The sequence below is a fragment of the Clostridium sp. AM27-28 genome, from assembly GCF_003480955.1.
Classification (GTDB): Bacteria; Bacillota; Clostridia; order Lachnospirales; family Lachnospiraceae; genus Otoolea; species Otoolea fessa.
This window is the reverse complement of sequence record NZ_QUJT01000016.1, coordinates 1-51,745: the sequence shown is the minus strand read 5'-3', so window position 1 is coordinate 51,745 and position 51,745 is coordinate 1. Positions and strand designations below refer to the sequence as shown.

48 protein-coding genes, 5 tRNA genes and 1 pseudogene are annotated in these 51,745 nt (G+C 49.5%); 47 read left to right on the top strand and 7 right to left on the bottom strand.

Annotated elements, in window-relative coordinates; all coding sequences use genetic code 11:
* Positions 1 to 465 precede the first annotated feature (465 nt).
* From DW720_RS14545 to rlmH, 19 genes are all read left to right on the top strand, one after another.
* A tRNA-Asn gene (locus DW720_RS14545) sits at positions 466 to 538 on the top strand.
* 22 nt (positions 539 to 560) lie between these two features.
* Positions 561 to 634, top strand: a tRNA-Ile gene (locus DW720_RS14540).
* Positions 635 to 672: 38 nt separating this feature from the next.
* Positions 673 to 746 (top strand) — tRNA-Asp (locus DW720_RS14535).
* A 61-nt stretch (positions 747 to 807) separates the two neighbouring features.
* Positions 808 to 880: transfer RNA gene (locus tag DW720_RS14530), tRNA-Val, on the top strand.
* A 156-nt stretch (positions 881 to 1,036) separates the two neighbouring features.
* Positions 1,037 to 1,110: transfer RNA gene (locus DW720_RS14525), tRNA-Arg, on the top strand.
* A gap of 620 nt (positions 1,111 to 1,730) precedes the next feature.
* A complete protein-coding gene (locus DW720_RS14520) occupies positions 1,731 to 2,156 on the top strand; it encodes a hypothetical protein (RefSeq protein ID WP_022358685.1) in 426 nt (141 codons plus the stop codon).
* Positions 2,110 to 2,697 carry a M48 family metallopeptidase gene (locus DW720_RS14515; protein WP_107001307.1) on the top strand — a complete coding sequence of 196 codons (588 nt, stop codon included), beginning with the start codon at positions 2,110 to 2,112 and terminating at the stop codon, positions 2,695 to 2,697. Before DW720_RS14520 ends, DW720_RS14515 begins: the two co-directional genes overlap by 47 nt.
* A gap of 34 nt (positions 2,698 to 2,731) precedes the next feature.
* Positions 2,732 to 4,444, top strand: coding sequence for a single-stranded-DNA-specific exonuclease RecJ (recJ, locus tag DW720_RS14510; RefSeq protein ID WP_118492520.1), 1,713 nt, complete (start codon positions 2,732 to 2,734; stop codon positions 4,442 to 4,444).
* A 5-nt stretch (positions 4,445 to 4,449) separates the two neighbouring features.
* Positions 4,450 to 4,758, top strand: a complete 309-nt coding sequence (locus tag DW720_RS14505) for a hypothetical protein (protein ID WP_107001309.1) — start codon at positions 4,450 to 4,452, stop codon at positions 4,756 to 4,758.
* Between the two features lie 34 nt (positions 4,759 to 4,792).
* Positions 4,793 to 5,539, top strand: a complete 747-nt coding sequence (locus DW720_RS14500; protein WP_118492518.1) for an AzlC family ABC transporter permease — start codon at positions 4,793 to 4,795, stop codon at positions 5,537 to 5,539.
* A gap of 41 nt (positions 5,540 to 5,580) precedes the next feature.
* Complete coding sequence (locus DW720_RS14495) at positions 5,581 to 5,913, top strand: AzlD domain-containing protein (protein ID WP_117796890.1); 333 nt, start codon at positions 5,581 to 5,583, stop codon at positions 5,911 to 5,913.
* Between the two features lie 72 nt (positions 5,914 to 5,985).
* Positions 5,986 to 6,840: a bifunctional 5,10-methylenetetrahydrofolate dehydrogenase/5,10-methenyltetrahydrofolate cyclohydrolase gene (locus DW720_RS14490; protein ID WP_118492516.1), complete on the top strand. Its 855-nt coding sequence runs from the start codon at positions 5,986 to 5,988 to the stop codon at positions 6,838 to 6,840.
* Between the two features lie 154 nt (positions 6,841 to 6,994).
* Positions 6,995 to 7,768: an SIMPL domain-containing protein gene (locus DW720_RS14485; protein WP_242995821.1), complete on the top strand. Its 774-nt coding sequence runs from the start codon at positions 6,995 to 6,997 to the stop codon at positions 7,766 to 7,768.
* Between the two features lie 182 nt (positions 7,769 to 7,950).
* Complete coding sequence (locus tag DW720_RS14480; protein ID WP_022359281.1) at positions 7,951 to 8,382, top strand: DMT family transporter; 432 nt, start codon at positions 7,951 to 7,953, stop codon at positions 8,380 to 8,382.
* Between the two features lie 85 nt (positions 8,383 to 8,467).
* Positions 8,468 to 9,247, top strand: coding sequence for a helix-hairpin-helix domain-containing protein (locus tag DW720_RS14475; RefSeq protein ID WP_118492512.1), 780 nt, complete (start codon positions 8,468 to 8,470; stop codon positions 9,245 to 9,247).
* Between the two features lie 31 nt (positions 9,248 to 9,278).
* Complete coding sequence (locus tag DW720_RS14470; RefSeq protein ID WP_118468546.1) at positions 9,279 to 9,980, top strand: response regulator transcription factor; 702 nt, start codon at positions 9,279 to 9,281, stop codon at positions 9,978 to 9,980.
* 91 nt (positions 9,981 to 10,071) lie between these two features.
* Positions 10,072 to 12,048 (top strand): DUF6320 domain-containing protein, encoded by a 1,977-nt coding sequence (locus tag DW720_RS14465; protein ID WP_243033999.1) that lies wholly within the window; start codon positions 10,072 to 10,074, stop codon positions 12,046 to 12,048.
* 83 nt (positions 12,049 to 12,131) lie between these two features.
* Positions 12,132 to 13,160 carry an alpha/beta hydrolase gene (locus DW720_RS14460; RefSeq protein ID WP_118492510.1) on the top strand — a complete coding sequence of 343 codons (1,029 nt, stop codon included), beginning with the start codon at positions 12,132 to 12,134 and terminating at the stop codon, positions 13,158 to 13,160.
* Complete coding sequence (rlmH, locus tag DW720_RS14455; RefSeq protein ID WP_022359275.1) at positions 13,157 to 13,636, top strand: 23S rRNA (pseudouridine(1915)-N(3))-methyltransferase RlmH; 480 nt, start codon at positions 13,157 to 13,159, stop codon at positions 13,634 to 13,636. Before DW720_RS14460 ends, rlmH begins: the two co-directional genes overlap by 4 nt.
* 27 nt (positions 13,637 to 13,663) lie before the next feature.
* On the opposite strand, the gene DW720_RS14450 is transcribed toward rlmH, so the two are convergent.
* Positions 13,664 to 13,885: a hypothetical protein gene (locus tag DW720_RS14450; protein ID WP_107001315.1), complete on the bottom strand. Its 222-nt coding sequence runs from the start codon at positions 13,883 to 13,885 to the stop codon at positions 13,664 to 13,666.
* A gap of 138 nt (positions 13,886 to 14,023) precedes the next feature.
* Here DW720_RS14450 and DW720_RS14445 point away from each other — a divergent pair, with 138 nt between their 5' ends.
* The 15 genes from DW720_RS14445 to DW720_RS14375 all read left to right on the top strand — a co-directional run bounded on the left by DW720_RS14445 (position 14,024) and on the right by DW720_RS14375 (position 28,522).
* Positions 14,024 to 15,409, top strand: a complete 1,386-nt coding sequence (locus DW720_RS14445; protein ID WP_117796871.1) for an MATE family efflux transporter — start codon at positions 14,024 to 14,026, stop codon at positions 15,407 to 15,409.
* A gap of 55 nt (positions 15,410 to 15,464) precedes the next feature.
* Complete coding sequence (locus tag DW720_RS14440; protein WP_118492508.1) at positions 15,465 to 16,520, top strand: stage III sporulation protein AA; 1,056 nt, start codon at positions 15,465 to 15,467, stop codon at positions 16,518 to 16,520.
* Positions 16,511 to 17,032: a stage III sporulation protein AB gene (locus tag DW720_RS14435; protein ID WP_107001318.1), complete on the top strand. Its 522-nt coding sequence runs from the start codon at positions 16,511 to 16,513 to the stop codon at positions 17,030 to 17,032. Before DW720_RS14440 ends, DW720_RS14435 begins: the two co-directional genes overlap by 10 nt.
* 13 nt (positions 17,033 to 17,045) lie before the next feature.
* Entirely contained in the window at positions 17,046 to 17,240 is a 195-nt protein-coding gene (spoIIIAC, locus tag DW720_RS14430; protein ID WP_022359269.1) for a stage III sporulation protein AC, read from the top strand.
* A gap of 172 nt (positions 17,241 to 17,412) precedes the next feature.
* Positions 17,413 to 17,799 (top strand): SpoIIIAC/SpoIIIAD family protein, encoded by a 387-nt coding sequence (locus DW720_RS14425; protein WP_107001319.1) that lies wholly within the window; start codon positions 17,413 to 17,415, stop codon positions 17,797 to 17,799.
* A gap of 48 nt (positions 17,800 to 17,847) precedes the next feature.
* Positions 17,848 to 19,056 carry a stage III sporulation protein AE gene (locus tag DW720_RS14420; protein ID WP_118749783.1) on the top strand — a complete coding sequence of 403 codons (1,209 nt, stop codon included), beginning with the start codon at positions 17,848 to 17,850 and terminating at the stop codon, positions 19,054 to 19,056.
* Between the two features lie 3 nt (positions 19,057 to 19,059).
* Positions 19,060 to 19,716: a stage III sporulation protein AF gene (locus DW720_RS14415; protein ID WP_118749782.1), complete on the top strand. Its 657-nt coding sequence runs from the start codon at positions 19,060 to 19,062 to the stop codon at positions 19,714 to 19,716.
* A complete protein-coding gene (locus DW720_RS14410) occupies positions 19,691 to 20,371 on the top strand; it encodes a stage III sporulation protein AG (RefSeq protein ID WP_118749781.1) in 681 nt (226 codons plus the stop codon). The genes DW720_RS14415 and DW720_RS14410 overlap by 26 nt, the downstream gene beginning before the upstream one ends.
* Positions 20,372 to 20,391: 20 nt before the next feature.
* On the top strand, positions 20,392 to 21,117 hold the full coding sequence (locus DW720_RS14405) for a SpoIIIAH-like family protein (RefSeq protein ID WP_118468594.1): 726 nt from the start codon (positions 20,392 to 20,394) through the stop codon (positions 21,115 to 21,117).
* Between the two features lie 307 nt (positions 21,118 to 21,424).
* A complete protein-coding gene (locus DW720_RS14400) occupies positions 21,425 to 21,814 on the top strand; it encodes an Asp23/Gls24 family envelope stress response protein (RefSeq protein ID WP_118468531.1) in 390 nt (129 codons plus the stop codon).
* A 436-nt stretch (positions 21,815 to 22,250) separates the two neighbouring features.
* Complete coding sequence (locus DW720_RS14395) at positions 22,251 to 23,387, top strand: sodium ion-translocating decarboxylase subunit beta (RefSeq protein ID WP_118522942.1); 1,137 nt, start codon at positions 22,251 to 22,253, stop codon at positions 23,385 to 23,387.
* A 347-nt stretch (positions 23,388 to 23,734) separates the two neighbouring features.
* Positions 23,735 to 24,907, top strand: coding sequence for a M14 family zinc carboxypeptidase (locus DW720_RS14390; protein ID WP_118749780.1), 1,173 nt, complete (start codon positions 23,735 to 23,737; stop codon positions 24,905 to 24,907).
* A 259-nt stretch (positions 24,908 to 25,166) separates the two neighbouring features.
* Positions 25,167 to 26,132, top strand: coding sequence for an alpha/beta hydrolase (locus tag DW720_RS14385; protein ID WP_118749779.1), 966 nt, complete (start codon positions 25,167 to 25,169; stop codon positions 26,130 to 26,132).
* A 3-nt stretch (positions 26,133 to 26,135) separates the two neighbouring features.
* Complete coding sequence (locus tag DW720_RS14380; RefSeq protein ID WP_118293910.1) at positions 26,136 to 26,993, top strand: DUF6282 family protein; 858 nt, start codon at positions 26,136 to 26,138, stop codon at positions 26,991 to 26,993.
* A gap of 146 nt (positions 26,994 to 27,139) precedes the next feature.
* On the top strand, positions 27,140 to 28,522 hold the full coding sequence (locus tag DW720_RS14375; RefSeq protein ID WP_118749778.1) for a sodium/glutamate symporter: 1,383 nt from the start codon (positions 27,140 to 27,142) through the stop codon (positions 28,520 to 28,522).
* Between the two features lie 84 nt (positions 28,523 to 28,606).
* On the opposite strand, the gene DW720_RS14370 is transcribed toward DW720_RS14375, so the two are convergent.
* The 3 genes from DW720_RS14370 to DW720_RS14360 all read right to left on the bottom strand — a co-directional run bounded on the left by DW720_RS14370 (position 28,607) and on the right by DW720_RS14360 (position 32,114).
* A complete protein-coding gene (locus DW720_RS14370; protein WP_118522943.1) occupies positions 28,607 to 29,554 on the bottom strand; it encodes a DMT family transporter in 948 nt (315 codons plus the stop codon).
* Positions 29,555 to 29,702: 148 nt separating this feature from the next.
* Positions 29,703 to 31,271 (bottom strand): BCCT family transporter, encoded by a 1,569-nt coding sequence (locus DW720_RS14365; protein WP_118468524.1) that lies wholly within the window; start codon positions 31,269 to 31,271, stop codon positions 29,703 to 29,705.
* Complete coding sequence (locus tag DW720_RS14360) at positions 31,272 to 32,114, bottom strand: carbon-nitrogen hydrolase family protein (protein WP_243099737.1); 843 nt, start codon at positions 32,112 to 32,114, stop codon at positions 31,272 to 31,274.
* Positions 32,115 to 32,368: 254 nt separating this feature from the next.
* Here DW720_RS14360 and DW720_RS14355 point away from each other — a divergent pair, with 254 nt between their 5' ends.
* A complete protein-coding gene (locus DW720_RS14355; protein ID WP_107001331.1) occupies positions 32,369 to 33,235 on the top strand; it encodes a MurR/RpiR family transcriptional regulator in 867 nt (288 codons plus the stop codon).
* 42 nt (positions 33,236 to 33,277) lie between these two features.
* Here the strand turns inward: DW720_RS14355 and DW720_RS14350 are convergent, their stop codons facing one another.
* Positions 33,278 to 33,772 (bottom strand): DUF5721 family protein, encoded by a 495-nt coding sequence (locus tag DW720_RS14350; RefSeq protein WP_107001332.1) that lies wholly within the window; start codon positions 33,770 to 33,772, stop codon positions 33,278 to 33,280.
* A gap of 356 nt (positions 33,773 to 34,128) precedes the next feature.
* On the opposite strand from DW720_RS14350, the gene htpG reads away from it, so the two are divergent.
* The 5 genes from htpG to DW720_RS14325 all read left to right on the top strand — a co-directional run bounded on the left by htpG (position 34,129) and on the right by DW720_RS14325 (position 40,170).
* Positions 34,129 to 36,132, top strand: coding sequence for a molecular chaperone HtpG (gene htpG, locus DW720_RS14345; RefSeq protein ID WP_118749777.1), 2,004 nt, complete (start codon positions 34,129 to 34,131; stop codon positions 36,130 to 36,132).
* Positions 36,133 to 36,342: 210 nt separating this feature from the next.
* Positions 36,343 to 36,609 (top strand): DUF2007 domain-containing protein, encoded by a 267-nt coding sequence (locus DW720_RS14340; RefSeq protein ID WP_118473033.1) that lies wholly within the window; start codon positions 36,343 to 36,345, stop codon positions 36,607 to 36,609.
* Positions 36,610 to 36,657: 48 nt separating this feature from the next.
* Positions 36,658 to 37,725, top strand: coding sequence for a type II CAAX endopeptidase family protein (locus DW720_RS14335; RefSeq protein ID WP_182436558.1), 1,068 nt, complete (start codon positions 36,658 to 36,660; stop codon positions 37,723 to 37,725).
* Positions 37,726 to 37,998: 273 nt separating this feature from the next.
* Positions 37,999 to 38,841 carry a DegV family protein gene (locus DW720_RS14330; RefSeq protein ID WP_118638339.1) on the top strand — a complete coding sequence of 281 codons (843 nt, stop codon included), beginning with the start codon at positions 37,999 to 38,001 and terminating at the stop codon, positions 38,839 to 38,841.
* Between the two features lie 150 nt (positions 38,842 to 38,991).
* Positions 38,992 to 40,170 (top strand): CapA family protein, encoded by a 1,179-nt coding sequence (locus tag DW720_RS14325; RefSeq protein ID WP_243099736.1) that lies wholly within the window; start codon positions 38,992 to 38,994, stop codon positions 40,168 to 40,170.
* Positions 40,171 to 40,172: 2 nt separating this feature from the next.
* Here the strand turns inward: DW720_RS14325 and DW720_RS14320 are convergent, their stop codons facing one another.
* Positions 40,173 to 41,111 (bottom strand): TIGR01212 family radical SAM protein, encoded by a 939-nt coding sequence (locus DW720_RS14320; protein ID WP_118749774.1) that lies wholly within the window; start codon positions 41,109 to 41,111, stop codon positions 40,173 to 40,175.
* Positions 41,112 to 41,654: 543 nt separating this feature from the next.
* Between DW720_RS14320 and DW720_RS14315 the strand changes: the two genes are divergently transcribed.
* From DW720_RS14315 to DW720_RS14305, 3 genes are all read left to right on the top strand, one after another.
* Positions 41,655 to 42,944 carry a galactokinase family protein gene (locus DW720_RS14315; protein ID WP_118749773.1) on the top strand — a complete coding sequence of 430 codons (1,290 nt, stop codon included), beginning with the start codon at positions 41,655 to 41,657 and terminating at the stop codon, positions 42,942 to 42,944.
* A gap of 30 nt (positions 42,945 to 42,974) precedes the next feature.
* On the top strand, positions 42,975 to 43,619 hold the full coding sequence (locus DW720_RS14310) for a cytidylate kinase-like family protein (protein ID WP_107001503.1): 645 nt from the start codon (positions 42,975 to 42,977) through the stop codon (positions 43,617 to 43,619).
* A gap of 276 nt (positions 43,620 to 43,895) precedes the next feature.
* On the top strand, positions 43,896 to 44,738 hold the full coding sequence (locus DW720_RS14305; protein ID WP_118749772.1) for a DUF975 family protein: 843 nt from the start codon (positions 43,896 to 43,898) through the stop codon (positions 44,736 to 44,738).
* 193 nt (positions 44,739 to 44,931) lie between these two features.
* On the opposite strand, the gene DW720_RS14300 is transcribed toward DW720_RS14305, so the two are convergent.
* Positions 44,932 to 46,302: an MATE family efflux transporter gene (locus DW720_RS14300; protein ID WP_118539296.1), complete on the bottom strand. Its 1,371-nt coding sequence runs from the start codon at positions 46,300 to 46,302 to the stop codon at positions 44,932 to 44,934.
* A 355-nt stretch (positions 46,303 to 46,657) separates the two neighbouring features.
* Here DW720_RS14300 and DW720_RS14295 point away from each other — a divergent pair, with 355 nt between their 5' ends.
* From DW720_RS14295 to DW720_RS14275, 4 genes and pseudogenes are all read left to right on the top strand, one after another.
* Positions 46,658 to 49,504 (top strand): TetM/TetW/TetO/TetS family tetracycline resistance ribosomal protection protein, encoded by a 2,847-nt coding sequence (locus tag DW720_RS14295; protein ID WP_118749771.1) that lies wholly within the window; start codon positions 46,658 to 46,660, stop codon positions 49,502 to 49,504.
* A gap of 843 nt (positions 49,505 to 50,347) precedes the next feature.
* Complete coding sequence (locus DW720_RS14285; protein WP_118743244.1) at positions 50,348 to 50,779, top strand: radical SAM mobile pair system MarR family transcriptional regulator; 432 nt, start codon at positions 50,348 to 50,350, stop codon at positions 50,777 to 50,779.
* Complete coding sequence (locus tag DW720_RS14280) at positions 50,776 to 51,465, top strand: radical SAM mobile pair protein A (RefSeq protein WP_107001344.1); 690 nt, start codon at positions 50,776 to 50,778, stop codon at positions 51,463 to 51,465. Before DW720_RS14285 ends, DW720_RS14280 begins: the two co-directional genes overlap by 4 nt.
* A pseudogene (locus tag DW720_RS14275) lies at positions 51,453 to 51,745 on the top strand (radical SAM mobile pair protein B); the annotation flags it as partial. The gene DW720_RS14280 and the pseudogene DW720_RS14275, both read left to right, overlap by 13 nt.

Below are 51,745 nucleotides of genomic sequence, written 5' to 3'. Positions count from 1 at the left end.
TCCTGAAGGATGAAAGATAGAGAGTAGAAGAAATTCAGTGTGCAGTTTTGAAGATATGTAAAAAAGACCGTTGTACAGAAATGTATGACGGTTTTTTGTGTAATAGGAAATTCCTTGGAAGTCCCTATTACACAAAAAGGCACTAACGTGCCAATGATGCGCACGTATGCGTTGACAGAAAACTCATTGTTTTCTGCTTTTTATAGCCGCGGAGGTATCTGGTGTTTTGCACATTTCTTTTTGAGCGCTGTGCTGTTTCTGCGTCGCCAGAAAGAATATCTCTTTCTATTTTTGCCAAGATTATATGAGTTCTGAACCCGAAATTTAAGGATGCGTCATGCTGCTCATGCAGCGAGAAGACGGTAACATCCGATGAAAAGAATAGATTTTTCGATTTTTTTGAAAAAGTAGTTGACATTTAAAATATAATCGGTTATACTTATCTACGTTGTTGGAAAGCAATATTCCTCGATAGCTCAGTCGGTAGAGCACGCGGCTGTTAACCGCGCTGTCGTAGGTTCGAGTCCTACTCGGGGAGTTTTTTGATCCATATACTTTATGGACCTTTAGCTCAGTTGGTTAGAGCAACCGGCTCATAACCGGTCGGTCCCGGGTTCGAGTCCCCGAAGGTCCACTCTACCCAATATGAGGTAAATAAATAATTTAATATTTGGCCCGGTGGCTCAGCTGGTTAGAGCGCCGCCCTGTCACGGCGGAGGTCGTGGGTTCGAACCCCATCCGGGTCGTTTTGATACGACTGTTATAAATTGGTTCGCGTAAGCGGATTGAGGGACAGAGTATCGTAATGGGGTCTTAGCTCAGCTGGGAGAGCATCTGCCTTACAAGCAGAGGGTCACAGGTTCGAGCCCTGTAGGCCCCATTTCATTGTTGGAAAGTAAGAAGAATTTCTGGTTGTTATATCGATATAATTTGAAATGAATCAACAATAAAAGAAATTCAAAAAAATCTAAAAAACAGTTGACATTCTTCAGAATGAGTTGTATAATATGACTTGTTCGTTAAGAATAAAAAGTATGTGTGTGTAGCTCAGCTGGATAGAGCACTTGGCTACGGACCAAGGTGTCGGGAGTTCGAATCTTCTCACGCACGTCGATTTCTCTGGTTGTCAGAGAGCAAAAAGCATCCTTTTGAGGGTGCTTTTTTTGTATAATAGGGAATTCCAAGGAATTTCCTATTACACAAAAATGCACTAACGTGCCAATGATGTGCACTTGCGCGAAGATGCAGGTTGTCGCAAGCGACGCGCTCGGCGCGAGAATGTGTCAAGGCAGCAACTGTTCACAGGTAGGAATTTTCTGAACTGAAAATTCCGTACGATACAGTTCTGGCAGCAGATTTTGTCGATTTAGAATGTGCAGTATCGGCAAAATCCCGTTGATGGGCACACGTGTGCGAACCGTAACCCTGAGCACATTCTTTATTCCGTTTACGACAGCCCGGAATTGACTTTTTACCGCATGACCGATATAATAATAGGGCTGTCCCTATCAAGGCAGATAGCTTTGCGGTTTCTATGAAAGACCGCGTGGAGGAATTATGAAAACAGAATATCTGATAAAAATTGGTTCTGTCGCTAAATGGCTGGTGCCGTTTTTTGCAGCGGTGGCGCTGCTGAACGCGTAGGTTTTAAGTGGGCAGAATAAAATAGAAAGGCTGGGAAGAAGCTGGGAGATGCATCACGGATTCTGACACAGCGGAAAGGAGAAGAGATGCAGTTAGTTCAGTTAGATATGAAGCAGATATCGAGCGAGGCAGAGATTTACGACTGCCTGGTCGGTCAGATGAATTTTACCAATGCCGATGAAAAACCGGAATGGATGAATGTGATTGAGATGAACGAGCGGGATCCGTATGAGATGGATACAGAAGAACAGCCGGAGGATCCGGAGTTTAAGAAAATTCTGGAGACACCGGAGAAGACATTGGATGGTCTGGTACAGATGCTGGCTGCCCGCCTGGCAGATGATTACTGCCTGGAAGTAATCCGGGATGAAGCGGCGGATGATGAGAAGAAAGAACTGGAAAAACGTCTGGAACGCGCACTGGAAGATGCGGCGCGCACAATCGATGAAAGAGACGGGAAATTGTATGCAATACTTGAGGATACAAAACCCATGGCATTCTCCGTTATCTGATGAGCCGGAAGAAGGATTGATTCCATGTGAGGTGGTTCGGTCTTCCCGGAAGACGATCGCCATCCAGATCACGGCGGAAGGACGCCTGGTACTCCGGATTCCGAGGAGGGCTTCGGTGCAGGCTGCGATGCGGTTTGCCGAGGAGCACCGCGACTGGATAGAAGTCCATTATAAAGAAGCGGTGGAACGCCAGAGGAACCGGAAAACATATGGAGCGGAAGAAATCCGAAATTTCACAGAAAAGCTGCGCCCGGTGCTCATGCACCGGGTTGCTTTATATGCGGCGTGCATGGGCGTAACCTATGGAAAAATCACAATCCGGAACCAGAAAACGCGTTGGGGAAGCTGCAGCGCAGCTGGAAACCTAAATTTTAACTGGCGGTTGGCACTTTTGCCGGAGGATCTGATGAATTATGTGATTGTCCATGAGCTGGCACACCGGCTGGAAATGAACCATTCCGCGCGTTTCTGGACGCAGGTGGAGAATATACTGCCGGACTGGCGGGAACGGCGCAGGCGGCTTAGGGAGTATGTGATATAGAAAAGAAGTACATCTAGATAATAGGAGGAACAAAATGGCAGAAGAAGTCTGGATGCTTCAGACCAAGAAAGCAGATTTTAAGCAGATCGGGGCGCGGTTTCGGATCGATCCGGTTACGGCGCGTATTATCCGGAACCGTGGGATCGAAGGAGAGGCGGCGATCGACCGCTATTTAAATGGCACGCTGGATGATCTGTATGATCCGATGCTGTTAAAAGATATGGAGCGTGCCGTTTCCATCCTGTGCGAGGCTGTGGATACTGGAAAGAAGATACGGATCGTCGGTGATTATGATATTGACGGCGTCTGTTCGACGTACATATTATTGCAGGCATTTGAACGGCTGGGCAGTGATGTAGATTTTGAGATACCGGATCGCATCAAGGATGGCTACGGAATCAATGAATCGATCATCGAACAGGCGCACGCGGACGGCGTGGAGGTGATTCTGACTTGTGACAATGGTATTTCCGCGTTCCATCAGGTGGAGCTGGCGAAGAAATATGGCATGACGGTTGTCATCACGGATCATCATGAGGTGCCCTTAGATGGGGAAAAAGAGAAGATTCCCCCGGCGGATGCGGTGATCGATCCGAAACAGGCAGACTGTCCGTACCCATTTCCGGAGATCTGCGGCGCAGTGGTGGCGTACAAGCTGGTGCAGGTTTTATATGCTCGCCGGGGCGTGCCGCAGATGGAATGGCTGGATTTGCTTGAATTTGCCGCGATTGCGACGGTCGGTGATGTGATGAAGCTGCAGGATGAGAACCGGATTCTGGTAAAATACGGTCTTAAAAAGATGGCGCAGACCAAAAATCTAGGGCTTCGCAGACTGGCGGAGAAAAATAATCTTGATCTGGGGGCGATCACAGCATACCATATCGGATTTGTCATTGGACCGTGCCTGAATGCGGGCGGACGATTAAAAACGGCAAAGGAAGCGCTGGCGCTTCTGCGGGCGCAGAGTGAGGAAGAGGCGGAACGCCTGGCAGAGGAACTTAAGGAATTAAATGATACCCGCAAGGATATGACCGAGCAGGGGACTGAGGCGGCGAAGCTGCAGGTAGAGAGCTGGTACCAGAAGGACAAGGTGCTGGTGGTCTTTCTGCCAGAATGCCATGAATCGCTGGCGGGCATTATTGCAGGGCGCCTGAGGGAATATTATCAGAAGCCGGCGATCGTGCTGACGCGCGGCGAGGAGGCGGTCAAAGGCTCGGGACGTTCCATCGATGAGTACCATATGTTTAAAAAGCTGACAGAGGTCAGCGATCTGCTGCTCAAATTTGGCGGGCATCCGCTGGCAGCCGGGCTTTCGCTGGAAGAGAAGAACATTGACGAGTTCCGGCGCAGACTGAATGAAAATGCGGGGCTGACGGAGGAAGATTTTAAAGCGAAAGTCTGGATCGATGTGCCGATGCCGGTGGGATATGTGACAGAACGACTTGTGAGGGAGCTTTCCTGTCTCGAACCGTTTGGACAGGGTAACGAAAAACCGCTGTTTGCAGAGAAATCACTTCGCATCCGGGCGAGCCGCGTGCTGGGGCGCAACCGGAATGTCGTAAAAATGACGTTGGAAGAGACAGACGGACACGCGATCGAGGCGCTATATTTCGGTGACGGAACGGCGTTTGAGGAAGAGCGCGCCGGACGGCGGGAGATCGACGTCGTGTATTATCCGGACATCAATGAGTACAATGGAAGAAAAACGCTGCAGGCGGTGATTCGCCGTTATAAATTCCGGGGGTAAATGGCATGATAACGAGAAAAGATGTGATGCCGGTCAATTTCCTGAAAAAAGAAAAATTTACCGGAAGTGATACCGGGATGCGCTACCGGATGGAGATGACAAAGCGCGAAGTACCGAAAGAAGACGGCGCAGATGGCGAGACGGTCGAGGAGACAGTCCTGACCGTGACATCGTGGCCGGAACCATATGGATACGACGCAACGCCGGAAGAGGAGAAGACCCGCGAGGAATTTCCGTTTTCGGAAGAAGGAATTGTGAGCGGGGTAGAGTGGCTGAACGGGCAGCATGCGCGGTATGTGAAGCCTGAAAAATAGACGGTTGCGTGAACAGAAAGAGTGAAAAAGTAGAATGAGTTGGAAAAAGACATTTTATGAGGGGCTAAAGAGCGGTATCCCCATTGGACTGGGGTATCTGCCGGTCTCCTTTACGTTTGGCTTCCTGGCGGTGTCGGGCGGTCTGTCGGTCTGGGTAGCAGTTTTTATATCGCTGACGAACTTAACGAGCGCCGGACAGTTCGCAGGGACAAACCTGATTCTGGCGGGGGCTGGGTACTTTGAGGTGGCATTGACGACGTTTGTCATTAACCTGCGCTATATGCTGATGTCACTGTCCCTGTCCCAGAAGCTCGATGAAAAGACGGGAACCGGGGCGCGCTTGGCATTGGCATTCGGCATCACGGATGAGACGTTTGTCGTCAGTTCCCTGCATCCGGGCATTTTGAAAGCGTCGTATATGCTGGGACTTATCACGATGCCGATTCTGGGGTGGAATCTTGGAACCTGGCTGGGAGGCGCGATCTCGGCGGTTCTGCCGCAGGCGCTGCAGAATGCGATGGGAATTGCCCTGTACGCGATGTTTATTGCACTGATTCTGCCGGCGGCACGCAAATCGCGGTCGGTGTGCTGCGTCATCATTCTGGCAGTTGTGATGGTGTGCATTTTAAAATATGTTCCGGTTTTTGCCGGTATTTCCTCCGGTTTCCGGGTGATTCTGGTTACGATCGCGGCATCGGCGTTCGGTGCATGGAAATTCCCGCATGATCCCGACGGTAAAGAAGCCGGTCAGGACGAGAGTCAGAAAGAGGGGGCAGAATGATGAATACAGCAGAGGCAGCAGGAGCAGCCGGAACACTCGATATGAAATACGTGCTGACCTGTGTCCTTTTGATGGCACTGGTTACATATATTCCACGTGTTCTTCCGGTTACGATTTTCCGGAAACAGATCCGTTCGAAGTTTATCCGATCTTTCTTAGATTATACGCCGTATGCAGTGCTGGGAGCACTGACATTTCCGGATGTATTTACCTCCACAGGACATCTCTATTCGGCGGTCGGAGGAACGATCGTAGCGGTGATTTTGGGATATAAGGGAAAGAGCCTGGTGGTAGTGGCGATCGCGGCGATTGTGACGGTTTACCTGCTTGAGATGGCAGGCGGAGCCGGTCTTTTGGCGTCGCTTTCATTTTAAGAAAAATTTAAAATGAATATGCGCGAAAGCGCGGGAAATTCATCATAAATAAAAACGAAAGGTGCAGACAAGATGATTACAATGAAGGGAGCCGCTGTTTCGGCAAAGCTGAAAGAGCAGGTGGAAAAAGGGCTGGAAACCCTGACATGGGTGCCGAAACTGACGATTATCCGGGTGGGCGAGAATCCGGATGATATTTCCTATGAGAAAGGCGCGACGAAGAAGCTGACATCGTTCGGGCTTGAGGTGGAATCGAAGGTATTTCCGGGAGATATCTCGGACGAGGCATTTAAGAGGGAGTTTGCGGCGATCAATGCGGATGCGTCGGTGGACGGTATTTTAATGCTGCGCCCGCTTCCAAAACAGATCAACGAGCAGGATATTGAAAAAATGATCGATCCGGCGAAGGATCTGGACGGTATTTCCCCAGTCAATATCGCAAAGGTGTTCAGCGGCGATACGAGCGGTTTTGCGCCGTGTACGGCGGAGGCAGTGGTATGCATGCTGAAAATGAACGATATCGCGCTTTCTGGCAAACGGGTGGCAGTCGTAGGAAGAAGCATGGTTGTGGGACGCCCGCTTTCGATGCTGCTTCTGCATGAAAATGCGACCGTGACCATCTGCCACTCGAGAACTGCCAGCCTGCCGGAGGTATGCCGGGAGGCGGATATTCTGACTGCCTGCGTGGGAAAAGCAGCGATGATTAACCACACTTATGTAAAAAAGGATGCGGTTGTCATTGACGTTGGGATCAATGTAGATGAAAATGGAAAACTCTGCGGCGATGTGGATTTTGCCGATCTGGAAGGAACTGCTTCGGCGGCAACCCCGGTTCCGGGCGGTGTCGGCGGCGTGACGACGGCGGTTTTGGCACAGCATCTGGTGCGCGCAGCACGGATGAAACAGGAAAAAAATAGTAATAAATAAGCGAAAGAAAGTTAAGAGAAAAGCAATACATTTCCTCTCGTTTTCAGGTATAACTATAGTAAGAATGACAGTGTACCAGCAGTTATTCCGGAAGGTCCGAACCCATTGTGGGGTGGAACTCACGGATGAAACAGAAAAACGGGAGGAATTTTTTATGAGAAAAATGGGGATGATGCGAAACAGGATGGCATTTCTGCTGGCAGCAGGAACGATGACAATGACGTCGGCGGCAGGTCTGGCAGGTTGTACGTCCGCACCGGCATCGGTGACGGTGCAGTCGGCGGAAAATACGGGGATCACGGTGACGAGCCAGGAGAAAATCAAGGCGGAGCCGGATATTGCGGAAATTACCTACAGTGTCTATTCACAGGCGGCGGATGCGAGCACCTGCCAGTCGGAGAATCAGACGGATTTGGATGCGGTTCTGGCGCTTTTGAAGGAAAAGGGAATTGCAGATACCTCGGTGCAGACGAGCGGTCTGGGGCTGAATCCGATCTATGACTGGGACAATGGCAAGAAGATCACTGGTTATGAGATGACGACGGAGGTTGTTGTATCGGATGTTGCGATTGAGGATGCAGGGGCGATCATCAGCGATTCGGTCAATGCGGGTATCAATTCGATCGATTCGGTCCAGTACCAGTGCAGCAATTTTGATGAGATTTATCAGGAAGCGCTCAAAAAAGCCATTGAGTCGGCGCGCGTGAAAGCCGAAGCGATGGCGGAGGCAGGCGGCTGCAAGCTGGGAACGATGACGAATGTGCAGGAGTACAGCAGCGGTCAGCAGGCGCGTTATTATGACACTTCTTACAGCAGCGGCATGGCGATGAAGGAAATGGCGATGGAAGATGCGGGTGCAGGCAGAAACCTGATGCCGGGGCAGGTGGATGTTGAGGCAGAGGTGTCGGCTACGTTTTCCATTCAATAGGGATCAGCTGCATGAAAGGTTGTCTGGTTTCGGAGGAAAAATCGGATTTTAAACAGGAAAAGGGAATAAACACAAATTGTATAAACCTTCGCATATCTGGGATACTAACAGTGTGAAATGAATGGTCGGAAACGGCTGCTGTTTCATGAGAATGTAGAACAGAATGCGGAGGTTTATTTTTTATGTGGGGAATGATAACCGCGCTGGTTTCCGGCGCACTCATGAGTATACAGGGCGTGTTTAATTCTGCCGTGATGAAGCAGACCAGCATGTGGGTATCGGCTGGCTGGGTGCAGATAAGTGCATTTGTGGTTTGCCTGCTGATGTGGCTTTTTACGGGGCGCGGCGCGGTATCGGAGCTTTGGCAGATCGAACCGCGGTATATGCTGACCGGCGGCGTGATCGGGGCATTTATCACGTACACGGTCATCAAGAGCTTTGACGCGCTGGGACCGGCAAAATCAGCGCTTCTGATCGTCGTGGCGCAGATCCTGGTGGCCTACCTGATCGAGGTGTTTGGCTGGTTCGGTGTGGAGAAAGCGGGATTTGAGTGGCGCAAGGCGATCGGGGCGGCGGTTGCGATTGCGGGGATTGTGATTTTCAGATGGGAATAAAAATTTTCTGCTTGTGTTTAAAGGGGGTTTTGGTTAGAATAGAATTACGGACAAAACGCGCCTCGGAAAAAGAGGGGTGCAGAAGATGAAACAGACAAATCAAACAGTAAATCGGAAACGATGGATGCGAACAGGGGCAGTCGGCGTGGTATTTTTGGCGGCTGTTTTGTGTTTTGGTGTGCAGAGCCGGAGAGAGAAGCAGACGGTGGTGCTGGAGACGCAGAACAGTTTTTCAAAAGAAGAGGATGATTCGCAGGAAAACTCCGAACGTCCAGCAAAACGGTCAAACAGCGGGGCAGTGGATGGGGATAATGAAGCAGCAGAGAACGCTGCGCCTGAGGGGCAATCAAAAGAAAATCCCCAAACGCCGGAACCGAGAATCCTATATATCCACGTCTGCGGCGAGGTAGCCGCACCGGGCGTCTATGAGCTTCCGGCGGGCAGCCGTATGTATGAGGCGGTTGAAAAGGCGGGCGGGATGACGTCGGAGGCGGCGCAGGAATATGTAAATCTGGCGCAGGCGATCGAGGATGGACAGCAGCTTCGGATTCCGAGCCGGGAAGAGATTCGGAAATATCAGGAAACAGGGAAGGATGTCTCCGGGTTTCTGGGAGCCGGAGGCGCTGCTGGGAATGGCAGCGAGTCAGCTTCGCAGAAATCTGGAAGTAGTGCAGCATTGATTAATTTAAACACAGCTTCCAAAGAAGAGTTGATGACTTTAAACGGTATCGGTGCGGCGCGGGCGGAAGCGATTCTTTCTTACCGGGAGCAGAAGGGCGGTTTCCGGACGATTGAGGATATTATGAAGGTGCCTGGCATCAAGAACGCGGCATTTCAGAAGATAAAAGATAAGATTACAGTATAGAGAGATAGAAGCATAGTGGTTGAGGTGGAGAATGGCGAAGGTATTAGTGGTAGATGATGAAAAATTAATAGTAAAAGGAATCCGTTTCAGTCTGGAACAGGATGGATTTGAAGTTGCCTGCGCCTATGACGGGGAGGAAGCGCTTCAGATGGCGAAGGAGATGGAGTATGATATGGTTCTTCTGGACGTGATGCTGCCGAAGCTGAACGGATTTGAAGTCTGCCAGGCAATCCGGGAGTTCTCCGAGATGCCGATCATTATGCTGACCGCAAAAGGCGACGATATGGATAAGATTCTGGGGTTGGAATACGGCGCCGATGATTATATCACGAAGCCATTTAACATTTTGGAAGTAAAGGCGCGCATCAAGGCGATCCTGCGCCGCAACTCCAAGAAATCGAGACAGGAGCCGCAGCAGACAAAGAAAGTCATCGAGGCGGGCGATCTGACGCTGGATTCGGACAGCCGCCGGGTCTTTATCGCTTCCCGCGAGATCAATCTGACCGCGAAGGAATTTGACCTTCTGGAGCTCCTGGTGTGCAATCCGGGCAAGGTTTACAGCCGCGAGGAGCTGCTGCGCTTTGTCTGGGGCAACCGGGCGGCGGCGGGCGGCGATGTTCGCACCGTAGACGTTCATGTGCGGCGGCTGCGCGAGAAGATCGAGCCGAGTCCGAGTGATCCGAAATATGTACATACGAAATGGGGCGTGGGGTACTACTTCCGGATTCGGTAATGTAGAAAAGAACTCAGAAGAGGATGAAAGGGGCGCTGCAGGGGAGTGTGTATCCCGGCAGCTGCTCTTTTTCTTTAGGTGGCAAAGGCAGATGGGGCAGAGAATGAACGAGGAAAACCAAAAACAGGATCAGAAGGATGAAATTGCAGGGAAGCAGGAAGAGCCGGGACAGATAGTTTCAGAAAAAGTGGAGAAGAAACGAGAGGAAAAACCAAAGAAAAAGCGTCTCCGCATCCAGGGCGCCGCATGGAGGCGGCTGGATAACACGGCGAAGCTCTTTGCGGCGGTGTCGGGCGAGGATTTAAGCAGTGTATTCCGGATCTCGGCGGTTCTGAAAGAAAAAGTAGATCCGGAGCTTTTGCAAAGGGCGCTTGTGCGGACACTTCCGGAGTTTGAAAATTTCCGGGTGAAGCTGCGGAAGGGATTTTTCTGGTATTATTTTGAGACGAACAACCGGAATCCGGGCGTGGAAGAAGAACAGAGTGCACCGTGCCGTTTCATTGATCCGCACCGGGGCGCGCGGTTCCCGTTCCGTGTGAGCTACTATGGATGCAGGATCAATTTTGAAGTGTTTCATGGGTTGACGGACGGACTGGGGGCGCTGCGGTTTGCTTCACGGCTTACAGAACATTATCTGGAACTGGTGAAAAAATTGCCGGTTATGGTGCAGGAGCGGGAGTTTTCGCCGCTCCGGGAGGACGATTATCTGCGACATTACCGGAAACTGCCGCATCGGCATTATAACAGCAGACCGGCGATTGCGATTCAGGGGGAATTTCTCCCATTTGATCAGATGGCAGTGCTGCAGGGGACGATTGAGGTGTCGGCACTGAAGACGGAATGCAGGAAGGTGGGTGTCAGCATCACCAAATATCTGGCGGCGGTGCTTCTCTGGGCGATCATCCAGACGGAGACGGATGGGAAAACGCTGAAACGTCCGGTGGCGCTCAATCTTCCGGTGAACCTACGGAATTTTTTTGAGTCGGAGACGCTGGCAAACTTCTTTGCTGTCGTGAATATTTCGTGGGCGGCGGGAAAGGCACCGGAGGCATTGGAAGAAGTGATTGCGTCTGTGGGCCGCCAGATGGATGAGCAGATCGTGAAGGAGCGGCTGGAGGAGACGATCTCCTACAATGTGTCGAATGAGAAAAAATGGTATGTGCGGGCGATCCCGCTATTTGTCAAACATCTGGCGATGCAGTTGATTTTTCTGCACACCAGCCGCGCCCACACGATGACATTTTCCAACATCGGACCGGCGCAGGTTCGGGAGGAACTGAAAGATTCGATCGAGGGCTTTCAGCTTCTTGTCGGCGCATCGCCGAAGCAGCGGATGAAATGCGGGGCGGTGGCGTATGACGGGAAATTATGCCTGTCGTTTACGAGCGCGATGGCAGAGAACCGGCTTCCGGAGTTTTTCTTTCACTTTTTGGAGGAAAAGGGCATCCGGGTAGAGCGAGAGAGCAATGGAATCACGGATACGGAGCATGATAAAGGACGTTATCCAGTGATTGCTCAGGATCGAGAGCGCGTGCGCCGTGCGGTGCGGGGATTTTATGTGTCATTGGTGCTCGTATCGCTTCTGGCGGGGCTTACGAATCTGGCGACTTATCATCGGATTCCGTTTAAATGGTCGCTTCTGACGGCGGGCGCGGCGGCATATGTGGCGATGACGCTGCGGTTTTCGGTCATGCGGCATGCGAGCCTGGCAGGAACGCTGGTGCGGCAGTCCCTGGGAATTCAGGCAATTTTGCTTCTGATTGACGCGCTTACAGGGCTTCGGGGGTGGTCGGTGGACTACGCGATCCCATGCGTCGCACTGTTTGAGGTGGCGGCGGTTCTTCTGATGATGTTAGTCAACCGGATGAACTGGCAGAGCTATTTTATGTATCAGATCACAATTACATTTCTGAGCTTTGTGCCGTTGATTTTCTGGAAAATCGGGTGGACGCATCATCCGCGTCTGACGGTGCTGGCAGCAGGTGTGTCGGTGGCAGCGCTGGCGGCGACGGTGATTCTGGGCGACCGGAGTGTGAAGCGGGAATTGAAGAGGCGGTTTCATGTGTAAATGGCAGGAAAATCGGTCACAGTAAAGGAACGGTCTATAAAAATACGAAGATTGAAAATTTGGATGAAAGAAAGGGAAGAAGCATGAGTCGGAAAACAGTCAGCATGATAGGCAATCTGACGCGTGATATGATGAGTGACGTGATGGAGACATCGTTAAAGAAGCCGATCCAGACCGGCGAATTCCGGAAAAATCCGGTCGAACCGGCGTGGAGATGTCCGGCGGAATATATTTATGAGCTGGTAAAAACAGAACAGTTTGTGATGGAATATTTGAAGCCGAAGCAGGCGGTGACGGGGCGCGTCATTTTGCAGCTGCACGGCGGCGGGTATATCGGTCCGATGAAAAATATTTACCGGCGGTTTGCGGTTAAGTATTCGCAGATCAGCTTCGGCGCGGATGTTCTGACGCCGGACTACCGGGTGGCGCCGGAGCATCCGTATCCGGCGGCGCTGGAGGATGCGGTGTACGCGTACCGATGGCTTCTGGAAGAGAAGAAATACCAGCCATCCCAGATCGTGGTAGCCGGGGATTCGGCGGGCGGAGGCCTGGCGCTGGCGCTCTGTCTGTATGCGAAAGATCACGGGCTGCCGCTTCCTGCGGGCATTATCACGATGTCGCCGTGGACGGATGTAAGTCTGAGCGGGGCATCGTATGAGGAAAACTATACGATCGATCCGCTGTTTGGCAATTCGAAGGAAAATATGTTGTACCAGTGCAGCTATATCGGGAATGCCAATCCGAAAAATCCGTATCTGTCACCGCTGTTTGGAGATTTTGAAGGATTTCCGCCGATGCTGATGCAGGTGGGCGCGTATGAGGTGCTTTTAGATGATACGAGGGCGGTAGCGAAAAAGGCGCGCGCCGAGGGTGTCAAGGTGCGCTGCTCGGTCTATGACGGGATGTTCCATGTATTTCAGATGGGACTCGACCTGATTCCGGAGAGCCGCGAGGCATGGGAAGAGGTCGCGGAATATCTGCGGATCATCTACCGGATTCATCGGGAGCCGGAGGGAACGGTCGTGAAAAAGGTAAAAACGAGACGCAAAGAGACGGAAGACCGGGCGCGGCTGAATCTGTTGGCATTTTTAAAACGGGAGCTTAAAAAGTGAAGATTACGTTAGTGACAGTAGGAAAAATTAAGGAAAAATATCTGGAGGCGGCGATCGCGGAGTACAGCAAGCGGCTGGGGCGTTACTGCCGTCTGGAGATCGTGCAGGTGGCGGATGAAAAAACGCCGGATAAGGCGAGTGAGCTGCAGGAAGCGCAGATCCGCGACAAGGAGGGCGAGCGGATTCTGGCGCATATCAAGGAGGACGCGTATGTGATTGCGCTTGCGATCGATGGAAAGCAGCGTTCCTCGGAGGAGATGGCGGCATGGATGGAAGACCTGGGCGTGCGAGGTGAGAGCCATCTGCAGTTTATCATCGGAGGTTCGCTGGGGTTGTCGCAGGCGGTGTTAAACCGTGCAGACACGAAGATCAGCTTTTCGCGCCTGACCTTTCCACACCAGCTGATGCGCGTGATTTTGCTGGAACAGATTTACCGGAGTTTCCGGATTATAAAAGGAGAACCGTACCATAAGTAGACATAATGCATGATGGGTGATTAAAAATCAGCTATTCATAATGCGTGAGAGCAGTTCGAGATCCTCTTTTTTGACCTTTAAGTTAGATGCCACCTCGGTTCCGTCCGGGGCGGTCACTTTTAGGGAAATGACGCTGTCCTCGCGCAGCGCGCGGGTGTAGGCGGCTTTCAGAAAAGGGGAAAATTTAGGGTGGCGGGCTTTGAAACGCGCCCACTCGTCCCGAAATTGCAGTAAGGATGAAAGATTCATGTGATTAAGTCCTTTCCGTTTTAATAACTGATGGTAGTGTATCATGCGCGGGGAAAGCATGTAAAGAGGAAAAATTATCAGTAATGAGAGGTAGACTGGTAACTGTTCGCAGTAACGTAGACAGGAGAATCAAGATTCATGGAACAGGTACAGAAGAAAAATATACTAGGCACGGAGCCGATCGGCGGGCTTTTGCGGCAGTTTGCGGTGCCAAGCATTATCGCGATGCTGGTAGGTGCCCTTTATAATATCGTCGATCAGTTTTTTATCGGAAGAAGCGTGGGAGAGCTGGGGAATGCAGCGACGAACGTGGCGTTTCCGTTGACGATCTCCTGTGTGGCGCTGGCGCTTCTGTTTGGAATCGGCGGTGCGGCGTCCTTTAACCTGACGCTGGGAGGCGGCGATCGGGAAAAGGCGTTATTTTATATTGGAAATGCGGCGACGCTTCTGTTTGGAAGCGGTGTGATTCTGGGGACTGTGGCGCTTTTTTGCCTGACGCCGATGCTGCGCTTTTTCGGTTCGCCGGACAATGTGCTGGCGTATGCCAAAACGTATACGGGTATCACGGCTTTGGGATTTCCATTTCTGATTCTGACCAACGGCGGCGGGCATCTGGTGAGGGCGGACGGAAGCCCGCTTAATGCGATGCTTTACAATTTATCCGGGGCGCTGATCAATACAGTGCTCGATCCGCTGTTTATTTTTGGATTACATATGGGAATGGCGGGTGCTGCGCTGGCGACGATCATTGGACAGATTTTTTCAGGAATCCTGATTATCCGGTATCTGCGCCGTTACAAAAACGGACGGCTGACAGCGGCGCATCTTCGACCACAGAGAACATATGTAAGCATGATTACCTCATTGGGGGCGGCGGCATTTTTCAACCAGCTTGCGATGCTGGTGGTGCAGATCGTGTTAAATAAATCCTTGACCTACTATGGTGCGCATTCGGACTATGGGGAATCGATTCCGCTGGCGTGTGCCGGCATTATCACGAAGGTCAATCAGGTGTTTTTTTCGATCGTCATCGGTCTTTCGCAGGGCATGCAGCCGATCGCAAGTTTCAATTATGGCGCGAAAAATTATGCGCGCGTGCGGCAGGTGTATGGGTTGGCGCTCAGGTGGGGATTTGCGGTGTCGGCGGTGTCCTTTGCGTGTTTCCAGTTGATTCCGCGTCCGATCATCGGGCTGTTCGGGGAAGGATCGGAGATGTATTTCCAGTTTGCGGAAAAATATTTCCGGATTTACCTGTTTTTCACGTTCTTAAACTGTGTGCAGCCGATTGCGTCGAACCTGTTTACGGCGATTGGAAAACCGAAAAAGGGTATTTTCCTGTCCCTGACGCGCCAGATTCTCTTTTTACTGCCGCTGATTGTGATTCTGCCGCTGTTTATCGGCATTGACGGCATCATGTATGCCGGACCGATCGCGGACTTTGTGGCGGGCGTGGTGGCGCTTGCGATGGCAGGCGTGGAGGTGAGACGGCTGCGGCGGATGGAAAGTGCGTCCGTGCATGCATAGGCGGATGGTATATTTTAGCCAGTCCTTCATATATTGAGGTAAGGAGGACGGGCTGATGAAGGAGGAACAATCAAAGCAGGATGTGAGGGCGCTGTTTCATTTTTTCTCCCGGAATATCCGGGAGCAGCTTCTGGCGCTTCCGCTTGAGGCGGATGGAATGGAAGAGGTACGGCTGCGAGTTAGCGCGCCGCTGTATTACATATATAAAAATAAAGAGTACACAGCCGGAAGTGGATTCCGGGTCAGCCGGGAGGATGTGGATGAAACGCTGCAATGCGCGGCTCGTTCTTCTCTCTATGCTTACGGGGAGGAAATCCGGCAGGGGTTTCTGACCGTGCAGGGCGGACACCGGATTGGCGTGGCTGGAAGGACGATACTGGAAAACGGACATATAAAGGCGATTCATCCGATAACCTTTTTAAATGTCCGTTTTTCGCATCAGATGATAGGATGTGCAGCAAAAATACGGTCGATTTTGACGGATCCAGGGACGGGAAGTATCCGGAATACGCTTCTGATTGCGCCGCCGAGATGCGGAAAAACAACACTTCTGCGGGATCTGATCCGGATGGTGTCGGATGGAGAAGAGGGAAAGGATAGGGGCTCTGCTTTGACGGGGAGCTTTGAACGGCCTAAGGCAGGTGCAGGACATGAAAATAAAGCTGGAAAAATGGTGGAGATGAGGAAGCAGCATGGTGGAAAAGTGAGGGCGCAGACGGTCGGGGTGGTGGATGAGCGTTCGGAGATTGCCGCCTGTTATCAGGGAATCCCGCAAAACGATGTTGGCTGCCGGACAGATGTGCTGGATGCCTGCCCCAAGGCGGAGGGAATGATGATGCTGATCCGCTCGATGGCACCGGAGGTGGTCGCGGTGGACGAGATCGGCGGTGAGAATGATTTGGAGGCGCTTCGCTATGTGATGAACTGTGGCTGCAGGATTCTGGCAACCGTACATGGAAATTCGATGGAGGACATCCGGGAAAAACCGGGCTTGGCCTCTTTTTTGCAAGAAAAACGGTTTGAGCGGTATGTGGTGCTGGGAAATAGACGCGGACCGGGAACGGTGGAGGCGGTATATGATGCAGCTGGCGAGGAGCTCATATGTGGATAAAATTGCTTGGAATCTGCCTTGTATGTGTATCGTGTGCGGGGATTGGCGGGGGTGAGGCATTGCGCCTGATTGGCCGGAGGCGTTTTTTGGAGGAAGTAAAACGGATTGCCGCGGGACTGCAGGGAGAGATTGGGTATACACAGGCAGTTCTTCCTCTGGCACTGTGCCGGGCGGGGGCACGCGGGGATGGAAAAGCGGGAAAACTATTTTTGGTGGCAGGAGAGCGGCTGGAAGCGAATCCAGAGTGTCCGTTTGGGAGTATCTGGGAAGCGGTTCTGGAAGAGCAGGGGATTCGTCCGATGTTAGGAACAGAGGAATGGGAGCTGATGTGCCGGTTTGGAAACAGCATCGGGTATCTCGATCTGGAAATGCAGCAAAAGACGCTGGCACTGTATCTGGAAGAATTGGAACGGGCGATTGAGCAGCTGCGGCGGGAAGAGCCGGAGAAGAAACGGCTGTGCTGGGGACTTGGGATACTAGGCGGGCTGTTTCTGGCAGTGGTGTTGATGTAAGTGGGGGAAGAAAATGGGAGTTAATCTAATATTTCGGATTGCGGCAGTCGGTATCCTGGTTTCCGTCCTCTGCCAGATCCTCAAACACAGCGGGCGGGAGGAACAGGCATTTCTCACAAGTCTTGCGGGTCTTCTTTTGGTACTGTTCTGGATGGTGCCGTATATTTATCAGTTGTTTGAGACGATGAAGGAATTGTTTGCGTTGTAATGGACTCTCGGAATCCTTCTGTGCTTGATTTTGTGAGATGATTTTTTGTCAGTTGAGCCCAAATTTCTGAGGCATACGTTGATGAAATTCGGGTGCAGCTGGCGAAAAATCAGCCGCAAAAGCGGGTGCAGGAAAGACTCCGAGAGTACATTGCAGGGAAGGACGGTAAAAAATGTCAATTTTAACCGTATCGGTTCTTGGGATCACGGCAGTTCTTCTGGCAGTCCAGCTCAAGGGAAAAGGCAGCGAGTATGGGACGTACATTGTGATGGCGGCGGGGCTGTGTCTCTTTTTCTATGCGGCGGGAAAGCTGGAAGTGATTCTGAAAACACTTCGGACGATGGAATCCTGCATCGGGATCAGTCCAGTGTATTTGTCGGCGCTTTTGAAAATGGCGGGAATTACTTATATTGCCGAATTTGCCTCCGGGATTTGCAAGGATGCCGGGTACGGTTCGCTGGGAACACAGATTGAGATATTTGCGAAGCTGTCCATTCTGGCGGTCAGTATGCCGATTCTGCTGGCATTGTTGGAGACGGTGAAGCAGTTTTTGGCGTAGGGAAGTGGTAAGTGCAGAAAAGCGGAGAGATGGTGAGAGCAGGTGACGGTGGGAACAAAGATGGTTGTGCGGGCAGTGAGCGTTATATTCTTGAGTGTATATTTGATGGCAGGAAATCATTTAACGGTGTCGGCGGCAAATGGTGAAAAGATATCCGAAGATTCGGATTTCAGTGTTTCTGGCGAGAACATGGATTCTCTTCTGAACTCACTGGATTTAAGCAGAATCGAAGCATTTTTAAGGGAAGCGGGAGGTTCGGCAGTCCCGGGGCTTTCATTCCGGGAAATCCTTTCGATGCTTCTCTCTGGCAATTATCAGAGTGTGGTTCGGATGCTGATGGATTTTTGCCGGACAGCCCTATTTCGGGAAATTTCAGAAAATGGCAGATGGATGGGGCAGGTCATCCTTCTGGGAATTTTAGGGGCGGTGTTCGCCAGCTTTTCGAGTCTCTTTGCCGACAGTCAGGTATCAGAGATGGGCTTTTATGTCACATATCTTCTGATTTTTACACTGCTTGCCGCCAGTTTTTTGAATGGGGTGCGGATCACGCGGACACTGTTGGAGCAGCTCTTTGAATTTGTCCGGGTGCTGGTTCCTGCTTTTTTTCTGGCTGTTTCCTTTTCCGGGGGAAGTACCTCGGCAGCAGCCGGATATGCATGGACACTTGCTTCTGTCAATGTGGCGGAATGGGTGTTTTTACAGTTGTTTCTGCCATGCACCCAGTTGTATGTCCTGCTGTCGCTGGCGGGACATTTAAGCTCGAAGGATTTGTTTTCAAAAGCGTTGGAATTGCTGGAACAGGGGATGCGCTGGGGCAGCAAGGCGCTTTTGGGAGTGGTGCTGGGCTTTCATGTGCTGCAGGGAATGATTGCGCCGTATACAGATTCGGTGCGTCAGACGGCGCTGCGGCGGGCGGTCAGCCTGATACCGGGAATCGGACAGGGCGCGGCGGCAGTGTCGCAGGTACTTCTTGGAAGCAGCGTCCTGATCCGGAATACGGTGGGCATCGGGGGAGTGCTTGTGCTGGCGGCGGTGTCGCTTCTGCCGCTTTTGAAACTTTTAATCCTCTATCTGGGGTGCCAGGGAAGCGCGGCGCTTTTGCAGCCGGTCAGTGACAGCCGGGTGGTGGAGGCAGTCGGCGCAGTGGCGAAAGGATTTTATTTTTTGCTGGCAGCAGCTGGTTCGGCGGTGGTGTTATTTGCACTTTCGATCGCGGTGGTGTGTGCGAGCACGAACGCGGCTTATTTTGCGGGGTAGAAGATGGAAGTAATTACTCACTGGGCGGGGAATATCGTCAGTTATCTAGTGTTTCTGACCGTTCTGACCGGGCTTTTGCCCGCACATAAGTATGAAAAATATATCCGTCTGTTTGCGGGCTGTATCTTGCTTCTGATTGTGCTTAAGCCGCTGACGGACGGGCTGCGGCTGGAGGAGCGGCTGAATTATCTGTTTACATCTCTTTCGTTTGAAAATGAAGCGGGCGAGCTGAAAAGTGAGATGGATGAGATAGAGGTGCGGCGTAGAAATATGGTTTTGAGCCAGTATGAGGCGGAAGCGTCCAAGGAGGCAGTGCGGGTGGCAGCGGAAGCGGGATTTTCCGTGGAAAAGGCGGACGTAGAGCTGGAAAAAGATCCGGAGTCGGAGCAATTTGCCTCGGTGCGGAGTGTGACGGTGTATGTGGCGGGAAGTGAGGCGGGGATGGAAGCGGCGGAACAGGAGGCTCCGAGTTCGATGATTGAAATAGAAAAAATTTCCCCGATTGAAATTTCACTTGAACAGGAGCAGAAGCAGGGAGAACCCGCCGCCGCGCAGGCAGTTTCATGGATGAATGGGGAAAAGATTTGGGAGCTTCAGCAGCGGCTGGCATCGTTTTATCAGGTGGAGGCGGATCATGTGGAAGTCAGGATGGAACCTTGACAGGGAATGGGTCAAACGAAATGAAAAATGGCTGATTTTGCTGGTGCTTGGGCTGGCAATTCTGATCTTATATGCGCCGTTTGGGAAGAAGACGAGTGAGACGGGAGTCTGGCAGTCAGGGGAAAGATGGGCGGAGAGTGGAACAGGAACAAACTCTGGGAATAGAGCAGGGCAGGACAAAAATGGAAGTTCAGAAGAGAGTGGTTCGGATGTCGAAACAGGTCTGCCAGGCACTGCATCCAGGCAGGACACGAACCGCATCTACGAGCTTCGCCTGGAGCAGCGGATCCGGGACGTTTTAAAGAAGGTGGACGGCGTGGGTGAGGTGGATGTGATGCTGACGCTGTTTTCTTCTTCGGAAAAGGTGCTGCGGGTGGATAAGGAGAGAAGCCGGGCTACCACCTCGGAGACGGATTCTTCGGGTGGTACGCGGCAGCAGGCGGATGAATCGCTGCGGGAGAGCACCGTGTTGGCGGGAGGTTCGGGCAGCGGGGAACCGGTAGTTGAAAAAGAATTGGCGCCGGAGATTTCCGGTATCGTGATCAGCGCGCAGGGAGGTGGAAATGCGTCGGTACAGAAGGAAATTTCGGAAGCGATGCAGGCATTATTCGGACTGCCGGCACATAAAATAAAAGTATTAAAGCGGGTGGAATAAAGGAGTATGCAAATATGAGAATGAAGATGAAACGCGTTTTCAGGAGAAATCAAATCATCATCACGACGCTGGCGATCATGATTGCGGCGGCGGGGTATCTCAACTATGCGGGAAAATCCGATCTGCCGGGGGCGGATACATATGAAGCGGGGGCGACCAAGATTTCAGATAGCGATATATATTCGGAAAATCAGGCGGTGTCCGGAAGCGTGGCGGACGGTGAATATGAGGAGATTGCAAGTCTTGACGATCCGGGAGAGGGCGATCCGCTGGCAGCAGGCAGTGAGGAGGGCACAGCGCAGGGAGCGGCGGACGGAGAGGAGGCATCTGCGGACAATCCGGCAGTCGATAACCCGGGCGAGGCGGTTTTGACAGGCGGAACCGGCGTGGCAGAGTACATAGCCAATGTACAGCTCAGCCGTGAACAGATCCGCGCCAAGAGCCGCGAAGCGCTGAATGCCCTGATTAACAATGAAAATCTGGATGCGTCGGCAAAAGAGGCAGCCGTTCAGGATATGCTGGCACTCAATGCGATAGCGGAGAAGGAAAATGCAGCGGAAACGCTTCTGATGGCGAAAGGATTTGCCGATCCGGTTGTCAGCATCACGGATGGAAAAGTGGATGTCGTTGTCAACGCGCCGTCCATCACAGATCCGCAGCGCGCGCAGATCGAGGATATTGTAAAACGGAAAACCGAGATATCGGCGGAAAATATCGTGATTTCCCTTTTAAACCTGGGAGATTGAGGAAGTTCGGATGAGTTAATGTTCACGGGTAGGCACTTTTGGAACCGAAAGTGCCGTAAGAAAACGTGGTGGCAGCAGGAATTTGCCGTATTAAAATGCGAAGCCACGGCAAATTCCGTTACTGGGCACGTATGCGTGAACAGTAACTCGGATGAGATTCGAACCGGAAATGCCTTTGCAAACTCCTGTATTTTTGGTATAATAAAAACACTTAATTGAAATGTATTTCTGGAAGTATTCGAGCATCTGTTTTTGGTGGGAAGAGAAGATTCCGGGCGTACATGGAAGTGGTCAGGAGGGATTTGGAATGGCGAGAGAAGCAGAAGATAGAAGCACACATATCGTATATGAAAAGGACCGCATTGGAGAAGTGAAAATTGCCGATGAGGTAGTGGCGATCATCGCAGGTCTGGCAGCGACTGAGGTAGACGGTGTCGATTCGATGGCTGGCAATATCACAAATGAACTGGTCGGAAAGCTCGGCATGAAAAATTTGAGCAAGGGCGTGAAAGTGACCGTAACCGAGGATCACGTGGTTGTGGATCTGTCCTTAAATATGAAATATGGCTACAGCATCCCGGCAGTCAGTGAAAAGGTGCAGGACAAAGTAAAGACAGCGATTGAAAATATGACCGGTCTGATGGTTCTGGAAGTTAATATTAAGATCGCGGGTGTCAATATGCCGGCGGAAGCATAGCAGGTTTCGTGCTTTCGTAGCTTTTCATTTTCTTAACACAAAATACTCAGTTTGACCTTGACGGGGAAAAAACCGTATGATATGATGATCGCGTTAAAAGGGAGTAGTTATAACCATGTAACCAACAGACCCTGAGGATAGTAAACCTCATGGTTACATGCCTTGTGTAAGTCAGATGGCAGTGTGCTTTTGTAACAAAAAGCGTGTGCCGTATGATTCAAATGTGAGGAACAAGACTTTTAGCATATGTGGATGAAACGTATGCTGAAAGTCTTTTTTGCTTTATTAGGAAAAAAGCGTCCTATGAAACAAAAACACTCGCATGGATGTATGTCTGGCGCGAAGAAAGACAGCTGCCAGAGCAGGTGTATCTTGGCAAGGGGCTCCAGGAAACAGAATATTTATGAAGGAAAACAAAATTAACAGGAGGAACAACATGGAATTTTTATGGGAAGGCGTCATGGCGATCACGCCGCAGCAGTTTGTGATGTATCTGATCGGCGGGCTTTTGATCTGGCTGGCGGTCAAAAAGGAATACGAACCGGCGCTGCTTCTGCCGATGGGATTCGGCGCGATCATGGTAAACCTGCCATTATCCGGCGTCATTAACCAGGTGACGGAGGGCATCGGGGAGACACAGGGTATTATACAGTGGCTGTTTGAGACGACGATCAGCGCGTCGGAGGCGCTTCCGATTCTGCTCTTCATCGGAATCGGGGCAATGATTGACTTTGGACCGCTTCTGTCACAGCCGATCATGTTTTTATTTGGTGCGGCGGCGCAGTTTGGCATTTTCTTTGCGATCTGTGCGGCATCGCTGATGGGATTTGAACTCAGGGATGCGGCATCGATTGGAATCATCGGTGCGGCGGATGGACCGACTTCCATTCTGGTTTCCCAGATCATGCATTCCAACTATGTGGGCGCGATCGCGGTGGCGGCGTACTCCTACATGGCGCTGGTGCCAATCATCCAGCCATTTGCGATCCGTCTGGTAACGACGAAAAAAGAACGCCGGATTCACATGACCTACAGTCCGAAAAATGTGTCCAAAACGACCAAGATCGCATTTCCGATTGTAGTTACTATCATTGTCGGACTGATTTCTCCGGCATCGGTGGCGCTGGTCGGATTTCTGATGTTTGGAAACCTGATCCGTGAGTGCGGCGTGCTTCCGGCACTTTCCCAGACGGCACAGAACGAGCTGGCAAACCTGATTACCCTGCTGCTTGGCATCACGATTTCGTTCAGCATGCGTGCGGACGCGTTTGTGCGGGTTGACACGCTTCTGATTATGGGAATCGGTCTGATTGCATTTATCTTTGATACGATCGGCGGTGTGCTGTTTGCTAAATTTATGAACCTGTTTTTGAAGACGAAAATCAATCCGATGATCGGTGCGGCGGGCATTTCCGCATTCCCGATGTCCTCACGCGTGGTGCAGAAGCTGGCGATGGAGGAGGAAAAGGGAAATATTATCCTGATGCATGCGGTCGGCGCCAATGTATCGGGGCAGATCGCCTCGGTCATCGCGGGCGGACTGGTCATTAAGCTGGTAAGCCAGTATTTGTAATATAGGTCTGTCGGGCAGATAAAATGGAAAAGGAAGGCTGCACTTGAATGATGAAAAATCAAGAGACAGCCATTGCACTGATTGAGATGGAGGAAAATATCGGATGTGGAATAATTTTTTGATTTCGCTGGCAATTATGGGAAAAGGAATGGCGGGAATTTTCGTCGTTGTCCTGATTATTACGGCAGTGGTGCTGATTTTAGGTAAGTTAAAGTAAAATATAAATTGGAAAAAGTATCTTTCTTTTTTCTTTCAGTTTTGTGCAGTTCGTTGACATTCGACAGAGGTAAATCTATAATAGAAACATTGTTTGTAAGAGTTTGAAAGGGCTAGAAGGAGACATGAGAATGAGTCAACGAAATAAAATTCAGCGCCTGCTGCGAAAAGGCGCTTTGGCAACTTGTTTATCCCTGTCAGTTGTGTGCAGCAGCTTATCGGCAGTTACAGCGTATGCAGGACCGGCGGATGATCCGGCAGCGGCAGCACCAGTGATCGGACCGGGCGGTCCGGGAACCACGAACGCGAATGCGGGACAGCAGGCGGATAATTCCTATTATAATCAGACGTTATCCAATCCGGTTGTCAATCCGGTGGACAAGTATTCCTATAGCCAGATGGTAAACGATATTTCGGCGCTGGCAAGCCGTTATCCGGGAACGGTGACCGTGAAATCGATCGGAAAATCGGCGGACGGACGTGATATCTACGATGTGATTGTCGGCAATCCGAACGCATCCAAGAAGATTCTGTTCCAGGGTGCGATTCATGCCAGAGAGTATATCGTTGTACCGCTGATGATGCAGCAGCTCGAGTATCTGGCAGCTGGATTTACGAATAATGGTACCTATATGACGCAGCCGCTTTCTAATATATTGGGACAGGTGGCATTTCATTTTGTGCCGATGCTGAATCCGGATGGAGTCACGATCAGCCAGATGGGCGAGAATGGTATCCAGTCGGAGGAACTGCGCCAGACGATGCAGGCGGCGTACGCGGCGGACAAGGCATCCAGCCGGACAACGGTCAGCTATGAAGAGTATATGAGACGCTGGAAGGCGAATGCACGCGGTGTCGATCTGAACTATAACTTTGCAGCAAACTGGGAGGGAATCAATGTATCTTTAACCCATCCGTCTGCAAATGGTTATAAGGGAACCAACCCACTGTCAGAGTCGGAGAGCCAGGCAATCGCGAACTTGATTCAGGGAACGGGATTCAATGCGGTTATCAACTATCATGCGATGGGAAATGTGATTTACTGGGATACGCAGAACAACCAGAAAGCGGCAGAGTCCAAGGCGCTGGCAAACGCTGTTCATGCCTTGAATGGTTATTCCGTTCTTGGAAGCAAGGGCGTCGGCGGCTTGAAGGACTGGCTGCAGCAGGCAGCAGGCATCCCTGGTATCACGATCGAGGTAGGACGTTCCACCTGCCCGGTATCTTTCTCGGAATATCCGGCGATCTGGAACCAGAATAAGGCAGTCCCGGCAACGCTGGGATATTATGTGGCGACACATTGATGATGGAATAAAATGAAGATTAGATAGAAAAAGGATGTGCGACTGGAGTTGGAAGTGGTCGTGCATCCTTTTTTGTTTCAAGATTTGGAACGGATCAACAAAAACAGGAAGCTAAAACTATACAAAATAGAAAATACATTCTTTTTTCAAAAATATGGTTGACAAATTCTGCAACATGATCTAATATAAAACCACAAAAGGAACAAAAATTCCATAACCGACAAAAAGGAACAAATTAAATGAAATGGAGGATTTCAACATGAAAACGAGAGAAGTTGTATTCTACAGCGAAGGCGCAAAGATGGTAGGAGATATTTATCTCCCGGATGATTACAAAGAGGGCGAGAAGAGATCAGCAGTTCTGTGTAACTCTGGATGGACTGGCGTTAATAAGTGCTATCCGGCACTGTTTGCAAGAGCTTTAACAGCAAGAGGATTTGTATGCATGGGCTTCGATTACAGAGGATTTAAGCCGAGTGAGAATGTTCATCCATGCCTGCCGAAGTACACAACCCTTGAGACAGAGGTTGAAGACGTGGCAAACGCATTTACCTTTATGCAGATTCAGCCGGAAGTAGATCCGGAACGCTGCGGACTTCTTGGATGGGGTGTCGGCGGTGCTGTATGCGTAACCGTTGCAGCGCGTGACAAGGAAGTAAAAGCGATTGCAACCCTGAACAGCTTTGTAAATGGCGAGCGCTGGATGCGTGACGGCATGGGAAATGATAAGTTTGGAAAGAGCGTTGCACGCCTCAGAGAAGACCGTATCAAGAGAATTACAACCAACGATCCGGTTCTGATGCATCCGTACACCGATTATCCGAACATCACAGAGAGCGGCGATTTCTATACAGACCATGTATTAAAAGAGATCAACGGCGGTATCGGCGATTCTGTCAACAAGGATAATGGCGAGGAGTTCCCGACCCCGATGAGCACCGCAATCGGCGAGAGCTTCATCCGTTTCAACGTAGAAGACCTGCTTCCGAGAATCGCACCGCGTGCTGTCTTTGTAGGTCATGGCTATTATAACGAGCTGCATCAGCGTGTAGAGGCGGAAGAAGCATACCGTCTGGCACAGGAGCCGAAGCAGTTATACTATGTAGATGGCAAGCACAATGAGTGGATGTTCGACGACGATCCGAAGTTCCAGGCACTGGCTGACGCGCTGGCAGCATTCTACAAGGAGAATCTGAAAGCATTCCAGTTTGGTTTACAGAAATAATCTATGGACAGAGAAAAAGAGATTGCATATTTAATGCAGGGAGCGTATGACCTCCATATGCACGCAGCCCCGTCCCCCTTTCATCGAGTTTTGGATGATTACGGGCTGTTAGAAGAAGCCGGGAGAGCCGGAATGGCAGGAATTATGCTGAAATCTCACTATGAGTCCACGATTGCGCGGGCAATTCTGGCTAATATCCACTGTGCTTCGTGTACGAAAGCCTATGGCGGTCTGGTGTTAAACTGGCCAGTCGGAGGACTCAATCCATATGCGGTTGAAAATGCGATGAAGCGCGGATGCCGTATCGTGTGGATGCCGACCCGGGACGCAAAGAACTCTTTGTGTTCCGGGAATATGCCGGGAGATTTCTTTGACCGCTCTGGAATCTCTATCCTGACCGAAACAGGGGAGCTGAGGGCGGAGGTTTTGGAGATTTTGAGGATTGCCAGAAAGTATGATGCGGCAGTCGCGACCGGGCACATCAGCCCGGAGGAAAGTATTCTCCTGTGTCAGGAGGGAATCCGGCAGGGAAACCGTATGGTTCTGACACATCCAGAATTTCCGCGGACGCGTGTCGATGTAAAAACGCAGAAACAGCTGGCAGCTCTGGGCGTTTATATTGAAAAATGCTGGTATAATGTGGCAGAAAAGGAATGCACGGCGCAGGAGATGGCAGACCATATCCGGGTAGTCGGAGCAGAACACTGTTTTATGGTAACGGATCGGGGGCAGACTTCAAGAGAACACCCGGTGGAAGCGATGAAGTTGTTTATGCAGACATTGCTGGATGAGGGAATCACGGAAGATGAGATTTATGTGATGACGCATACGGTGCCCCGGAAGGTGCTGGGAGAGTTATAGTAAATTTGATAATTGAATATGAAAAAATAAAAAGGTCAAAAATCAATTATAAGTTTACTTATAAGAATTCTTGACCTTTTTATTTTTTTCGAGAAGTACTTTTAAGAAGGTAAGGGATAATATAGTGTACTGGAAGGAGGATATCTATGGAATATACCAATATGTCGTTTCTATATGATTTTGCATTTATGTCGCTGCTGCTGATTATAGCCCAGTTCCTGCGTTCCCGTATAAAATTTTTGCAGATGTTTTATATTCCAGCGTCTGTTCTGGCAGGTCTGATGGGACTTGTCCTGGGACCGCAGTTTTTAAACGTGATTCCGTGGAGCGGTAAAATAGGAAGTTATGCTTATATGCTGGTATGTGTATTATTTGGCGGTTTGTTCCTGGGGAAAAAAGATAAAACCAATGTAAAACAGATTCTGACAAAGGTGGGCGATTCCTTTTGTGTCAATATGGGAGCTGAATTTTTCTGTTTTGGTATTGCACTGCTGGTAGGCGGTGCACTGATGAAAATTTTGTTTCCAAATGTATTTACAGAAATTGCCCTGCTGATGCCATCTGGATTTTGCGGTGGACATGGCTATGCTTCAACGATTGGAACGGCACTTAACAATTCACTGGGACGTGAAGATGGCGTTGTACTGGGGCAGACGTTTGCAACCGTGGGCCTGTTAGTTGGTTTGTTTGTAGGAATTGCCTGTATTAACTATGCAACCAGACATGGAGGAACACGTCTGGTAGAAAAAGCGGAATCTCTTCCGGAAGAGTGCCGCACAGGAATCGTTCCAGTAGGTAAGAGAAATTCGATGGGAGAAGAAACCATCAATCCAATGAGTATGGATCCGTTGGCATTTCATCTTGCACTCACGCTGACTGCAACACTGTGTGGTTATAAGTTCTACGATTTTTATAAACAGTTCTTACCGAATGTAGAATTACCGGTTATGTGCCTGGCAATGATATTTGGTGTCATTATTAACACGATTATAGGGCATACCCGTTTTAAAGACAGTATTGATGAGCATGTGGAAGGACGGATTGGTTCGATGGTAACCGATTATCTGGTTGGCTTTGGTGTGGCATCTATTTCGACTTCCATTGTACTTGAATTTGCAGGTCCGATTTTGGTTTTATGTGTATTAGGAATGCTGACATCCCTGTTTTTAGTATTTGTAGTTGGACAGAAGCTGTTCCGCAATTTCTGGTTTGAACGATCAATTTTTGTATTTGGATGGACAACAGGAGTGGTGGCAATCGGTGTTACGCTTCTTCGAATTGTAGATCCGGAAGGAAAGAGCGGCACATTGAATGACTATGGATATTCGTATACGCTGCAGTCCGTGATTGAGGTCTTTATCATCGCATTTACGCCAATTTTGACGGTTTCCATGGGATGTATTGCAGTTGGTGTGATTGAAACGGGAATTGCTGTGGTGCTCTTCCTGATATGTGCAAAATGCTTTGGTGTACATAATGAGAAGATGAATGAGCTTCGGGAAGGTGAAGCAGAGGTCATAAGTAAATAAGTCTTTGTATATTCTGAAAAATGTGTGGTTGGACATGAAAATGAACAGCCACACATTTTTTATTGATAGAAAGTTCGCCTCGGACTAATGTAGGTGAAATAGAGGAGAATGATGAGAGAAAGAAAATCTTTCATTTTTATGGTGAAGTGCATTGACTCCCCAGATTCCCAGAAGGACGAGAGCAATACCGAAAAATTCATGGAAACCGAAAGGCTCGCTAAGAATAATAACGCCTGTAAATACAGCTGTAACAGTGGAGATGCCGCTGAAGCTGGATGCAGTAGCCATGGACATATGGGTAAAAACTATGTTCCGCAGTGCTGAAGCATAAAGTGAGGACCCGATGGATAAGGCAAGAAGACAGCCAACGATAACAGGATCCGCGAGCGGACGAAATAACTCGATGGGATCGTTGGAAACAAGGTGCGTTATCAGAGAAATGCTTCCATAAACGGCGAACATAGCGAAGCTCATAGCATAGGTAATGTCCAGAGGTGTCAGATGTTTTCCGAGCTTCCGGATACAGAGATTTAAGGAAGAGGACATAAAGGCAGCCATTAACAACAGGAAAAAGCCCCATACGGTTGCAGCCTTATCCTCAGAATTTCCGGCAACAATGAAAATACCTAAAAAGCTAAGAAGAATAAAGAAAAATTGTCCTGCAGAGGGCTTTTCGTGAAAAAACGGAATGGCAAGCAAGGTGGTGATTAGCGGGATTAATGCCAGAATCACACTTGCTTTCCCAGAAGGATAGAAGCACATGCCGGTGGTTTCAAAAAAGCCATTAAGCAACTGGAAAATACAGATAGGAAGAATACATATGCCCATATCACGAAGAGAACGTAGATGAATTCGTTCGGTATGTTTTAAGGCGTAAAGTAGCACAAGACAGATTGCAAAACGAAGTGCAATTAGTAGTGCGGTATCTCCATTTAGGCGTGCAGTTAAGATTTTTAGCGGTAAATAAGAAATGCCAAATAAGAAGTTGTATAGGATAGCTCCTAGGATTGGATTAGTTTGTGCAAATTTCATGACGTTCCTTTCAACATGATTATATGATAAATGGTTCAATATAGGAAATATATGTCAAAGAAACCTCTGTAATCAAGGAAGAATTGCAGAGGTTTCTTTAATTTTTATATGTTTTTATATTTTGTGCGAACGCTTTTAATTTGAAAAGCTATACCTTATCGGAACTGCCAGATCCTGTTTTATCAAATTTTTTATAATTTTTAATCAGAATTCCCAGACTGGCGGTGGCGCCGATCATGATGAGGGCGGCGAACATTCCGCCGAAGTTTGCGATGATCTTGACACCATTGACACCAACGGTTGCGATCATGATGTAGCCGACTGCCATCGGAACGACACACCACACAAGCTTTAACCACATCGGGGAGTCCGGGGAATCCGGGTTGATACCCTGAGTGGAGATGCCTGCCATAGCGATACAGTTGGAGTTGCAGGCGGTAATGGTGCTGAGGAAGATCAGAACAACGAATAATGGGATGATCAGATTTCCAAGCGGAAGAGCTCCTAACATATCATAAGGAACATTCTCAACGCCGCGGTCATAAGATGCAACGAGGTCGAACAGTCCAGAAGTCTGAACCCACAGAGAGGTACCGCTGACTAAAACCATCCACAGGGCACTGACAGAAGCACAAAGACCTACATATAATCCAAGCACGTGTTTTACCTTGCGTCCATAAGCGATCTGTCCCATGAAAGCGCCAGAGGTAGGTGCCCATGCCATCCAGCTGAACCAGTAGAAGGTGGTCCACCACTGCGGCCACTGGGTTCCAACGGATTCACCAGTAATCAGGATACGTTCAATAAAGGTACCTGCGAAACCGCCCAATGCCTCGGTAGAGAGGTTGAACAGGAAGGAGGCATTTGAAAATACCAGCAGGAAAATCAGGAAAATAGCAAAGCCGTATACGTTGATATTGGAAACATGCTTCATAGCTTTCTGGATACCGGAAACAGCCGTAGCAACCGTGACAGCGGCAACGACAATACCGACCATAAACCAGAGGCGGGCATTAGATGGAAGTCCAAGCATTTTGGAGATACCACCGGAAATATTCATGAATGCCTGTGCAACAGAACCAGCCATACCGGCACCGATGGCAAATAAGGTGATTGCGTCGATGGTCTGCATCCAGCGAGGATGGTAGCAGCGGTCACCCAGAAGAGGGGAAACTTCACTGGCGATGGAATACGGCTTTTTCGCGTTGTAATACATGAAAGCAAATACAACCGCCGGAACCGTATACATACAATATGGAACGATCGTCCAGTGAAGGAACATGGTTTCCATGGCAAATTTCAGGGAACCGCTGGTAGAAGGTTCAACGCCGTATAATTCGGTCGGCGGGTACGCGTAATGCGCGATCGGCTCCCCCGGTCCCCAGAAGAGGACACCGGCTGCCATGGTTGTTGTGAGGGCGATAGTAAACCAGGAAAAATTGCTTAGTTCTGGTTTGGCGTCCTCACCGCCGATTCGTACATCGCCAAATTTGGAAAACATGGCAACAACGGCGACGATTACGATTGCAAGGGCGAGAATGCTGGCAGCCCAGCCGAGATTTTTGATGATCCAGTTGTTGATATTATTGATGACTCCCAGAAAAGTTTCCTGATCGACAAGGCTTAAAACAAGGAACGCGACCAGAATAATAAATGGCGGGAAAAAGGTCATGATGCGAATTTTTGAGTTTTCATTTTTAGCATTTTTATCAGTCATTTATGATTCCTCCTTGTAGGGTGTATCCCAGATAGGACGGTAGTCCTCCGGGTGGCGGTCGGTCAGAACGGTATTAAAATCACGTTCTTTTGCAATCCGGTTTAAATCAACGCTTCCATATAAAATAGCTTCTTCCTGGACGCCGCAGCTGTCAATCCGTTCTCCAATAGGACTTACCAGCTGGCTTTTTCCTGCGAAGATCTCATCGCCGGACAATCCACAGCGGTTGACTGCGGCTATGTATACAAGATTGTCCAGGGCACGGCACGCAAGGTTTAAATCCCACCATTCTTTGAAATAGTAGCTGGCGCGCCATGCGGCCGGGACTAAAACCAGTTCGGCACCGGCCAGTGTCAGCAGGCGGACGGTTTCTGGAAAGCATACGTCGTAGCAGATGACGACGCCGATCTTTCCGAGTTTTGTCTCAAAGACCGGGTACTGGGTGCCGCGCTGCAGATAAGTTCGTTCGTCTCCGACGGGATGCGTTTTTGAATAATGCCCGAGAATCGTGCCGGTATCATCGATCAAAAAAGCAGAGTTTTCGACTCCAGATGGGGTGGAAAAAAGAATCGGAGCCAGAATAAAGACTGAAAGTTCCTTTGCCAGACTACGCATCCGTGTCAAGGAAGGTCCATCTTCGATTTCGGCGAGCTTCATCATATCTGGGATGCAGGTGCCGAGATAGCCGACATTAAATACCTCTGGCAGACAAATCAATTTTGCCCCGTGAGCGGCTGCTTCCCGGATCTGTTTCTCTGCTTTGTCAAGATTATTAGAAACATGGAACAAATCGCAGTCCATCTGGAGCATGGCGATTTGGTAAGGTGATCGAGTTTGTTGCATTTGAGTATCCCCTTCCTAAAATAGAATATTTATTCCATAAACGACATTTATGATATAATTATAGAATTTATAAAGGAATAAATCAACCAAAATACAATAATAAAGAACAAAATTTACCTTTTTTACAAAGAAATCCTCCGAAATTTGTCTGCTTTGACGAAAAACAAATGTCAAATTGACGAATTTCTAAGGAAAGTATATAATAAAACCAAACGAAAATCGAGTGAGAATCTTGGAATGAATGAGGATAAACGATGGGCAATGAAGTATTGGAACAGATCATAAAAATCAAGGACGCCGTACCGAAAAAACAGAGAATTCTCTGCAATTATCTGGCGCTGAATTATGAAAAGATTGGCGTGATGACGGTGGCGGAGCTGGCGGAAAATGCGGGTGTGGGAAGCACGACGGTCATGCGTCTGGTACAGCTTCTGGGCTTTGACAGCTACACTACATTTAAGAAAGCATTGGCACAGGAATCGCTTTTGAAAAATACAACGCCGTACCGCAGCCTGCGGCAGGAATTTTCCCGTACCTCGGAGACGGCGAGCCGGGATACGTTCCATATGGCGATCGCGGACGGAATCCAGGTGCTTGAAAATCTCTGTACGCCGTCAAACATTTCCCAGTTTGAGGCGGCAATCCAGCTGATGCTGGAATCAGATCAACTCTATATATTGGGAATGCGTTCCAGCAAGGCGCTGGCGCTGTATTTTGAATATGTGGCAGAGCGCTTTTATCCGCATATCCGCCAGCTCAGCCGGGAGGAAGAGTTTGTCTATGACCGGATTGCAATCAATACGACGCCGAAGGATGTGCTTTTAGTGTATTCGGTCTGGCCATGTACGAAAAAGACGATTCGTGTGGCAGAGTTAGCACATAATCTGGGAATCCCGATGATACTGATCACAAATACAAGCTTAAATCCATTGGTAAAGATCGCAGATGTAGTGATTGATACGAATTCTGTGAACCATCCGAGCGGTGATACTGCTTTGATGCTGGTAACGGAGGCGCTCATGAGTGAACTGGGAAGACGGACCGCACCGGAATCCACGAAGAATATTGAAAAAATCGAACAGGCATTGAATGACAATGGACTGATTCTCTGGGAGAATTAATCGAAGATGTGCAACTGAAAACCCGATAAAACAGGGCTGCCGTTATTCCTCAAACGGCAGCTCTTCTTTTCGCAAAAATGTCCGGATCGACTCGTCCCACTCGCGTTCCAGCGTCTTGTCTAACGTAAATTGGTTGAGCGACAGTCCGGTGACACAGCTTAAATGCTGGTTTTCATAATGAATATTTAAGAACAGTCCGCCGACCTGCTCCGGGAGCCATTGGCTTTTGCGGGCGGTCAGAAACTGTTCGGTGGCAGCCTTCGGAAGCTTCAAAATGATGGAGAAGCGCTCCGGAAGCTTTTTTCCTTTTATGAGGGAAAAACAGAACGGGCGCAGAGTTTTCCAGGTTGAATATTCTTCAATCTGCCCCTCGGCACGCTCTTCTTCGGAATAAAAGCTTTTATGGACGCGTCCGTCGATGGAGAAGGTGTTGAACGTCACGATCTCCGCTTCCTTGAGCAGAAAGCGGTCAAATGTCTCTCCGATGAACAGTTTCTTGGTAAATAATTTTATATCACAGATATTGCAGGCAATCATATGTGTCCTCGCTGAGATGGTAAATTCGTTATTTTCTGTGTAATGTAGAAACAATAACGTAGATTCTATTTTATCGCAGGCGGGAGAGGGACGCAAGTGACTTCTTATTGGCAAGACGGAGAATTTTAAAATTTTATTAGCACTCAACAAAAATGAGTGCTAATTTTCTATTGACATCTTGGAACGCTGGTATTAAAATAAGAGTCACGGTGATGGAAAATCACAAAAAAAGAATTTTACAAGCGTATATTTATGTAGCTGGATAGCAGGATTGGACGCGGCAGAGTGAAACTGCCAGACTCCATTTTCGGAAGCGGATATCCACTGTATTTTGCAATCAAAAGGAGTGTATAGATATGGCAGCAAAAACAGGAAGTTTATCAATCAACAGCGAGAATATTTTCCCGATCATTAAGAAATGGCTTTATTCCGATCATGATATTTTTTATCGTGAGCTGATTTCCAACGGATGCGACGCGATCACGAAGCTGAAAAAGCTGGCGCTGATGGGCGAGTATGAGGAGCCGGGAGAGACGGAGTATAAGATTCAGGTTACCGTTAATTCTGAGGACAAGACGATCACCGTCGAGGATAATGGTATCGGTATGACTGCCGAGGAAGTGGAAGAGTACATTAACCAGATCGCATTTTCCGGTGCACAGGATTTCCTGGCAAAATATAAGGACAAAGCAAACGAAGACCAGATCATCGGTCATTTCGGTTTGGGTTTCTATTCTGCATTCATGGTAGCGGACAAGGTTACGATCGATACTCTTTCTTATAAGAAAGACGCAGAGCCGGTTCACTGGGAGTCTGAGGGCGGCACTGAGTTTGCGATGGATAAGGGCGATAAGGAAGGCAATGGTACCAAGATTGTCCTTTATTTAAATGAAGACAGCACTGAGTTCTGCAATGAGTATCGCGCACGTGAAGTCATCCAGAAGTACTGCTCTTTCATGCCGGTTGAGATTTACCTGAAAAATGCAACGGCAGAACCGGAGTATGAGACGATCGAGAAGGATCAGCTGACCGACAAGGACACCATCGTTGAGACGGTGGTCGAGGAAGCAAAGACCGAGGAAAAGGAGAAAGGGGACGGCACGAAAGAGACCGTGGAGGTATCTCCGAGAACCGAGAAATATAAGATCCTGAAACGTCCGGTGGCACTGAATGACATTCACCCGCTGTGGAACAAGCATCCGAACGAGTGTACCGAGGAAGAATACAAAGAATTTTACCGCAAGGTATTTATGGATTACAAGGAACCGCTGTTCTGGATTCATCTGAACATGGATTATCCGTTCAACCTGAAAGGAATTCTGTACTTCCCGAAGATCAACATGGAGTACGAGAGCATTGAGGGCACCATCAAGCTGTACAACAACCAGGTATTTATCGCGGATAATATCAAGGAAGTTATTCCGGAGTTCCTGATGCTCTTAAAGGGCGTGATCGACTGTCCGGATCTGCCGTTGAATGTATCGAGAAGTGCGCTGCAGAATGATGGATTTGTAAAGAAGATTTCCGATTACATCACCAAGAAGGTAGCGGACAAGCTGACCGGTATGTGCAAGACAGACCGTGAGACCTATGAGAAATATTGGGACGATATCGCTCCATTTATCAAATTTGGCTGCTTAAAGGATGAGAAATTTGCTGAGAAGATGGATGACTACATCATTTACAAGAATCTGGACGGAAAATATCTGACGCTGAAAGACTGCATGGATAAGGCGAAAGAGGAAGGTCATGAGAACCAGATCTACTATGTAACAAATGAGAAAGAGCAGAGCCAGTACATCAACATGTTCAAGGCAAACGGACAGGATGCGATCATCATGTCTCACAGCATTGATAATCCATTCATCAGCCAGGAAGAGCAGAAGCATGAGAACCTGAAATTCCTGCGTATTGATGCCGATGTCAATGACACGCTGCGCGAGGAAGTGAAGGAAGAGGACAAGGAAGCGCTCAAGAAACAGGAAGAGACGCTGACAGAGACCTTCAAGAAAGCACTGGGCGATGATAAGCTGCAGGTAAAGGTTGAGAAGCTGAAGGATGCTGAGATTTCTTCGATGATCACCCTGTCGGAGGAAACACGCCGTATGCAGGATATGATGAAGATGTACAACATGGGCATGGACGCGTCGATGTTCGGCGGCAGCGGTCAGGTGCTGGTACTCAACGCGAACAACAAGCTCGTTCAGTACGTCTTAGAGCACACGGATGGCGAGAATACGCCGAAGATCTGCGAACAGCTCTACGACCTGGCACAGCTCAGCCACGGTTCCCTGACATCGGAGCGCATGACGAAGTTTATCGCACGGTCGAATGAGATTATGGGTATGATGCTGAACTAAGGGCGTCTGGTTCACGACTGTTTTATATAGGAAAATATGTTAAAATATCATATATGATATAATGACGGAGCTGCTGCACGTAAATGTGGCAGCTCTTTTATTACCTGTCGTAAGAGAGCAAATGGGATTCACTATTTCACGAATTTAGGATTTATGATAGAATAGGAGCACTTAGCAAGGTTTTTTCAGATTTGACGGGGAGGTGCGTGTATGTTTGGAATCGGAGGATGGAAACAGGTTGGCGCGACGTTTGATATGAAACGGCAGGCGGCGATCCGGGAGCAGCTGGAACAGGCGGGAATTGAGTATCAGGTCAAGGTGCAGAACCGTCTGAAATCGGGCGTGCTTTCCGGCAATCAGCGGGCGAGGCTGGGAAGTGCGGGAGAAAATGCGGCATCGGAACGGGAATATCTGTTTTATGTGCAGAAAGCAGAGGAGGAAAAGGCGCGCCGTGTGATAGAAAGCGCCGGAAGATAAAACAGGTATTTTCTGAGAATGAAAGGCCTGAATGACGAAGGAGAGAAAATGGGAGAGGGAAACTGGAACGAATCGGATCTTTGGCAGCGGGAGGCAGAAGAAAATGGTCTGCAAATGGAACCTGAGCTGCAGAATGCGGTTCAGAGTCCGAAACAAATCCGAAAAAACTGCCGCCGCGAGGTGCGCCGTGTCTGCAATGTCCTCGGCTGGGCGCTGGCATTTTTCAGCGTGATGACGGTACTTGTCAGCATACTTCTGGAAGTGGCTGGCAACGTATGGGCGGACGGAGGCGTGATCAGTACGTTTTTGAACCGGATGGTAAATGCAGCGTGGTATGAGGACGGCGGAAGCACGCTGGTCATCTATGCGCTGGTTCTTCCATTCGTATTTTTAATTCTGCGCCTTGTCCCGGAAGAACGGGCAGAGAAAATGAAGATTAGTTTCCTGCAGTTCTGTATGTTTTTTATTTTGGCACAGGGATTTGGAACTATCTTTAACCTGCTGGGAAATGCAATCAATGATGCGGTGGCGGCAAGTAGCGGCGGCGATGCATCCGCGATGAACCCGGTCAACGAGATGCTGGATTCGCTCTCGCCGGTAATGATTTTATATGTAGGGTTTTTAGGACCCATTATTGAGGAATATATCTTTCGATGGAAACTCTTAAACCGATTGCGCCGTTTTGGCGATAAGGCGGCGATTACCTACACGGCGCTGATGTTTGGTCTGATGCACGGAAATGTGACGCAGTTTCTCTATGCGGCGGTGATTGGCGTGGTTCTGGGATATGTGGCGGTGAAGACGGGACGGATGCGTTATAATTGTCTGCTGCATATTCTGATCAACAGCTGGTCGTTAGTGATAGCGATGCTTGGAACACAGGATACGCTGCTGCCGCTGTTTATCACGTTTCTGATGACCGGGTTTATGGGCTGCACGATCATCGGGGCGTTTGTTCTGCTGATTTTCAATTTCCGGAAAATCCGGCTGTCCGATGGGGCACTCCCAGAGGGAGTGAAATTCCGCAATATATGTGGGGCAATGTATGGGAATCTCGGAACAGTGGCATTTATTCTGGTAAGTTTGATTACGATGGCGTTTTTCTTGTCGAGATGATGTGGTGGTCAGTTGCTGTTCACAAGTAGGCACTTTTGGAAGTGAAAGTGCCGTAAGATAACGTGGTGGCAGCAGGAATTAGTTGTATTTAAATGCGAAGCCACGGTAAAATCTGTTACTGGGCACGTGTGTGTGAACAGTAACACTGTTCATGTGTTTGTCATGTATTTCAGCATGTATTTCACGGGATTCTGCTTGACTTCCTACTGTGTGATTACTATAATAAATAGTAATGAATACTACGTGATGTGAATTGCGTAACGGGAGGACGTTATGTTATATAAAATTATTGGTGACAGCTGCATGGATTTGACGGAGGAACTGAAATTGGATCCGCATTTTCAGATGATTCCGCTGACCCTTCAGATAGGGGATTACAAGGTAACGGATGATGAGACATTTAACCAGAAGGAGTTTCTGGCAAAGGTAAAGGCAAGTCCCGAGTGCCCGAAGACGGCGTGTCCATCGCCGGAGAGCTTCAAGGAAGCATTTGAGGGCGAGGCAGAATATATTTTCGTGGTAACGCTTTCGAACCATCTGAGCGGTTGCTACAACTCGGCGGCTTTGGCAAAACGCCTTTATGAGGAAGAGAACGGAACGGACGGGAAGAAGATTGCAGTCATTGATTCCCTGTCGGCGTCGGCGGGCGAGTTAAATATTGCGCTGTTCATCCGGGATCTGTGCGAGAAAGGTCTTCCGTTTGAGGAGATCTGCAGGCAGACGGAGGCATATCGGGATTCGATGAACACGTATTTCGTCATTGAGACGCTTGATTTCTTAAAGAAAAATGGCCGTCTGACCGGTTTGACGGCTTTTATCGCGTCGGCGCTGAATATCAAGCCGGTTATGGGCGCGGACAGCGGTACGATCATCAAGCTTGATCAGGCGCGCGGCATGACCCGGGCGCTCGACCGGATGGCGGAGATTGCGTGCAAAGAGGGCGGCGATACCGCAAGCAAACGTCTGGTGATCGCACACTGTAATAACCCGGAACGTGCTGAGCACGTGAAAGAGATCATGTGTAAACGGGCAAACTTCCGTGAGGTAGTGATCACGAATACGGCTGGCGTTGCAACCGTGTATGCGGGCGACGGCGGAATCATTATGACACTGTAGGGAGAAAGAGTGGGTGATGACAGCTGGAAAGGTGGAAAACGCCGGACAGCTGCGATTGATTGAGGAAAAATGAAGCATACATTTTTTAGTAAATGCACGAAAATGCCGTTCAGATACCGGACGGCATTTCTTTTATCTAGAATTGGAAATATGACAATTTTGGCAGGAATGACGCTTTTGCTTGGCGGATGCCAGGCGGGAGGTTCCATATGGAAAGAGACAATCTCATTGGAGCCAAAAGACAAAACGGTATCGGAAGAAACGCTTGATCCGGAAACAGATATAGACGGGCAGGTGGAGTCAGAACAGGTAGATGGCGCGGAACTGGGGGTGGAAATGCAGGGGCAGGACGAATCTGGCAAACTTGAGTCAGAACCGGGAGAAAATGATTCAAATGAGTGTTCGCTTCTGTTTGCCGGAGATATCTATTTTTCCAACCATGTTTTAAATGCCTACGACCGTGTGGGAGGTATCGGTGGCGTCCTCGGAGAGAGCTTGCGGGAGACGATCGCGGAGTCTGATATTTTTATGGCAAACCTGGAATTTCCGTTCAGCGACCGGGGAACACAGGCGGCGGATAAACAGTTTACGTTCCGGGTATCCCCGTCCCGCGTGTCTATTTTACAGGAGATCGGACCAGACATTGTGACGGTGGCGAACAACCATGCGCTAGATTACGGCACGGACGCACTGCTGGACACGTGCGATACGCTGGACAGTGCCGGGATTTTGCATGTTGGGGCGGGAAAAAATCTGGAAGAGGCGAAACAGCCGCAGATCATTGAGAAAAATGGAAAAAAGATTGGTTTTCTGGGCGCGTCGCGCGTCTTTCCGACGGGCGGATGGGCGGCAGGATCGTCGCATCCGGGCATGTTTTCGGCGTATGACACGGCTTCGGTCGTGCAGGAGATCCAGAAGGTAAAGAAAGAGTGTGATTATCTGGTTGTCTATGTCCACTGGGGTATCGAGCGGAACACGCAGCCAGAGGCGTACCAGCGGGAGATGGGACATCAGTACATCGACGCGGGCGCTGATCTGGTGGTTGGCAGCCATCCACATGTGCTGCAGGGGATCGAGCTGTATCATGGAAAATGGATTTTGTACAGTCTGGGAAATTTTGTGTTCGGAAGTTCGATTCCGGAGACAATGCTGGTGCAGGCGTCGGTAGATGCACAGGGAGAGACGGCGCTTTCAATTGTGCCTGCAACTTCATCTGCCGGATATACGAGAGAGCTGGACGTGGGGAAGAAAGAGGCGTTTTACCAGAAGATACAGGGGCTTTCGGACGGCGTGCAGATTGATGAGAATGGAAAGGTGCAGGTGCAGTAAAATCAATTCGTGAAATCCTGCCCCTGAAAACACCCGCTTTCCCGCAGTGCCTTGGAAAACGTATTCAAAAACGCCCGCTTATTTCCACTCCATTCCGGTGCAACCAGCAATTTTTTCGGTCCATCGCCGCTGATCCGGTGGATGACCATATCGGGCGGCAGCAGGCGGATACATTCGATCAGCAGCTCAATGTATTCGTCCATTGAAAAGACCGGAAAAGGTGCCTGTTCGTAGAGCTCTGCCAGCTTCGTGCCGCGTAAAATGTGGAGAAGCTGAAGTTTGATGCCGTCGATGGCAGGCTGGAAATCGGCCAGATAGCGGACGGTATCGAGCATCTGAGCTTTCGTTTCATCAGGCAGCCCCAGAATGACATGGACGATGACGGTCAGACCGGCGGATTTCAGTTCACGGACGGCATTTTCAAAGACTGGGAGGGAATAACCGCGCTGGATGCGCGCAGCACTTTCCTCATGGATGGTCTGAAGTCCCAGTTCCACCCAGACCGGTTTTCGGCGGTTTAAGCGGGCGAGAAGCTCCAGGACATCCGGCGGCAGGCAGTCCGGGCGGGTTCCGATGGACAGGGCAGCCACGTCCGGGTGGGCGATTGCCTCGGAAAAAAGCGTCTCCAGATAGGAGACAGGCGCATAGGTATTTGTGTAGGACTGGAAATATGCGACATATTTTCCACCCGTTATTTTATTTGCGACACGCGCCTTTGCCGCTTCGATCTGTTCGGTCACGGAGGTGTGAGCCGGCTCTGCAAAATCGCCGGAACCGCCGTGGCTGCAGAAAATACAGCCGCCCGTTCCCAGCGTACCGTCCCGGTTGGGACAGGTCATGCCGCCGTCGAGCGCCAGCTTGTAGATTTTCTGCCCAAATTGGTCTTTCAGCCATGCGTTTAACGAATAGTAGGGACGACCGTCGGAGTAGCAGCGGGGCATGGAGGAATCCGGGTGTTTGCCGGAGGCGGTGGATGCAGGATGGAATGTTTCGGGTAATGATAGGTATGTTTGAGTAGTTTGCTTCATACGGACTCCTGTGTTTTACTATATAAATGAAAGCTTACCAGAACCACAGCATTTTGTAAACACACGAAAGAATATCGTATTGAGGCATTTTGAGGAAAATGATATAATGAGCGCAGAAGAAAAGAATGCGGCTGCGAAGCAGACATATTCTTTTCTTGCGCCATTAACGAACGAACAGCCATGCGAAGCAGGGCGGTAGAGCGCGATAGCGCGGGTTCGTGAGTTATGATATAATACATACAAGAAGTCAGATTGAATCAAAATGTCTGAAATCATAACCATATATATAAAGGAAACAATTGTTCACGGGTAGGCACTTTTGGAACCGAAAGTGCCGTAAGAAAACGTGGTGGCAGCAGGAATTTGCCGTATTAAAATGCGAAGCCACGGCAAATTCCGTTACTGGGCACGTATGCGTGAACAGTAACAAACAATTTGGGGAAAAGGAGAAGGAATATGTCAGTCAAAGAAACACTGAAACAGCTGGAATCTGAGAAAACGAAAGTGCTGATGGCAGAATTATACGGGGCGGAGAAAGCGGAGGAGAACCGGGCGCGTTACCGCTATGTGGCAGAGCACTTTGAAAAAACATATGGGGAACGCGATATCAAGCTGTTTACTTCCCCGGGACGGACGGAGATCAGCGGCAACCACACCGATCACAATCATGGCAAGGTGCTGGCGGGCAGCATCAACCTGGACTGCGTCGGAGCGGCGGCACCGAACGGAACCGACACGATCCGCATTTTAAGTGAGACATTTCATCAAAATTTCAGCATCCATTTAAGTGACCTGAAACCGAGCGCGGGTATGAGCGGCACCATCGACCTGACAAAGGGCATTTTAAAGGGTTTTGAGGAGAGAGGATACAAGGTCGGCGGATTTGACGCATACATTACCAGCAATGTTATCAGCGCGGCGGGCGTCAGCTCTTCGGCTTCCTATGAGATGCTGATCTGCTCTATGTTAAATACGATGTTCAATGAGGGCAAGATGGACGTTGTCACCTACGCGCACATCGGAAAATATGCAGAAAACAAGTTCTGGAACAAGGCGTCCGGACTGCTCGACCAGATGGCGTGCGCGGTCGGCGGTCTGATTACGATCGATTTCAAAAACCCGGAAGCGCCGGTTGTGGAGAAGATTGATTTTGATTTTGGTGCACAGGATCATAGCCTGATGATTGTAAATACGGGAAAAGGTCACGCGGATCTGAGTGCAGATTATTCTTCTGTTCCGAACGAGATGAAGAAAGTAGCGCAGTATTTTGGCAAAGAGGTATGCGCGGAGATTTCCGAGGAAGAGGTGATCGAAAATCTGCCGGAAGTCCGTGCATTTGCGGGTGATCGCTCTGTGATGCGTGCATTCCATTTCTTTGAGGAAAATAAGAGAGTAGAGCAGGAAGTAAAGGCGCTCCTCGAAAATGATTTTGCAGCCTTTTTGGAGGGAATCACTGCTTCGGGCAATTCTTCCTGGAAATGGCTTCAGAATGTATACACGACTGCCAACGTGCAGGAGCAGGGCATCAGCATTGCGCTGGCGCTGACAGAGCTGTTTATTGCGAAAAAAGGACGCGGCGCGTGCCGGGTTCATGGCGGCGGATTTGCCGGTGTCATCATGGCGATGATTCCGAATGATCTGGTGGACGAGTATACAGAATATATTGAAAATGCGATCGGAGAGGGCAATGTATACCGCATGAGCATCCGCCCGCACGGCGCGATCTGCGTGAGCGAGCGCATCTAAAAATTGGGACCTGGAAAGGCGGTGGAATTTATGGGAAATAAAAATCTGATTATCACAATCGAGAGGGAGTACGGAAGCGGAGGACGTATTGTGGGACGCAAGCTGGCAGAGGAGCTGGGGCTTCATTTCTACGACGATGAGATCTTAAAGATGGCGTCGGAGAAGAGTGCGGTCGGAGAGGAATTTTTCCGTTTAGCGGATGAGAAAGCGGGAAACAACCTGCTTCACCGTCTGACTGGCGCGAAGAAGGCAGATGTGTTCGGAAAGCCGTCCCTGAAAGGCGATGTGACATCGCCGGATAACCTGTTTAAATTCCAGGCGATGGTGATGCGGGAGCTGGCAGAACAGGAACCGTGCGTATTTGTAGGCCGTGCGGCTGGCTATGTGCTGGATCAGGACGAGGAGATCGAAAATCTGATCCGCATCTTTGTCTATGCCGACCGTGTGCGCCGCGTGCAGCGCGTTATGGAAGTAGACTGCATCAGTGAAGAAAGAGCGAAGAAGCGCATCCGGAAGATTGAGAATGAGCGGAAGAATTATTATAAATATTTTACCGGAAATGACTGGAAAAATATGAAGAACTACGATCTTCCGATCAATACGACCCGCCTCGGACTGGACGAGACGGCGGAGCTGATCAAGGAATATGTGAAGCTGCGCGGGTATATGAAGTAGGGAAAAATGAAAACAACCTGTCTGTGATGCAGGCTAAAAATTTCAGTTGAAGATTGTAGGAAGCAGGGCAGATTTGGAAGATGAGAAGTGCCAGCGGATCGCCAGCTCAATCAGCTCCCAGAATGCTGGGAGAGTGATTCCGGCATTCTGAATTTTCCTTTGACGACAGTAGAATCATTACGAGCTTATTACAAATTATTTACGGTTTGAAGTGGCATATTGACGGTCAAAATGGAAAAATGATACAATGATTTCAGAAAGAAAGGGGGCAAAAGCATGAGAAATGCATCTGAATTTAGGCAAATGGCGCGTGAGACACTGCGCGGAAACTGGAAACTTGCGATGGGAACGGGATTAGCAGCGTCCCTGATTGGTGCGGAGATTGCCGATACGGCGCCAAATGGAATATCAGAGCTGCAAAAAGTGATACAGGCACGACCGGAAGTGAAGAATGTGCTGACGCAGGTATTTCTGATGCGCAGCATGCTTCTGCCCTTGGTGCTTTTGCTTATCTGGGGCTTGATGGTGGTTATTATTGGAGGTGCGGGGCAGATGGGATACGCCCGTTTCCATCTGAATCTGGCAGAGAAAAAGGAAGCATCCTTTTCTGATTTATTTTCCCAGTTTTCGCGGATCACAGATGGCGTGGCGATGGTATTTGTGCGCGGCTTTTATATATTTTGCTGGACCTGCCTGTTTTTCGTTCCGGGTTTCATAAAGACGTACAGCTATGCGATGACACCATATGTGCTGATGGAACATCCAGAATATTCCGCCAACGAGGCGATCACCGAGTCGCGCCGCCTGATGGATGGGAAAAAATGGAATTTATTCTGCCTGACCTTTAGCTTTATCGGCTGGCGGTTGATCTGCAGCATTCAATATATAATACCAGCGGTTCTTTTGTATACACAGGGAAGGCTCAGCGGTGTGACCGTGCTGTTTCTGGTAGGGCTGATGGGACCGCTCAATATTGGCTATCTGTTTCTGCGCCCATATGAGGAGGCGGCATTTGCGGCATTTTATAGGGACGTGCGGGATGAGAAGAGGGAAATAGAAGAGATAGAAATGCAGGATAAGTGGAGTGAGAATGAGCCGGAGGAAAGTGAAAATGCGTGAACTCTGCCTATACAAAAATGAAATCATTTGCATAGAACTGTGCTTGTGTAAGGATAGACGGAACAATAAAAATCTTTGAAAATCAAATTGGCGAAAGCCCAAAATAAGAATCTGCAATCAAAAAACACCTCAGAAAGTGGTCAAAATGAAAGCTTTCTGAGGTGTTTTTTTGAGTTGTATTATTTATTTTGTTTTAGTCCATCCGTGCTTTCTCAGACAGCAAATGTTTCTGGCAATAGAAGAATGCCGGAATCAGAAATGCATCGGCGAGCAGCCATGCAAGCGGCGAGGCAAAACAGATGATGATGTAGCCAAAGATCGGCACCAGCAGGAAGCCGACCATGGCGCGGGCGATCATTTCGCAGACACCTGCCAGGATGGCGAGCAGGCTGTAGCCCATTCCCTGAATCGTGAAACGCCATACATTGACGATTGTCAGAGGTATGTAGAACAGGGAGTTGAAGGTCAGGAACTGGTGCGCCTGATGGATTACAACTGTTTCCGAGGCATCGACGAAGAGAAGCGGAATCACGCCGCCAAACACGGTCAGCACGATACACGCCGCAATGGAGTAGATGCCGCCGATGAGAGTCGCGGACCGGACGCCCTGGCGGATGCGGTCTACCTTTCCGGCACCGGCGTTCTGTCCGGCGTAGGTTGCCATCGTGCCGCCCAGTGCGTCAAACGGGCAGCAGAAGAACATGCCGATCTTCTGACCTGCGGTGACGGAGGCAACTGCGATGGAACCTAAGGAGTTGATGGCAGTCTGGATGACAACCGAGCCGATCGCGGTAATCGAGTATTGGAGTCCCATCGGCACACCCATTTTGCAGAGAATGTAAATGTGTCTGCCGCTGATGCGCGTTTCCTCATGGTGCATATGCAGGATTTCAAATTTTTTCTTCATATAGATCAGGCAAAGAATACCGGATACTGCTTGAGAGATAACAGTTGCATAGGCAGCTCCGGCGGTGCCGGTTCCGATCTGTACGATGAAAAGCAGATCCAGCGCAATGTTTAAAAGGCTGGATAAAATCAGGAAATAGACCGGCGTTTTGGAGTCGCCGAGCGCACGGATGATGCCCGCCAGCGTATTGTACAAGTAGGTTGCCGGAATACCGGCGAATACGAAGAAAATGTAGCTGTACGCGCCGTCAATGATATTGTCCGGCGTCTGCATCCATACGAGAATCTGGCGTGTCATCAGGCAGACGATCACGGTCATGACCACGGCAAAACAGGAGGCGATCCATCCGGCATTAGCGACGAAACGGCGCATATCCTTGTAATCCTGTGCGCCGAACCGCTGTGCAACCGGAATGGAAAACCCGGTGCAGACGCCGATGACGAAACCGTTAATCATAAAGTTGATGGCGGAGGTGGAACCGACCGAAGCCAGTGCATTGACACCGAGAAATTTTCCAACAATGATCGTATCGACCATGCTGTAAAACTGCTGGAACAGAAGTCCCATCAGCATCGGAACCGCAAAGCCCAGAATCAGCTTTGCCGGGCTCCCGTTTGTCATATCTTTTATGGTAGAGCGTTGCGAAGAGCGGCTCATGGAAAAACCATCCTTTCTAAAAAACGATTATAAAACTCTGAGAGTAGATTTTATAAGAAATACATAAAATTGGCAATCCGAAAAATCACGAAAAAAAGTAAAATAGAGGCACTTTTTTTGTGATATAGAAGCGGGCTGGTCAACACGCGGTATTTTACAATCAGTGACATACATGGTATCATAACAGGTAAAGTGATTTTTATTTCATAGGAAATTGCGTCCTATGAAACAAAAAACGCTCCGCGAGGATGCGCACTTGCGCGAAGCAGAAACATGTCGCAAGCGACCGCGCTCGGCGCGAGAATGTGCCAAGGCACATTCTTTTTCATATAGAACGGAAATGAGGGTAACATACATGAAGAGACTGGCGGTGGGAATCCTGGCGCACGTAGATGCGGGGAAGACAACATTATCAGAGGCGATGCTCTATGCAGGCGGCATGATCCGCCATCTGGGGCGGGTGGACAAGGGCGATGCGTTCCTGGACACATATGAATTGGAGAAAAAGCGCGGAATCACGATTTTTTCCAAGCAGGCGCGGCTTGCATGGGATGATATGGATGTGACGCTCTTGGACACGCCGGGACATGTGGATTTTTCAGCGGAAATGGAGCGGGTGCTTCAGGTGCTGGACTATGCGGTGCTGGTCATCAGCGGTTCAGACGGCGTGCAGGGGCATACAAGGACGCTGTGGCGGCTGCTGGCGCGCTACCAGATTCCGGCGTTCCTTTTTATCAATAAAATGGATCTGGCGCCGGGACGGGAACAGGAGGTCCTGCGCGATCTAAAAGAGTCGCTGGGCGGCAACTTCGTTGATTTTGGTGCGGACGGGACGGAAAGTTTCTATGAAGAGGCAGCAGTCAGCGGCGAAGCGGAATTGGAGGAATTTCTGGAGACGGGACAGGTGTCTAAAGATGCGATCCGCAGCCGGATTGCCAGCCGGGATCTGTTTCCGTGTTATTTTGGTTCGGCGCTCAAAAATACGGGCGTGGAAGAATTTATGCGCGGTTTGGAAGAATATACGCTGGAACCAGTGTATCCGGACGAATTTGGGGCGAAAATATTTAAAATTGTGCGCGACAGCCAGGGCGAACGCCTGACTTATATGAAGATCACGGGCGGCGTGCTGCATGTCAAAGACCGGATCGGCGAGGAAAAGGTAAATCAGCTCCGCCTGTATTCAGGCGATAAGTATGAGGCGGTGAGCGAGGCACCGGCGGGTATGATTTGTGCGGCAACGGGACTTTTGCACACGAAACCGGGCGAGGGGCTTGGAGTCTGTGAAATGGGCGCGGAACCGGTGCTGGAGCCGGTTTTGACGTATCGCGTCGAGCTTCCGGAGGATGTGGATGCGGCGGCGATGCTGCCGAAACTGCTTCAATTAGAGGAAGAAGAGCCGGAGCTTCATATTGTATGGGAGGAAGAAAAGAAAGAGATTCACGCCCAGATCATGGGCGAGATCCAGATGGAGATTCTGAAAAGCCTGATTGCAGAGCGTTTTGGGGTAAATGTCCGGTTTGGCGGGCGCAGCATTGTATATAAAGAAACGATCACCGATACGGTCGAGGGTGTCGGGCATTTTGAGCCGCTCCGCCATTATGCGGAGGTACATCTGCTTCTGGAGCCGGGAGAACCGGGCAGCGGGCTGGTGTTTGATACCGATTGCAGTGAAGATATTTTAAGTAAAAACTGGCAGCGGCTGGTGCTGACGCATCTGGAAGAAAAGGTACACCGGGGTGTTCTGATTGGGGCGCCGATCACGGATATGAAAATTACGCTGAAATCGGGACGCGCCCATGTGAAACATACAGAAGGCGGCGATTTCCGACAGTCCGTGTACCGGGCGGTCCGTCAGGGACTGATGCAGGCGCATTCGGTACTGTTGGAACCATTTTATGCCTTTCACCTGACGATACCGGACAAGATGGTGGGACGTGCAATGACCGATCTGGAGCGGCGGTTTGCCGTCTTTGAGGGACCGGCGCTGGAGGACGGGCAGGCAATATTAACCGGACGTGCCCCGGTATCGGCACTCGATGGATATCAGACGGAGGTGACGGCGTACACGGGCGGATTGGGACAGATGATCTGCACGCTCGATGGCTACGGACCGTGCCACAATGAAGAAGAAATCATTGCGGCAGCCGGGTATGATCCGGATGCGGATCTGGCAAACCCGAGCGGATCTGTTTTCTGTACGCACGGAGCGGGATTTGTCGTCAACTGGGATGAGGTCAAAGACTATATGCATCTGGAAAGCTGCCTGGGCGATTCCAATGGAAAACGGCGGATGGATGCGATCCCTGAGCTGGGTGCGCGCTCCTCGGATGGACAGGGCGGCGGCGCTTCGGAAGAAATGTGGATCGGAACGGACGAGGTCGATGCGATTCTCGCTCGCACCTACCATGCAAATAAAAAGGAAGACGGCGGAAAACGCCGGTGGGGCGGAAAGAGCAAACGCCCGGCGGAAACCTATGGTGCCGGAGTGTACGGAGAGATGGCGCGGAGGCAGGAAGCGGTGAGACAGAAGAGCGATTCGAAAGTCGGGACAGCTGAAACTTTGGCATCTGGAAGTGAAGGAAAATCGGGAAGTTCTGTGGCTGGAAATGCAGGAAAATTGGAACATGCAGGCAAAGCGCCGGAAAGTGGCGGAGCGGGCAGCAGAACCGGCGGCTCCAAAGGGAAAATGGCATCGGCGGTACGGGAATACTTGCTGGTAGATGGCTACAACATTATTTTCTCCTGGGATGAGTTAAATGAGCTGGCGAAGATCAACATTGATAGCGCCCGTGGTAAGCTGCTGGATATTCTCTGCGATTATCAGGGAAGCCGCGGTATCGAGGTGATAGCGGTGTTCGACGCCTACCGGGTGCAGGGACACCGGACGGAGGTGACGGATTACCACAACATTCATGTAGTCTTTACGAAAGAGGCGGAGACAGCTGACCAGTACATCGAGAAATTTGCCCATGAAAATGGGCGGAAATATACGGTAATGGTAGCGACCTCCGACCGTCTGGAACAGATCATCATCCGTGGGCAGGGCTGCGGGCTGTATTCGGCGCGGGATTTTGAGGAAGAGGTAGACCGTGTGAAGAATCAGACACGGGAGCATACCAACCGACCGCATAGCGGACATAAAAATTATCTGCTGGATTCGGTGCCGGAAGAGGTGCTGCGGCAGGTGAAGAAGGACGAATAATGTATAAAAAGCGGATGTTCGTATAGATTACTCGAAGGCATGAATCAGATCCTTCTGCATAAATTCTATCAGTTCTGCTGCCGCTGCACTCGGGCTGCCGGTTTCGATGGCGGAAAGCATGGTTCAGTTAAGGGAATATGCAGAAAAATCTGCATTGTACATTACAAGGAAAATACTCACATGTGCTGCAAAAATATTTTAAGGTATGACGAAAAGACAGAATGCACATCGGTCACGTTAAGAAATATAATAGGGATGAGATTTGAGCTGCTCGATACATGAAATCCCTGTTTCTCTTTGGGCGGATGTTAATAGGATATTTAAGGTTGGGTCTGATAGGAGTCAGATGCCTTTGTATGAGAATCATGCTCTCAGTTTTGTCACCGCTGCTTTTCAGATTTGCCCTGCATCTGGATCATAAACTGTATATACTCCTTAAAAGCAAGTTTCAAAAAATTGAAGAGAAACCGTATATAGATAATACCTTGCCGGACTTCATTTTCGATGGAGTCCGGCGTTCTGTATCCAGAAATCGCATTTCCTGTGTCGGTGAAAAGTGTTACACTGTTGGATATTCTGAAAGAGCAGAAGGCAAGTAAATACTCCGGCGAGATCTACCACAAAACACAGATTGATTTGACATACTATTCCAACCATATAGAAGGAAGCCGACTGACCCACGATCAGACCCGGTATATCTTTGAAACCAATACTATCGGTGTAGAAAAAGAAGTGCTGAACGTGGATGACGTGATTGAAACAGCAAATCACTTCTGCTGCATTGACATGATCATTGATCATGCAAAAGCAGCTCTGACGGAAAAGTTCATCAAAGAGCTTCACTTGGTTTTGAAGAACGGCACCAGCGATTCCAGAAAAGATTGGTATCGAATCTTTGAGAAGATTCTCAGCGAAAAGAATATTGATGCGTTTAACGGAGCCCAAGGGCGTATTCTTTATGTACTGTGGCAGGAAGATGGAATCTCTATCAGGTCACTCTCGATTAAATGTGGATTAGCGATAACTTCTCTTACTACGATGCTGGAAAGAATGGAAAATCAAGGGCTGATAAGACGCATTCAGTCTGAAACGGACAAAAGGAAAACACTCCTGTTTCTGACTGAAAAAGCACATGCCTTAAAGGACGAATACGATTCTGTATCTGATAAAATGGGCAGTATTTACTACAAAGGTTTTTCGGAGGAAGAAATTACCCAGTTTGAGGAATACCTCGACCGCATCAGAAAGAATCTTGAGGAGTGGCAGAAATCATGAGTATTTGTATCAAAGATCAGATTCAAAACATGAATATCGTCATCGGATGTACAGTGGGGTGTGCATATTGCTATGCCCGCAATAATGTGAAACGCTGGCATATGATTGATGACTTTGCTGACCCTGAATTCTTTCCGGGTAAGCTCAAGATGATGGAAAAGAAACGTCCGCAGAACTTTCTTATTACCGGCATGAGCGATCTTTCCGGCTGGAAGTCAGAATGGAGAAACGAGGTATTTGAAAAAATCCGTGAAAATCCACAGCATCAGTTCCTGTTCCTTACAAAGCGACCAGATCTGCTGGATTTTGATACAGATTTGGAAAACGCATGGTTTGGTGTTACGGTGACGAGAAAAGCAGAACTGTGGCGTATTGACGCACTACGGGAAAATGTCAGAGCAAAACACTATCATGTTACCTTTGAGCCGCTATTCGACAATCCAGGTTCAGTTGATCTTTCCGGGATCAACTGGATCGTTGTCGGCACCATGACTGGAGTTCAGAGCAGGAAGGTTCATACGGAGCCGGAGTGGGCATGGTCTCTGGCAGATCAGGCGCATGTGCTTGACATTCCGGTATTTATGAAGGAAGCTCTTGTCCCTATCATAGGGAATGAAAATATGATTCAGGAAATGCCGGATGAATTCAATAAAGTGTTGGAGGGACAGAGATCATGGCAGAAGTAATAAATGGAATCCTCATTCGTGAGGTGGAAACAAAGAACATCATGACCAAGTCCAGTCTGCCTGTAGGCGGTTACTCGGTCAATCCATATGTAGGCTGTACACACGCCTGCAAGTATTGCTATGCTTCTTTTATGAAGCGCTTTACCGGACACAAGGAGGAATGGGGCACTTTCCTTGATGTGAAGCATTGGCCGGAAATTAAGAATCCGAAGAAATATGCCGGACAACGGGTGGTCATCGGTTCTGTGACAGATGGCTACAATCCACAGGAGGAGCAATT

Coding starts and splice junctions, on each gene's coding strand:
- DW720_RS14410 (WP_118749781.1), top strand. CDS start 19,691: ATGTGGAAGTCAGGATGGAACCTTGACAGGGAATGGGTCAAACGAAAT.
- DW720_RS14360 (WP_243099737.1), bottom strand. CDS start 32,114: ATGCAACAAACTCGATCACCTTACCAAATCGCCATGCTCCAGATGGAC.
- DW720_RS14385 (WP_118749779.1), top strand. CDS start 25,167: ATGAAAACGAGAGAAGTTGTATTCTACAGCGAAGGCGCAAAGATGGTA.
- DW720_RS14450 (WP_107001315.1), bottom strand. CDS start 13,885: ATGAATCTTTCATCCTTACTGCAATTTCGGGACGAGTGGGCGCGTTTC.
- DW720_RS14320 (WP_118749774.1), bottom strand. CDS start 41,111: ATGCCCCGCTGCTACTCCGACGGTCGTCCCTACTATTCGTTAAACGCA.
- DW720_RS14440 (WP_118492508.1), top strand. CDS start 15,465: ATGAAGGAGGAACAATCAAAGCAGGATGTGAGGGCGCTGTTTCATTTT.
- DW720_RS14415 (WP_118749782.1), top strand. CDS start 19,060: ATGGAAGTAATTACTCACTGGGCGGGGAATATCGTCAGTTATCTAGTG.
- DW720_RS14280 (WP_107001344.1), top strand. CDS start 50,776: ATGAGTATTTGTATCAAAGATCAGATTCAAAACATGAATATCGTCATC.
- htpG (WP_118749777.1), top strand. CDS start 34,129: ATGGCAGCAAAAACAGGAAGTTTATCAATCAACAGCGAGAATATTTTC.
- DW720_RS14520 (WP_022358685.1), top strand. CDS start 1,731: ATGCAGTTAGTTCAGTTAGATATGAAGCAGATATCGAGCGAGGCAGAG.
- DW720_RS14330 (WP_118638339.1), top strand. CDS start 37,999: ATGTTATATAAAATTATTGGTGACAGCTGCATGGATTTGACGGAGGAA.
- DW720_RS14390 (WP_118749780.1), top strand. CDS start 23,735: ATGAGTCAACGAAATAAAATTCAGCGCCTGCTGCGAAAAGGCGCTTTG.
- DW720_RS14365 (WP_118468524.1), bottom strand. CDS start 31,271: ATGACTGATAAAAATGCTAAAAATGAAAACTCAAAAATTCGCATCATG.
- DW720_RS14460 (WP_118492510.1), top strand. CDS start 12,132: ATGAGTCGGAAAACAGTCAGCATGATAGGCAATCTGACGCGTGATATG.
- DW720_RS14480 (WP_022359281.1), top strand. CDS start 7,951: ATGTGGGGAATGATAACCGCGCTGGTTTCCGGCGCACTCATGAGTATA.
- DW720_RS14300 (WP_118539296.1), bottom strand. CDS start 46,302: ATGAGCCGCTCTTCGCAACGCTCTACCATAAAAGATATGACAAACGGG.
- spoIIIAC (WP_022359269.1), top strand. CDS start 17,046: ATGGGAGTTAATCTAATATTTCGGATTGCGGCAGTCGGTATCCTGGTT.
- DW720_RS14335 (WP_182436558.1), top strand. CDS start 36,658: ATGGGAGAGGGAAACTGGAACGAATCGGATCTTTGGCAGCGGGAGGCA.
- DW720_RS14505 (WP_107001309.1), top strand. CDS start 4,450: ATGATAACGAGAAAAGATGTGATGCCGGTCAATTTCCTGAAAAAAGAA.
- DW720_RS14465 (WP_243033999.1), top strand. CDS start 10,072: ATGGGGCAGAGAATGAACGAGGAAAACCAAAAACAGGATCAGAAGGAT.
- DW720_RS14350 (WP_107001332.1), bottom strand. CDS start 33,772: ATGATTGCCTGCAATATCTGTGATATAAAATTATTTACCAAGAAACTG.
- recJ (WP_118492520.1), top strand. CDS start 2,732: ATGGCAGAAGAAGTCTGGATGCTTCAGACCAAGAAAGCAGATTTTAAG.
- DW720_RS14425 (WP_107001319.1), top strand. CDS start 17,413: ATGTCAATTTTAACCGTATCGGTTCTTGGGATCACGGCAGTTCTTCTG.
- DW720_RS14380 (WP_118293910.1), top strand. CDS start 26,136: ATGGACAGAGAAAAAGAGATTGCATATTTAATGCAGGGAGCGTATGAC.
- DW720_RS14515 (WP_107001307.1), top strand. CDS start 2,110: ATGCAATACTTGAGGATACAAAACCCATGGCATTCTCCGTTATCTGAT.
- DW720_RS14355 (WP_107001331.1), top strand. CDS start 32,369: ATGGGCAATGAAGTATTGGAACAGATCATAAAAATCAAGGACGCCGTA.
- DW720_RS14475 (WP_118492512.1), top strand. CDS start 8,468: ATGAAACAGACAAATCAAACAGTAAATCGGAAACGATGGATGCGAACA.
- DW720_RS14325 (WP_243099736.1), top strand. CDS start 38,992: ATGACAATTTTGGCAGGAATGACGCTTTTGCTTGGCGGATGCCAGGCG.
- DW720_RS14470 (WP_118468546.1), top strand. CDS start 9,279: ATGGCGAAGGTATTAGTGGTAGATGATGAAAAATTAATAGTAAAAGGA.
- DW720_RS14315 (WP_118749773.1), top strand. CDS start 41,655: ATGTCAGTCAAAGAAACACTGAAACAGCTGGAATCTGAGAAAACGAAA.
- DW720_RS14445 (WP_117796871.1), top strand. CDS start 14,024: ATGGAACAGGTACAGAAGAAAAATATACTAGGCACGGAGCCGATCGGC.
- DW720_RS14500 (WP_118492518.1), top strand. CDS start 4,793: ATGAGTTGGAAAAAGACATTTTATGAGGGGCTAAAGAGCGGTATCCCC.
- DW720_RS14340 (WP_118473033.1), top strand. CDS start 36,343: ATGTTTGGAATCGGAGGATGGAAACAGGTTGGCGCGACGTTTGATATG.
- DW720_RS14305 (WP_118749772.1), top strand. CDS start 43,896: ATGAGAAATGCATCTGAATTTAGGCAAATGGCGCGTGAGACACTGCGC.
- DW720_RS14495 (WP_117796890.1), top strand. CDS start 5,581: ATGAAATACGTGCTGACCTGTGTCCTTTTGATGGCACTGGTTACATAT.
- DW720_RS14310 (WP_107001503.1), top strand. CDS start 42,975: ATGGGAAATAAAAATCTGATTATCACAATCGAGAGGGAGTACGGAAGC.
- DW720_RS14485 (WP_242995821.1), top strand. CDS start 6,995: ATGAGAAAAATGGGGATGATGCGAAACAGGATGGCATTTCTGCTGGCA.
- DW720_RS14400 (WP_118468531.1), top strand. CDS start 21,425: ATGGCGAGAGAAGCAGAAGATAGAAGCACACATATCGTATATGAAAAG.
- DW720_RS14295 (WP_118749771.1), top strand. CDS start 46,658: ATGAAGAGACTGGCGGTGGGAATCCTGGCGCACGTAGATGCGGGGAAG.
- DW720_RS14405 (WP_118468594.1), top strand. CDS start 20,392: ATGAAGATGAAACGCGTTTTCAGGAGAAATCAAATCATCATCACGACG.
- DW720_RS14395 (WP_118522942.1), top strand. CDS start 22,251: ATGGAATTTTTATGGGAAGGCGTCATGGCGATCACGCCGCAGCAGTTT.
- DW720_RS14375 (WP_118749778.1), top strand. CDS start 27,140: ATGGAATATACCAATATGTCGTTTCTATATGATTTTGCATTTATGTCG.
- DW720_RS14490 (WP_118492516.1), top strand. CDS start 5,986: ATGATTACAATGAAGGGAGCCGCTGTTTCGGCAAAGCTGAAAGAGCAG.
- DW720_RS14435 (WP_107001318.1), top strand. CDS start 16,511: ATGTGGATAAAATTGCTTGGAATCTGCCTTGTATGTGTATCGTGTGCG.
- DW720_RS14370 (WP_118522943.1), bottom strand. CDS start 29,554: ATGAAATTTGCACAAACTAATCCAATCCTAGGAGCTATCCTATACAAC.